Source organism: Streptomyces sp. NBC_00028 (assembly GCF_045041065.1).
Lineage (GTDB): Bacteria > Actinomycetota > Actinomycetes > Streptomycetales > Streptomycetaceae > Streptomyces.
Map to the genome: position 1 here is coordinate 229,011 of NZ_CP108293.1, position 57,671 is coordinate 286,681.

The 57,671-nt window shown below is 69.0% G+C and carries 48 protein-coding genes and 2 pseudogenes (2 of these 50 cut by a window edge); 23 read left to right on the plus strand and 27 right to left on the minus strand.

Annotation, left to right across the window (positions count from 1 at the left end):
• Positions 1 to 94: the end of a response regulator gene (locus tag OG885_RS01100; protein ID WP_405724537.1), read on the plus strand. Its footprint begins 575 nt before the window's first position; only the last 94 of its 669 coding nucleotides appear in the window; its start codon lies off the left edge, out of view; the stop codon is at positions 92 to 94.
• A gap of 767 nt (positions 95 to 861) precedes the next feature.
• Here the strand turns inward: OG885_RS01100 and OG885_RS01105 are convergent.
• From OG885_RS01105 to OG885_RS01125, 5 genes are all read right to left on the minus strand, one after another.
• A complete protein-coding gene (locus OG885_RS01105) occupies positions 862 to 2,394 on the minus strand; it encodes a sensor histidine kinase (RefSeq protein ID WP_405724539.1) in 1,533 nt (510 codons plus the stop codon).
• Positions 2,391 to 3,140, minus strand: coding sequence for a response regulator transcription factor (locus OG885_RS01110; protein ID WP_405724541.1), 750 nt, complete (start codon positions 3,138 to 3,140; stop codon positions 2,391 to 2,393). Before OG885_RS01110 ends, OG885_RS01105 begins: the two co-directional genes overlap by 4 nt.
• A gap of 178 nt (positions 3,141 to 3,318) precedes the next feature.
• Positions 3,319 to 4,965 (minus strand): CotH kinase family protein, encoded by a 1,647-nt coding sequence (locus OG885_RS01115; protein ID WP_405724543.1) that lies wholly within the window; start codon positions 4,963 to 4,965, stop codon positions 3,319 to 3,321.
• Positions 4,965 to 5,642 (minus strand): DUF4956 domain-containing protein, encoded by a 678-nt coding sequence (locus tag OG885_RS01120; protein WP_405724545.1) that lies wholly within the window; start codon positions 5,640 to 5,642, stop codon positions 4,965 to 4,967. Before OG885_RS01120 ends, OG885_RS01115 begins: the two co-directional genes overlap by 1 nt.
• Positions 5,639 to 6,529, minus strand: a complete 891-nt coding sequence (locus tag OG885_RS01125) for a polyphosphate polymerase domain-containing protein (protein ID WP_405724547.1) — start codon at positions 6,527 to 6,529, stop codon at positions 5,639 to 5,641. Before OG885_RS01125 ends, OG885_RS01120 begins: the two co-directional genes overlap by 4 nt.
• Positions 6,530 to 7,204: 675 nt before the next feature.
• Between OG885_RS01125 and OG885_RS01130 the strand changes: the two genes are divergently transcribed.
• Both OG885_RS01130 and OG885_RS01135 read left to right on the plus strand, forming a co-directional pair.
• Entirely contained in the window at positions 7,205 to 7,321 is a 117-nt protein-coding gene (locus OG885_RS01130; RefSeq protein WP_405742526.1) for a transposase, read from the plus strand.
• A gap of 38 nt (positions 7,322 to 7,359) precedes the next feature.
• Entirely contained in the window at positions 7,360 to 8,061 is a 702-nt protein-coding gene (locus OG885_RS01135; protein ID WP_405724549.1) for a transposase, read from the plus strand.
• Here OG885_RS01135 and OG885_RS01140 read toward each other — a convergent pair.
• A complete protein-coding gene (locus OG885_RS01140; RefSeq protein WP_405724551.1) occupies positions 7,968 to 9,524 on the minus strand; it encodes an alpha-L-arabinofuranosidase B in 1,557 nt (518 codons plus the stop codon). The two genes, OG885_RS01135 and OG885_RS01140, sit on opposite strands and share 94 nt — an antisense overlap.
• 381 nt (positions 9,525 to 9,905) lie before the next feature.
• On the minus strand, positions 9,906 to 11,339 hold the full coding sequence (locus tag OG885_RS01145; RefSeq protein ID WP_405724553.1) for a glycoside hydrolase family 43 protein: 1,434 nt from the start codon (positions 11,337 to 11,339) through the stop codon (positions 9,906 to 9,908).
• 938 nt (positions 11,340 to 12,277) lie between these two features.
• Between OG885_RS01145 and OG885_RS01150 the strand changes: the two genes are divergently transcribed.
• The 4 genes from OG885_RS01150 to OG885_RS01165 all read left to right on the plus strand — a co-directional run bounded on the left by OG885_RS01150 (position 12,278) and on the right by OG885_RS01165 (position 14,560).
• On the plus strand, positions 12,278 to 13,039 hold the full coding sequence (locus OG885_RS01150) for a response regulator (protein WP_405724555.1): 762 nt from the start codon (positions 12,278 to 12,280) through the stop codon (positions 13,037 to 13,039).
• A gap of 66 nt (positions 13,040 to 13,105) precedes the next feature.
• Positions 13,106 to 13,471, plus strand: a complete 366-nt coding sequence (locus tag OG885_RS01155) for a hypothetical protein (protein ID WP_405742528.1) — start codon at positions 13,106 to 13,108, stop codon at positions 13,469 to 13,471.
• Positions 13,468 to 13,869, plus strand: a complete 402-nt coding sequence (locus OG885_RS01160; protein ID WP_405724557.1) for a hypothetical protein — start codon at positions 13,468 to 13,470, stop codon at positions 13,867 to 13,869. The genes OG885_RS01155 and OG885_RS01160 overlap by 4 nt, the downstream gene beginning before the upstream one ends.
• A gap of 43 nt (positions 13,870 to 13,912) precedes the next feature.
• Complete coding sequence (locus OG885_RS01165; RefSeq protein ID WP_405724558.1) at positions 13,913 to 14,560, plus strand: hypothetical protein; 648 nt, start codon at positions 13,913 to 13,915, stop codon at positions 14,558 to 14,560.
• Positions 14,561 to 14,624: 64 nt separating this feature from the next.
• Here OG885_RS01165 and OG885_RS01170 read toward each other — a convergent pair.
• Positions 14,625 to 14,820: pseudogene (locus OG885_RS01170) on the minus strand (stress protein); the annotation flags it as partial.
• Positions 14,821 to 15,280: 460 nt separating this feature from the next.
• Here OG885_RS01170 and OG885_RS01175 point away from each other — a divergent pair.
• A complete protein-coding gene (locus OG885_RS01175; RefSeq protein WP_405724560.1) occupies positions 15,281 to 15,637 on the plus strand; it encodes a hypothetical protein in 357 nt (118 codons plus the stop codon).
• 229 nt (positions 15,638 to 15,866) lie between these two features.
• On the opposite strand, the pseudogene OG885_RS01180 reads toward OG885_RS01175, so the two are convergent.
• The 3 genes and pseudogenes from OG885_RS01180 to OG885_RS01190 form a co-directional block, all read right to left on the minus strand.
• Positions 15,867 to 16,139: pseudogene (locus tag OG885_RS01180) on the minus strand (ATP-dependent helicase); the annotation flags it as partial.
• A gap of 304 nt (positions 16,140 to 16,443) precedes the next feature.
• On the minus strand, positions 16,444 to 17,106 hold the full coding sequence (locus OG885_RS01185; RefSeq protein ID WP_405724562.1) for a response regulator: 663 nt from the start codon (positions 17,104 to 17,106) through the stop codon (positions 16,444 to 16,446).
• The gene (locus OG885_RS01190; RefSeq protein ID WP_405724564.1) at positions 17,081 to 18,253 is read right to left on the minus strand and encodes a sensor histidine kinase; all 1,173 of its coding nucleotides are present in this window, start codon (positions 18,251 to 18,253) and stop codon (positions 17,081 to 17,083) included. Before OG885_RS01190 ends, OG885_RS01185 begins: the two co-directional genes overlap by 26 nt.
• A gap of 175 nt (positions 18,254 to 18,428) precedes the next feature.
• On the opposite strand from OG885_RS01190, the gene OG885_RS01195 reads away from it, so the two are divergent.
• Positions 18,429 to 20,699: an MMPL family transporter gene (locus OG885_RS01195; protein WP_405724566.1), complete on the plus strand. Its 2,271-nt coding sequence runs from the start codon at positions 18,429 to 18,431 to the stop codon at positions 20,697 to 20,699.
• A gap of 128 nt (positions 20,700 to 20,827) precedes the next feature.
• A complete protein-coding gene (locus OG885_RS01200) occupies positions 20,828 to 21,466 on the plus strand; it encodes a LysE family translocator (protein WP_405724568.1) in 639 nt (212 codons plus the stop codon).
• Between the two features lie 316 nt (positions 21,467 to 21,782).
• Here OG885_RS01200 and OG885_RS01205 read toward each other — a convergent pair whose 3' ends face one another.
• Genes OG885_RS01205 through OG885_RS01215 form a run of 3 tightly spaced genes read right to left on the minus strand, consistent with a single transcriptional unit; the run spans position 21,783 to position 24,371 of the window.
• Entirely contained in the window at positions 21,783 to 22,961 is a 1,179-nt protein-coding gene (locus OG885_RS01205) for an NAD(P)/FAD-dependent oxidoreductase (RefSeq protein WP_405724570.1), read from the minus strand.
• The gene (locus tag OG885_RS01210; RefSeq protein ID WP_405724572.1) at positions 22,958 to 23,155 is read right to left on the minus strand and encodes a ferredoxin; all 198 of its coding nucleotides are present in this window, start codon (positions 23,153 to 23,155) and stop codon (positions 22,958 to 22,960) included. The genes OG885_RS01205 and OG885_RS01210 overlap by 4 nt, the downstream gene beginning before the upstream one ends.
• Before the next feature lie 10 nt (positions 23,156 to 23,165).
• Positions 23,166 to 24,371 carry a cytochrome P450 gene (locus OG885_RS01215; protein WP_405724574.1) on the minus strand — a complete coding sequence of 402 codons (1,206 nt, stop codon included), beginning with the start codon at positions 24,369 to 24,371 and terminating at the stop codon, positions 23,166 to 23,168.
• A gap of 568 nt (positions 24,372 to 24,939) precedes the next feature.
• On the opposite strand from OG885_RS01215, the gene OG885_RS01220 reads away from it, so the two are divergent.
• Entirely contained in the window at positions 24,940 to 25,266 is a 327-nt protein-coding gene (locus OG885_RS01220; protein WP_405724576.1) for a hypothetical protein, read from the plus strand.
• Between the two features lie 308 nt (positions 25,267 to 25,574).
• Here the strand turns inward: OG885_RS01220 and OG885_RS01225 are convergent, their stop codons facing one another.
• The 3 genes from OG885_RS01225 to OG885_RS01235 all read right to left on the minus strand — a co-directional run bounded on the left by OG885_RS01225 (position 25,575) and on the right by OG885_RS01235 (position 31,160).
• A complete protein-coding gene (locus OG885_RS01225; protein ID WP_405724578.1) occupies positions 25,575 to 26,597 on the minus strand; it encodes a LacI family DNA-binding transcriptional regulator in 1,023 nt (340 codons plus the stop codon).
• 262 nt (positions 26,598 to 26,859) lie between these two features.
• Complete coding sequence (locus OG885_RS01230; RefSeq protein ID WP_405724580.1) at positions 26,860 to 27,993, minus strand: GH12 family glycosyl hydrolase domain-containing protein; 1,134 nt, start codon at positions 27,991 to 27,993, stop codon at positions 26,860 to 26,862.
• Between the two features lie 248 nt (positions 27,994 to 28,241).
• On the minus strand, positions 28,242 to 31,160 hold the full coding sequence (locus OG885_RS01235; protein ID WP_405724582.1) for a glycoside hydrolase family 48 protein: 2,919 nt from the start codon (positions 31,158 to 31,160) through the stop codon (positions 28,242 to 28,244).
• Between the two features lie 618 nt (positions 31,161 to 31,778).
• Between OG885_RS01235 and OG885_RS01240 the strand changes: the two genes are divergently transcribed.
• The 5 genes from OG885_RS01240 to OG885_RS01260 all read left to right on the plus strand — a co-directional run bounded on the left by OG885_RS01240 (position 31,779) and on the right by OG885_RS01260 (position 38,342).
• The gene (locus tag OG885_RS01240; protein ID WP_405724584.1) at positions 31,779 to 33,527 is read left to right on the plus strand and encodes a glycoside hydrolase family 6 protein; all 1,749 of its coding nucleotides are present in this window, start codon (positions 31,779 to 31,781) and stop codon (positions 33,525 to 33,527) included.
• A 146-nt stretch (positions 33,528 to 33,673) separates the two neighbouring features.
• A complete protein-coding gene (locus OG885_RS01245) occupies positions 33,674 to 34,507 on the plus strand; it encodes an alpha/beta fold hydrolase (protein ID WP_405724586.1) in 834 nt (277 codons plus the stop codon).
• Positions 34,508 to 34,526: 19 nt separating this feature from the next.
• A complete protein-coding gene (locus OG885_RS01250; RefSeq protein WP_405724588.1) occupies positions 34,527 to 35,432 on the plus strand; it encodes an alpha/beta fold hydrolase in 906 nt (301 codons plus the stop codon).
• Entirely contained in the window at positions 35,429 to 36,958 is a 1,530-nt protein-coding gene (locus OG885_RS01255; RefSeq protein WP_405724590.1) for an FAD-dependent oxidoreductase, read from the plus strand. The genes OG885_RS01250 and OG885_RS01255 overlap by 4 nt, the downstream gene beginning before the upstream one ends.
• A 58-nt stretch (positions 36,959 to 37,016) precedes the next feature.
• The gene (locus tag OG885_RS01260) at positions 37,017 to 38,342 is read left to right on the plus strand and encodes an amidohydrolase family protein (RefSeq protein WP_405724592.1); all 1,326 of its coding nucleotides are present in this window, start codon (positions 37,017 to 37,019) and stop codon (positions 38,340 to 38,342) included.
• Positions 38,343 to 38,944: 602 nt separating this feature from the next.
• Here the strand turns inward: OG885_RS01260 and OG885_RS01265 are convergent.
• Positions 38,945 to 39,571: a TetR/AcrR family transcriptional regulator C-terminal domain-containing protein gene (locus tag OG885_RS01265; protein WP_405742530.1), complete on the minus strand. Its 627-nt coding sequence runs from the start codon at positions 39,569 to 39,571 to the stop codon at positions 38,945 to 38,947.
• A gap of 368 nt (positions 39,572 to 39,939) precedes the next feature.
• On the opposite strand from OG885_RS01265, the gene OG885_RS01270 reads away from it, so the two are divergent.
• Both OG885_RS01270 and OG885_RS01275 read left to right on the plus strand, forming a co-directional pair.
• Positions 39,940 to 40,188, plus strand: a complete 249-nt coding sequence (locus tag OG885_RS01270; RefSeq protein ID WP_405724594.1) for an XRE family transcriptional regulator — start codon at positions 39,940 to 39,942, stop codon at positions 40,186 to 40,188.
• A gap of 66 nt (positions 40,189 to 40,254) precedes the next feature.
• Entirely contained in the window at positions 40,255 to 41,319 is a 1,065-nt protein-coding gene (locus OG885_RS01275) for a sodium:calcium antiporter (protein WP_405724596.1), read from the plus strand.
• 103 nt (positions 41,320 to 41,422) lie between these two features.
• Here the strand turns inward: OG885_RS01275 and OG885_RS01280 are convergent, their stop codons facing one another.
• On the minus strand, positions 41,423 to 42,355 hold the full coding sequence (locus tag OG885_RS01280) for an anti-sigma factor RsbA family regulatory protein (RefSeq protein WP_405724598.1): 933 nt from the start codon (positions 42,353 to 42,355) through the stop codon (positions 41,423 to 41,425).
• Positions 42,355 to 42,708: an STAS domain-containing protein gene (locus OG885_RS01285; protein ID WP_405724600.1), complete on the minus strand. Its 354-nt coding sequence runs from the start codon at positions 42,706 to 42,708 to the stop codon at positions 42,355 to 42,357. Before OG885_RS01285 ends, OG885_RS01280 begins: the two co-directional genes overlap by 1 nt.
• A gap of 325 nt (positions 42,709 to 43,033) precedes the next feature.
• Between OG885_RS01285 and OG885_RS01290 the strand changes: the two genes are divergently transcribed.
• The gene (locus OG885_RS01290; protein ID WP_405724602.1) at positions 43,034 to 43,489 is read left to right on the plus strand and encodes a hypothetical protein; all 456 of its coding nucleotides are present in this window, start codon (positions 43,034 to 43,036) and stop codon (positions 43,487 to 43,489) included.
• Positions 43,490 to 44,093: 604 nt separating this feature from the next.
• Complete coding sequence (locus OG885_RS01295; protein ID WP_405724604.1) at positions 44,094 to 45,098, plus strand: ArsR/SmtB family transcription factor; 1,005 nt, start codon at positions 44,094 to 44,096, stop codon at positions 45,096 to 45,098.
• 11 nt (positions 45,099 to 45,109) lie between these two features.
• On the opposite strand, the gene OG885_RS01300 is transcribed toward OG885_RS01295, so the two are convergent.
• From OG885_RS01300 to OG885_RS01320, 5 genes are all read right to left on the minus strand, one after another.
• Positions 45,110 to 45,733, minus strand: a complete 624-nt coding sequence (locus OG885_RS01300; protein ID WP_405724606.1) for a hypothetical protein — start codon at positions 45,731 to 45,733, stop codon at positions 45,110 to 45,112.
• A gap of 13 nt (positions 45,734 to 45,746) precedes the next feature.
• Positions 45,747 to 47,978 (minus strand): glycoside hydrolase domain-containing protein, encoded by a 2,232-nt coding sequence (locus OG885_RS01305; protein ID WP_405724608.1) that lies wholly within the window; start codon positions 47,976 to 47,978, stop codon positions 45,747 to 45,749.
• Between the two features lie 28 nt (positions 47,979 to 48,006).
• The gene (locus OG885_RS01310) at positions 48,007 to 48,480 is read right to left on the minus strand and encodes an RICIN domain-containing protein (protein WP_405724610.1); all 474 of its coding nucleotides are present in this window, start codon (positions 48,478 to 48,480) and stop codon (positions 48,007 to 48,009) included.
• 387 nt (positions 48,481 to 48,867) lie between these two features.
• Positions 48,868 to 49,017, minus strand: coding sequence for a hypothetical protein (locus tag OG885_RS01315; protein WP_405724612.1), 150 nt, complete (start codon positions 49,015 to 49,017; stop codon positions 48,868 to 48,870).
• A gap of 257 nt (positions 49,018 to 49,274) precedes the next feature.
• Complete coding sequence (locus OG885_RS01320) at positions 49,275 to 49,583, minus strand: hypothetical protein (protein ID WP_405743191.1); 309 nt, start codon at positions 49,581 to 49,583, stop codon at positions 49,275 to 49,277.
• Here OG885_RS01320 and OG885_RS01325 point away from each other — a divergent pair.
• Entirely contained in the window at positions 49,486 to 49,707 is a 222-nt protein-coding gene (locus OG885_RS01325; protein WP_405742531.1) for an RICIN domain-containing protein, read from the plus strand. The genes OG885_RS01320 and OG885_RS01325 overlap by 98 nt on opposite strands.
• A 258-nt stretch (positions 49,708 to 49,965) precedes the next feature.
• A complete protein-coding gene (locus tag OG885_RS01330; RefSeq protein WP_405724614.1) occupies positions 49,966 to 52,392 on the plus strand; it encodes a SpoIIE family protein phosphatase in 2,427 nt (808 codons plus the stop codon).
• 336 nt (positions 52,393 to 52,728) lie between these two features.
• On the opposite strand, the gene OG885_RS01335 is transcribed toward OG885_RS01330, so the two are convergent.
• The gene (locus OG885_RS01335) at positions 52,729 to 53,631 is read right to left on the minus strand and encodes a LysR family transcriptional regulator (protein WP_405724616.1); all 903 of its coding nucleotides are present in this window, start codon (positions 53,629 to 53,631) and stop codon (positions 52,729 to 52,731) included.
• A gap of 188 nt (positions 53,632 to 53,819) precedes the next feature.
• Here OG885_RS01335 and OG885_RS01340 point away from each other — a divergent pair, with 188 nt between their 5' ends.
• Positions 53,820 to 54,113, plus strand: a complete 294-nt coding sequence (locus OG885_RS01340; RefSeq protein ID WP_405724618.1) for a DUF1330 domain-containing protein — start codon at positions 53,820 to 53,822, stop codon at positions 54,111 to 54,113.
• A 119-nt stretch (positions 54,114 to 54,232) separates the two neighbouring features.
• Here OG885_RS01340 and OG885_RS01345 read toward each other — a convergent pair whose 3' ends face one another.
• Positions 54,233 to 57,671: the 3' portion of a hypothetical protein gene (locus OG885_RS01345; protein ID WP_405724620.1), read on the minus strand. The gene runs 392 nt beyond the window's last position; the window shows 3,439 of its 3,831 coding nt (coding positions 393-3,831); its start codon lies beyond the right edge, outside the window; it ends in the stop codon at positions 54,233 to 54,235.

The following is a 57,671-nucleotide window of genomic DNA, read 5'->3' on the forward strand; positions in this document are numbered from 1 at the left end:
CGTCGGACGGGTCCTCGCCAAGATCGGGGCACGGGACCGTATCCAGGCCGTGATCATGGCGTACGACACCGGGTTGGTCAGGGCCAGGTCGTAACCCGGAGAGGCCCGACCGCGATACCTGGCGCGGTCCGCAGGCAGGCAGAGCAAGCTGACCGCGATCTGGCACCGGACCCGGCCCTCGGTACCCGCGGCATCAGCAGACCAGATGCCTGGGAACGTCTGCGGTTCTCATGCCTGGTGAGGAAGCGCTCGCACTCACCCGGCATTTCGATCCGCGTACCAGTAGTCAGCAATTTTCCATCGTGATGTCCGACTACGTCTTGACCGTGGCTCGTGGAACCGCTGCTGCGCACACTCGCGACGCACCGGGGGTACGCCTCGACATGCATTCCCTCGCGCCCGGCCAAGCAAGCAACTCACCTACGCTGACCGCCAGTTGGATGCAGGTCACGCACCCGGGTTCAGCGTGCCGCCATTTTCGGTCGGCGGTACCGACCTCGTGGCGGTGGTGCCGGAACGCCTGGCCGTTCTCCGAGGTCCCGCTCGTTGAGGCAATGTACTGGCACCACCAGCGACACTCCGACCCCGCACACCGCTGGCTCCGTAAGACGGTGCGCAGCGTTGGGGCCTAGCACGGCACTCGATGCCGGCTTCCCCTGCGACGTCCTCTTGGGCCTGACGGCTCCCGCCAATGCCGACTCAACGCACCCATCGCATCGGAACAGGACGGGGCCTCATCCCCCAATGTTGATGTCGTGTGACGCATCAACAGGCTCAAGGCCGACCGCCGTTATCGACCATGCAGGTCTCCGCCTCGCCTCCGTCCTTGTCCGGTCGGCGAGCTCGTCCGAAGGGAACGGCTCAAGCGGGTCCGCCGGGTAGGAGCAGCCTGAAAGTGCAGCCGTCGCCGGGGCGGGCGTCGAGTTCCAGGCGGCCACCGTGCGCGGTGGCGATGGCCGACGCGATGGCCAGGCCGAGGCCCGAGCCGGGCTCTGCCTCGTCCTCAGCCATGGCCGGCGGATCGGCGCGGTAGAAGCGGTCGAAGACATGACGGGCGTCCTCCGGTTCGAGCCCCTTCCCGTCGTCGATCACCTCGATCACGCACACCTCGAGACCGGTCGGGAGCGCGGGCCCGGAGCTCGTTCGCCCCGGTACGTCGATACCGCCGGTGCGCGGGCCGCAGCGGGTGGCCCCCACGCGTACCCGGATCCGGCTGTCGAGCGGTGTGTGGGTACAGGCGTTGGACAGCAGGTTGCCGACGACCTGCGCGAGCTGGTGCGGGTCACCGTCCGCTTCGACGACATCGAGGTCGCTGTCGGCGGCGGGTTCGGCGGGGTGATCCCCGAGCGGTTCCAGGGTGATGGCCCGGCACGGATAGGACAGTGCCGTGGCGGTGATCGTGTCGGCGGTGAGGGAGAGCAGGTCGACCGGTTCTCGCACCGGGCGTGGCGTGTCGCCGAGTTTGGCGAGGAGAAAGAGATCGTCGACGAGGCGGCTCATCCGCTCGGCGTTGCGCGCGATGAGGGTGTGCGCCTCGTGGCGCTCCGCCGGGCTCGCGGCGGGCCGGTCGAGGAGGAGCTCGGCGAAGCCCTGGATCGCGGTGAGCGGGGTGCGCAGTTCATGGCCGGCGTCCGCCATGAATCGGCGCATCCGACGTTCGGAGTCCTCCGTGCGGTGCAGCGCGGTGCGCAGCCGGTCGAGCATGGTGTTCAGCGCCATGCCGAGGCGGCCCACCTCGGTGTCGGGGTGGGGCACGGGTACGTTGAGTTCGAGCGCTCCTGCCGTGATGTCCTGTGCGGTGCGTTCGACGCGGGTGAGCGGCCGCAGACCGAAGCGGACGGCCGTGTTGCCCAGCAGGACGACGCCGACAGCCACGACCAAGCCGAGGCCGATGCTGAACCACAGGAACCTCGTCGTCGCGGCGTCCACTGTGTCGAGGGGTAGGGCGACGACGGCCCGCATGCCGTCAGGGCCGGTGTGGGCGAGGACCCGCCAGTCCGCACCGTCACTGCTGCTCGCGAGCGTGCCGGGCTGTCCCTCGGCCAGCTGCAACCTTGAGACGGAAGCGGGCAGTTGAGGGCCGGTTCCGTCACTGCGGCCCAGCGACTGCTTGAGCAGCTGCCCCTTCGCGCCGTAGAAGTAGACACGGTAGTCGGAGGGCAGGACGCTCTCCGCCCGCTGCTGGACCGTGCCGTTGGCCACATCCTCATAGACGCGTGTGGGCGGGCCGAAGTCGTCGAGTCGGCTGTCGACCTGGTCGACGAGCCAGCTGCGCAGCACCAGTTGACCGGCGGCCTGGCACAGGACGACGGCGCAGGTGGCGAGGAGCGCCGCGATCAGGACGAGGCGGCGCCGCAGGGAGCGGGGCCACAGCCGCCGCGGCGACCGCCTCATGGCGTCGCGGCCCGTGCCGTGTCCGACGGCAGGCGCAGGCAGTAGCCCACCCCGCGTACCGTGTGGATCAGCGCGGGGAGGTCTCGGTCGATCTTGCGGCGCAGACTCTTGACGTAGGTGTCGACGATCCGGGTGTCGCCGGAGAAGTCGTACCGCCAGACCTTCTCCAGGATCTCGCCCTTCTCCAGGACCCGCTCCGGGTGCGCCAGCAGGCAGGCGAGCAACCGGAACTCGGTCGGCGACAGTCTCAGCGCTCGCTCGGCCCGACGCGCCACGTGGGCACCTTCGTCCAGAACCAGATCGGCGTAGCGCATCGCGGGCCTGACCTCGCGAGCGGAGGCGGGCGCGCTGCCGCGGCGCAGGATGGCACGGATGCGCAGCAGCACCTCCTGGACGTGGAAGGGCTTGGTGACGTAGTCGTCGCCGCCGGAGCTGAGGCCGACGATGCGGTCCTCGACCTCGGTGCGGGCGGTGAGGAACAGCACGGGTGTGTAGACACCGTGAGCCCGCAGCTGGCGGGTGACCTCGAAGCCGTCAAGATCGGGCAGCATCACGTCCAGCACGATCAGGTCCGGTCGCCGGCTGCCGACCTGGAACATGGCCTGCTGCCCGTCCCCGGCCGTGACCACCGTGTATCCGGCAGCGGTGAGTGCTGTGGTGAGCAGGGCACGGATGCTGGCGTCGTCCTCCACAACGAGGACCGTGTGCCTGTTGCCGGGCACACGCGGCGTGGTGTGGTCGGTCACTGGCTGACACCTCGGTGATGTGGGCGGGCCGGACCACGAGGCGGTCCGGCCTGCAGTGCGACGTGATGCTAACCAGCGTTCCTGTCCACGAAATGCGCATAGCAGGCATCAGTGATTTATAAGGATGAACCGGCGCCTCAGGTTGCCACGACGGGGCGGCTTCCCGGGGCACCGGGGTTCAGCCGGTCACCTGCTCGTCCTTGGCCAGCGCCTCGGTCCGCTCGGTGACGGTCTTCCGCAGCGTGCTGACAGCGGTGTCCAGCGCTTTGGAGTCGGCTCCCGCGGCGCGGGCCTCGTCCGCGATCTCCGCCAAGTTCTCGGCCGCGGCGTTCGACCCGAAGAACTGCTGGTACAGCTTGCGGTACGCCTTCTTGTAGATGGCGTCGAAGGCGTCGTTGTCCAGGAACTTCGTCTTGAGCACATGCCCGGACGAAAAACCACCGCCACCCCGGTCACCCTCGCCGTCCCCCTGCATCCCTCCCGGGAATCCTGAGGGCAGGTCGGTCGGCATCCCTGACGGCATGCCCTGCGAGGCCCCCTCCTGCTGACCGTTCCCGCCCGTGGCGGCGCCACCGGAACCCGTACCACCACCGGCACCCGCTCCTGCTCCGCCGCCGAAGCCACCCATGCTGATGGTGTCGTCGGGACCCGCGGTCGCGTCGCCGCTGAAGGTGAGGTTGTAGTCCCAGCCCATGACCGAGAACTTCTTGGTGTCCAGGTCGTACCAGAGCAGATAATTCTTGCCCGGTCCGGCCATGTCGTCGAAGTTCAGGAGCAGGTTCTGCGAGGCGATATAGGTGGCGAGCGAGTCGACGTCCACGTACTTGTGGAGGTCGCGGGCGAACTCCTCGTCCGAGGCGCTGTTGACCCACTTGATCAGCTTCATGACCGGTTCGAGGTCCTGGCTGCCCTTTTTGTTGAGCTGCTTGAAGGAGGTCTCGTAGTCGGTCGGGTCGTCGCCCTTGTAGTCGAAGCTGCCGCCCGCCCGCGCCTTGTACATCACACCGTTGCTGTTCTCACCAGTTGCCGAGGCGTAGTCGGTGTCGGGGTTCTCCACCATGAGACGGGTGGCGGTGGGCCGGTCGTTCACCTTCAGTGCCGTGAAGCCGTAGCGCTCGGCCTGCTGCCCGCTCTCCTCGGTCAGCGACAGCGACAGTGCCTCGTTCAGAGGCACCTCGTCATTGCTGCCCGGGCGCAGCGAGATCTCTCGCTCGCCCTGGTAGGCACGCCCCTCGACATACTCATCGATCTTGATGAGCCAGGGCAGTTCCTCGGGCTTGTCGGCGGACAGGTCGTACTGCATGATCCCGCCCATGCCGCCGCCCATACCTCCTGCGGCGGCGCCGCCACCGCCGCCGTTGCCCTGGCGAGCGCCCTGCGGGGCGTCCGGCATTCCCTGGCCGCCACCAGGCATGCCGGAACCGCCACCCCGCAGGGACATCAGTGTGGAGTTGCCCTTGAGACGGATCCCGACGTCATTGAGGTAGACCCCGTCGATGGTGAGGTCAGCCTCGATGTAGTCCTTGGTGCCGTCCTCCTTGAACTCCTTCATCATCTTGTCGAAGTCGGTCTGGCTGTACGACAGTTGGATCGAGTGCGTGGCCGACGTGTCGTACAGGCCCACCGTCCCCTGCACGTTGTCGGTGATGGCATCCGCCTCGACGCGCGAGGACGACGTGACGTACGGGGAGATCCGTGCGTCGCCGACGAAGTAGACCATCGCCGCGAGACCGATACCCAGGGCCGCGCCCGGCTTCCAGTGGTGGCGCAGCCGGACCGGGATCCGGTCCCGCAGCCGCCGCCTCCTGTGGTCGTCCGCCGGCATCACAGATCCGTGGTGTCGTAACCGGTGAGCACCGTGACCCGCTGACCGGACGTGCGCTCCTGCAGGGCGCTGACCAGGTCGCCGGGCTCGGCACCCTTCTTCAGGCGCACGGTGTAGAAGATCTCGCTGAGCGCGCCGCCGCGTATGGTCTCCGTGCTGACCAACTCGAACTCGCTCGTGTACTTGATGAGGACGTCGCGGATCTGCGGGGTGTAGTCGTCTCCGGCCGGAACCTGGACCTTGACGACCTGACGCTGCACGTTGAGTGCGAACCAGTTGAACTTGAACATGACGAGGATGACGGCACAGATCACGACGGCGCCGACCGCGGCCAGTGTGTAAAAGCGCGCACCGCAGGCCATGCCGATCGCCATGGCCAGGAAGATGAAGCCGACGTCCCGCGTCTCCTTCACCGCGTTGCGGAAGCGGACCACGGACAACGCGCCCACCAGCGAGAACGCACGTGCCAGGTTCGATCCGACGACCAGCATGATCAGCGCGACGATCATGCCGACGATGATCAGGGTCTGGACGTAGGACTGGCTGTAGGAAACATTGCGGTGCGTGTACCGGTACACGTAACCGATCAGCGTGGACAGAACGAAGGACAGCAGCATCGCCGCCACGACGTCGGTCACGCTGAACGTGCCGCTGAGTTCCTGCAGATCGAAATTCACTGTGCTCCTACCTTCAGCGGCGCGTCCTGCTGCGCCGGATGTTCTTCAGTGGGGGTGGGTGGCGGGTAGTCCGCCTCGTTGACATGGAAGACCGAGCGCGGCGCGAGTCCGAACGCCTCGATGGACTGGACGTACTTGGAAACCCGGATCAGGTTGAGGTTGCGGCGCGCCGCCAGATCGGTGATCCAGTGGGGAGTGCGCTCGTTGACCTTGATCTCCATGACCGACAGGTGCGGCGGGATCGTGAACCGGTTCTCGGGCGTGGGGGTGCCGAAGTGGAAGTCCCGGTCCCGGCCCCGGATGCGCCGGTCGAAGGTGACCCGGAGCCCGGTGTCGGCGTCCCGGCCGACGAAAGCCTCGCGCTGGTAGCCGGTGATCGCCGTGGGCTTCAGATTGAGCCGGATGACGAGTTCGAGCACCTCGTGGATGAAGGCGCGCTCCTTCGGCGAGTGCTCCACCAACTCCCGGTCGTCGCACAACTGCCGTGCGACGCCGTAAGGGAGCATGATGCGGCGCTTCTGGGTGACCCGGTTGACGCGCTGCTTGATCTCCACGCACACCATCGAGTCATCAGTGACACCGTCGAGGTTTCCGTAATGCCGGATACGCAGCTTGCGCCGGAACTTCAGACCCTCGATCTTCTCCCAGTAGAAACGAAGCTGAGGGCTGTCGTAGTACAGGCTCCACACCCCGTACCCTCCGACCGGACTGTGCAGATCGGAGTCCATCCGCTCGGCCAGCTCATCGCGGATCTCCGCCGCTTGCTCGACCGGTACCAGGTACTTCAGCTCGAACCGGTTGAACGCGTGCAGCCGACTCGCCACATGCAGCGGCTCATCGTCGTCCTGCTCTTTCTGCGCGGCGGCTGCCGTCGACAGGTACACCATGCGCCTCCTCCATCGTGCTTCGCGGGCCGACCGGTCAGCAGCAGGCAACCAACGGCGCATGAGACGCCTATGAGAATCGTGGGTGCATTGCGGGAGACTTCCAGATGTACGCAAGGTGAACACCGGGACGGCAGTGCCGTGTAGCCCCGGCACAGGCGTAGTGCGTATCGGCAGGGCAAGCCGACGCGGGAGGGAATTGACCACATCCCTGCGGGCCGGCCCTGATCCGCGAGAGGGCGGGCCAGGCGCTTCGGACCATCTTCACCGCGGTGCACGGAGGGGCACTTCAGCTGAGGGGCGTCCACCGCTCACCGAAGCGACGTCAATGTTGGCCCGACCTGACGGCGAAGATGATGTCCCACGTGTTGAGGGTCCATGTCGATCAGCCGTCCGACCGAGTCCGCGACCCGCGTTAACGACGATAGGCGACACGTCGTCGTCGGCGAGTTGGCATCGAGCGCCCGGGCCGCGTCGAGGTCGGCGACGTCACGCACCGCCGCGCGCGCCCGGAGCCCACGCCTTAGAGGTCGTAGCAGAAGCCGGTTGATCATGTGACTGTCGGTGCGGTGGTTCGTTGGTTCGGTCGTGGGGAAGCACCAACCGAGGCCGTGGATCGTCTCGGATGAACTGTGGTCGTTGATCGAGCCGTTGTTGCCCGAACCGGGTCCGAAGTTGGTGGCGGGCCGACCGCGGGTCCCGGACCGGCAGGCACTGTGCGGCATCCTGTTCGTGCTGCACACCGGGATCCAGTGGGAGTACTTGCCCAGGAGCTTGGTTTCGGCTCGGGTATGACTTGCTGGCGTCGTCTGGCGGCGTGGAACGAGGCGGGTGTGTGGGATCGGCTGCACCAGGTGCTGCTGAGGAAGCTGCGGTCGGAAGAAGCTGGACTGGTCGCGGGCGGTGATCGACTCCTCTCACGTGCGGGCGGCCCGGCGCGGCCCAAAAGCGGTCCCAGCCCGGTCGGTCGCGCACGTCCGGGCAGCAAGCACCACGTCCTCACTGACGGGCAGGGCATTGCGCTTGCCGTGTCGCTGACCGGCGGCAACCGCAACGACGTCACCCAGCTGCTGCCGTCGCTGGACAAGGTCCCGGCCGTGGCCGGCGTCGTGGGCCGGCCCAGACACCGGCCCGACATGCTCTTCGCCGACCGCGGCTACGACCACGACAAGTACCGGCGGCTGCTATGGCAGCGCGGCATCCGCCCCGTCATCGCCGCACGCGGGCAGCAACACGGCACGGGCCTGGGCAGCTTCCGCTGGGTGACCGAGCGGACAATCTCCTGGCCCCATGGCTTTCGGCGCCTGCGGATCCGCTGGACGAGACGAGACGAGACGACATCCACGAAGCCTTCCTCGGCATCGCCGCCTGCCTCATCACGTACCGCCACGTCCAACGACTTCGTTAGGACCTCTAAGCGCTCAAAAGGGCCGGTTGCTCGTCAGCTCCAGGGAGATGCGATGAGCCAGCTGGTGTCCTGGGCCCATGACGTCGTGGAGTCCCACGTGTTGGTGCCGCCGTTGCCGGCGATGTAGGCCGTGTAGTTGTAGTGGCGGATGTACTTCGTCCGGAAGTTGAAGGACTGGAACGACGTGCCGACTCCGCTGTTGCCCGTGGTGGGGCAGAAAGTGGCGTCCTTCGCGAACGCGCCACCGCCGTCGTCGAAGTTCAGGTTGAGCTGGTAGTTGAAGTGGCGCAGGAACTGGCCCGGTTTGTCGGCGGACTCGAAGGACAGGCAGGACGTGTTGGCCAGTCCGGCGCGGACGATCCAGGTGGCGTCGGCCTTGTCGGTGGCCGAGCTGGCGGAGGTGATGTTGGAGATGACGACCTTGGTGTCGGCGTCGTTGTGGCGCAGGTAGTGCGAGGTGCAGCAGGGCGAGGTGGTGGCCTGCAGGGAGATCCGGGAGCCGGGGGTCAGTGAACCGGTGCTGGTTGAGCCGCTGTTGTAGCCGGCGGCGGTGATGTTGGCCTGGACGGCGTTCTCGGTGGCGTCGGAGGGGTAGCCCTGGGTCATGACGCCTTCGTAGAAGGTGCCTTGCGCCCACTTGCTGTTGTCACCTCCGATGCCGAGGATGATCGCGCCTTCCTTGTGCATCGGGTTGTAGCCGGAGACGGTCGGGCGTATGCCGTTGTAGTAGGTGGACAGGCCGCCCGACTGGGCGTCGCCGCCGCGGATGGCCCACTGGTTCGGGCCGCCCTTGAGCATGGCGGTCAGGAATCGGTTGTCGACGCTGGGGTCATTGGCGTTGAAGCCGCGGTTGACCCCGGAGAACAGGCCGTTCTCCAGGTCGGCCATGACCCAGGGGCCGTTGCCGCTGCCCCAGCCCCACCCCTTGCTGTTGCCGAAGTAGAGGGCCTCCATGTGGCCGTTGCCGGTGTCCAGGTTGTTGGTCTCGGCGTTGCCGTAGTCGAAGCAGCAACCGCCGTTGAAGTGCTTGCCGTTGAAGATGGCGTACATGCCCTCGGGCTGGTCGCCGGTGGCGATTCCGTTGGTGTTGTTGTTGCGGTAGCCGGTGCCGGGCGCCACGTAGACGCCGTACGCCTTGTGCCCGCCGACGGTGACCGGGGCCTCGACGGCGTTGGCCAGGTTGTCCGGCCCGCCGGCGGCTCCACCCCCGGGTGCCTGGGTGAGGTGGTTGCCCTTGGGCGACTGGTCGTAGATCACTGTGATGACGCAGCTGGTGTTCGCGCAGAAGGAGTCCTGCTGCGCGGCGTCGGCGTATCCGCCGGCGCTCAGCAGGCCGATGTCCTTGGTCGCGTTGTCGGAGGCACGCTTGACCTGGTACAGCGGGCCGTTGTACGCCCCGTACAGGGCGCGGGTGGTGCTGTGCGCCGCGACGCAGGGGGTGTTGCCCGCGGCGTAGATGTCGCACGGCCCCTGGGTTGCAGCCTGCGAGGGGGTGGCTGTGGCGGTGAGCACACCGGCGGCGAGCGCGGCGGTGGCACCGGCCGCGAGCAGCGCGCGTCTGACGCCGCGTATCCACAGTGGCTTGATCATGAAGAGCCCCTTCAGAGAGTGGGGTGTGATGCGTCGAGGCACCCTCGGTGTCCGGTGGTGCGGACGGCGCGGGTTTCCTCGACGCTGCCGGGCCCGGTGCCGGAGTCGGCTCTCATCGGCACCGGGCCCGGTGCTGGTTGCCCGCCGGCTCCAGGGGAAGCGGCGAGTCAGTCGGCGTGCTGTGCCTACGGCGTCGGGTGGTCCCCGGCGATGTCCGGCAGCGGATCTGCCCGTGCGCGGACATCAGCCGGCTTCGGCCGACCCGGATGCCGCCGCCGGCGTACTGCGGGAGGTGCTGCCGCTCGCCCCCTGGCGGACCAGGGTCGGCAGCAGTCGCCTCCCGGTGTCCTCGGCGCGTCCCGTGTCCCTGTCGACGTGGGGTCAGCTCGCCACACGGAAGGTGGCGTCGCCGCGTCCCGTCGCGGTGGTGATCGGGTCGAGGCGCAGCTCGTAGGCGTAGTGGCGGATGTAGCGGTCGGGGTAGTTGTACGACTGGAACGATGACCAGCCGGCGTCGGCGAGGCCGGTGACCTTGCGGAAGGTGGCGTCCGCGGCGAACTGGGTGGTGCCGTCGTTGTGGGCGAGCTGGAAGTCGTAATTGGAGTGGCGCAGGAAGTAGCCGGGCATGTTCACCGACTCGAAGGAGACGGTGCCGGTGCCGGCGAGGCCGGGGCGCAGCCGGAACTGGGCGTCCTCGGCGGGGCTCACGTTGGGATCGATGCGCACGTCGAAGTTGGTGTGGCGCACGTACCGGTCCTGGAAGTTGTACGACTGGAGCCGCTGGGCGGGGGTGTTGGGCCAGCGGGTGAGGACGCGGCTCTCCTCGGCGGCGGTCAGGTTCATGATCCAGCCGTGGCGCTTCTTCGTGCCGCCCATGCTGTAGGTTCCCGAAGCCTGCTTCTGGTAGGAGGCGGGATTGGACGGGTCGGTGGTCAGGACCGGCATGTAGCCGCCGCCGGAGGCGTACTGGTCGAGGTAGAGGGCCCACTTGTTGGTGCCGTTGAACTTCATCCACATCGGGCCCTCGACCATCGACCCGGTCAGGCCGATGCCGGAGAGGTCGCCGAGCCTGGTCCAGGTTCCGAGGATGGAGTTGCTGCCCTCAAGGGTGATCTGGCCGTCGCCGGAGGCCCGCACGTAGCGGTAGTTGCCCACTCCGGCGGGCATCTCGATGATCTGGGTGTCGATGATCTCCTGCGTGCCGGGTCGCTCGATGTAGGTCTGCGGGGTGGTGATGGTGCGGAAGTCGCTGGTGTGGGCGGCGTAGATGCGGTGCTTCGTCTTGCCGTTGAGGGGCACGTTCGTCGCCCAGTACAGGACGTAGTCGTTGCTGGCCGGGTCCCAGATCGCCTCGGGTGCCCAGGCGTTGCGTCCGTCGGGGATCGCGCCGGCGACGTTGAGCAGCCGAGGCTGCGACCAGGTGACCAGGTCCGTCGACTCCCACACGACCAGGTTGCGGCTGCCGTTGTTGATGGAGTCCGTCCAGCTCTGCCCGCAGTCGATGCACAGGTCGGTCGCGATGATCCAGTACTTGCTGCCGTCGGGGGATCTCACGAATGCGGGGTCGCGCACTCCCTTCGTGCCGACCGTGGAGCGCAGGACCATCCCGCCGCCGTTGAGGTCGTTCCAGTGCACGCCGTCCGTGCTGTGCGAGAGGTACATCTGCTGGTTGGTCGCCCCTTCACCGGTGAAGTGCACCATCAGGTAACCCGGATCGGCTGCGTCGGCCTGTTGGGGTGCGGTCAGGGCCTGGCTGGCGAAGAGGAGGCATGCGGCGAGCAATATCGCCGTCAGCCGGGCGCGGAGCGCGGACATGTGGATCTCCTGTCTTCGTGAAGGTGCCACTGTCGGGAAGAGCGGGGTGGCGGGGGAGCTCGTCTCGGTGGGGGGGACAGGACGGTTACCGCACGATCCGGAAGGGGGCTGTCCTCAGAGGGCTCCTGTTCTCTGCGGTCCGGCACGGCGGTGGCAGCCTTCGGAATTGCTGCGATATCAGCGGTGGTGACCGAGTTGCGGCCTCAGCCAACCGGGATTGGATAGGCCCTGAAGTGCGGGATATCGAACAACGTTCGTAGAATCGGGCAGACATTAAGTGGGGGAATCAGGAGGCGTCAATACATCCGACAATCCATGGGCCTTTCATGGCACGCGTCGGCCAACTCGTCGGTCGCTCTTTGACCAAGGCGTTGACAGGGGCAGGCGCAGGATCTATGGTCTGGTCGAATTCACGAACGGCGTTCGAAACACCGGGAGTTCGGCAAGGGGCATGAGCCCCGCGGGGGTGTCACGCCCGGGCGTCCCGGCCACGGCGAGCTTCCCGGAGACCTTCTCCTCGAAGACTCTGACGCAGATTCATCGGTCTCCGACGCGCAACCCCTGTGGCAACGGGGAGCTCGAAGGCGCTGGCTGATCCGCGTCATGGAGCAAGCCACGCATGCACTCCACAGAGGCGGCAGCGTCATCGCCCTCACTCATTTCACTGCTTCGGTCCTGCCGGCCTGAAAGCCGCGCAGATACGCCATCAGTGCCTCTGGCTGATACTCCGCGATGAAGCGCCAGTACCGACACGGTGAGCCGACGGCCCTCGGCGGCGTCGTTGTCGTCGAGGGCGATGTCCTGGTGCATGGCGCGGTAGTCGTCGAAGCTCGCGCGTAGGGCGCCGGGGCGGAAGAACGCACGGACGTGGCCGTCCGCCGTCTCACCGGTGGCTACCGGGGCACCGCACTCATCCCCCTGGTTCCGCTGGAGACCGCGTGACCGCCCCGCTGCGCGTCGTCGTCGCCGACGACCAGGCCCTGGTCCGCACCGGCTTCCGGATGATCCTCACCGCGCACGGCATCGACGTGGTCGCCGAGCCGGCCAACGGCATCGAGGCCGTGGAAGCGGTCCGGCGGGCCCGGCCCGACGTCGTCCTGATGGACATCCGGATGCCCGAGCTGGACGGCCTGGAGGCCACCCGCCGCATCCTGGACGGTGCCACGGACGCGCCGCGGGTGATCATCCTGACCACGTTCGACCTCGACGAACTCGTCTACGCGGCCCTCTCCGCCGGGGCCAGCGGCTTCCTCCTCAAGGACGTCACCCCCGAACACCTGGTCTCCGCCGTCCGCATGGTCCGCACCGGTGACGCCCTGCTCGCCCCCACCATCACCCGCCGCCTCGTCGAGCGATACGCCCGCCAGGCCGCGGCCACCTCCGAGGCGTACGTCCCACAGGCCCCGGTCTCCGACGCCGCGGCGCTCCACCGCGACCTGACCATGCTCACCCGACGTGAACTCGAAGTCCTGCGCCTGCTCGCCCAGGGCCTGAGCAACGCCGAACTCGCCCATCGCCTGCACCTCGCCGAGACCACCGTCAAGACCCACGTCGGCCGCGTCCTCGCCAAACTCCAGCTCCGCGACCGTGTCCAGGCCGTCGTCCTCGCCTACGAGACGGGACTGGTCAGCCCCGCCTCGCACCGGATCACGCCGGTCGGCGCGGACGACTGGATGACCGGCGCCGACGACAGCCCCTGACCTCCCGCCCGCGCCTGGAGGAGGCCCTCTATGCTGGCGCTCGGCGAGACAGGGGGAGGTCAGCCGGTGGACTGGTTCTGGTGGGTTCTCATCATCTTCTGGACGGGCGGCTTCGCATGGGCGGCCGACACCCTCCGCACCGCACTGCGCAATCGGCATGAGCGGAAACTGCAGTTGATGGAGGCGGCGCACCAGGAACGCCTGGCCATCGAGTCGGCGAACAAGCCGCCGGAGCCGGTGTGCGGCTGCACGCACCACCTGGCCAAGCACGACAAGCAGGGCCGGTGCCACGAGCGCGTCGAAGTACCGACGGCCTGGGACGAGGACAAGAAGCCGCTGCACTACGAGGCCGGCCAGTGCAACTGCCAGCAATACGTGGGACCGCAACCTCTGTCGCACGTGTTCGCGGAGGATCTGACGGACCGCCTGTGACCGGGACGGCGGTGCGGCCGGGCCGGCCGGTGTGGGTCCGGTGCTGTGTGGCGGCGTACGCCATCGGCTTCCTGGAAGGAACAGGAGCGCACGCGTACTTTCTGGCGACAGACGGGCTGAGCGCCTACAACTACGCCCCGATGCCCGTCCAGCTGCTCTTCCACGCGCTGCTGCCGCTGGATCTGCTGGTCGCTGTTCTGGTCATGCGGGGCCGGCCGGTCGCACCGTTGCCGGCCGCCGCGGTCATGCTCATGGACCTGGCCGCGAACTGGAGCATCCAGGCGGACGAGGTCCTCGCGCACCCGACGGCCTACCTCCGTCCCGTCGGGCTGCTGCCCATCACCCTCTTCGGCCTCTTTGTCGTCGCCACCGCCCTGCCACTGCGCCGGAGCCTGTAGCCCGTCGTCGGGCCGGGTGACAAGGCTGGCTATGCTGCCGCGAATGACTGCAGTGGACATGAAGAAGTCGCAGGCCAGGACCGTGAATCGGGGGACATACTTCCTGTTCACGCTCGTCGTGGTGGGGATCGGCTGGATCATCGCCGCGGTCAACACCGGGATCGCGTATCTCGCCCTGGGCATGGATGTGATCCCGATCATCACCGGCTTCGTCGGGTGCCTCGTCTTCGTGATCCTCATGCGCTTCCTGCACCACGCGTGGTGGCTGGCCGTTCTCTCGGTCCTGCCCGCGGTGTTCGTCCTCGTCGGCTCGGTCCAGTACGCCCCCGAAGCCGCGCTGGACCACCGGGGCGTGCGCGAGAAGGTCCGCATCACGGCCGACAGCGCCGCCCGGGACGGCGGCTCGAACCACCGCTTCACCCTCGTCGGTCCCTCCGGCGACAAGCTCACGGAGACGCTCGACTACGACGGGAGCGCCCCGGACTGGGGAGTCGGCGACCGGCTCACGGTCGTCCGTGACCCGGAGGGAGTCGTCCCCATGGAGGCGGTCTCCGATGTCGACCCCGATGGCCGACTCGGCTCGCTGGCCATGGGCGTCGTCGGTTGGACGGGCCTCGCGCTGCTGGCCGGCCGACGCGGTTTCGTTCGACGCCGGGCGGGTCGGCGCCCCGCCGTCGAAGACCTCGCCTGAAGCGCCCCGGCCGCCGCGCGATCCGGGGGCCGACCCCCATCCGCCACGCAGGCCCGGTGACGTACTACTTGCTGACGGCCAGGCGCATCAAGGCGTGCTCGTCCCCCTCCTTGATCATGCCCTTCGTGTTGATCACTCAAGCTTCCAACTGGCGTCGACCCGCACCGCCTTGGCCACGGCACACTCGTTGTCCTGGGAGGGCAGACTCGGCCAGATGCCGGCACCTACTGAGAGCTGCCGCCGGTCGCGTCGTAGACCCTGCTCTTCGGGCGGAAGCCCATGGATTCTGCCCTTCTCGATCGTTGCTGTGCCGCTACGCGGCACCGGGTTGGGCCAGGAATTTCCTGCTACATCGCGCTGCGCCGGGATTGCTCCTGGTCTTCCCAGCGCTCCGCAGGCCGATGCCGCCAGTCCGGCGGCCATCCTCACGTTGATCGCGGCGTGGTGGTCCCGCCCGTGGACCACGCCGCAGGCGGCACACGTCCCCTCCCGGACGTGGCGGGGCTTGGCTCCGTCCGTGAGGCCGCAGGTGGTGGAGACTCCGCACCCCGGCGCCATCGAGGTGGCCGTCCACGACGGCGAGCGGCACGGGGGGCCGCGCATGCGCACCTGTCCTCAACACCGGCACCGGGGGCTTCGCCGACCCAGGGTCAACCTCCTCGTCCACACCACGACGGACACCTGCCGGGACCCGGTTGGCGGGCGAATATAATCTGCCTCGTGTCGAAGCCTGACGAACTGCTGGTTGACCTCGCCACCCTGGTGGAGTCCGGCCAAAGCAATCAGATGTCCCTGACCGTGGTCACCGGTGGCGCTGTCATCACCGGTCGCCTGGCTCCGGAAGCAGTGTGGCGACAGAGGGTCTCGGAGGTACTGACGGATTCCGCCCACGTGGGCGAGTTCGCCACTGCCTTCAACACCCCCGCGACGAACGGACCGCCCACACATCTGCACTTCCACGTCGCCCGGATCCTGCAGGGCGCCATGGGAATCCCCGAGACAGGCGGAATGTACCGCGTTGCGATCGAGGACGTCAGCGCCTGGACCGTAGGCGACTTCAGCTACTCCGACCACTGAACAGCGGCATCGGGAACCGCTGCACGCTGTGGAGCCCGACCGGCGTACCGGTCGGGCTCACACTGCAGGTCAGATGTCGGCCTGTGCCGGTTTGCCCGGTCGGACCGTCACGGTGCCGAGCTGAGTCATGGCCCGGGGGACATCGGCGGCGCCGAAGCCACGGCGATCCTGGCGGGTGATGACGCAGCGCATGTGGCCTTACTCGTCGCGCTTCGCAGCGCACCGAGCCGGCGGGAGCGCATCGGGTGCTCGGCTTCGAGAAGGGGCGGCGTCGGCCTCGGGATGAGGCACTGCGTTGGGGACATTGGGCCACCGGTGCGCTGATGACCACCGGGATGCCGGACGGGGCGGGGGCGCCGGTGATCCGGCTCGGGGCTTCATCGCCCGAGCGGATCTGGGTGGTCTTCGGCCAGAATCCGGCGTCCGCCATGAGGCGGACCATGCCTCGACGCTGGTTCGGTGTGCCGAAGGTGACGACGCTGCCGGATTCGCCGACGCGGGCGGCAAGCCGCTACCGGAGGGGACGGTGGTGCGAAAGCCGCAGCGGTGAAGAGGACCGGGGCGCATATCGAGTCGTGACCATCGGGTGGTCCTGGTGAGGTCCTTGATCCAGATCATCGAAGCGTGCGGGTGGAGACCGGCGAGGTAACTGTCGGGAGCCTTGTCGAATCGGGTGTCTCACCGTCCCAGTCGGCGCCTCCTGGGACGTCATGCTCTGGGGCGGGTGAGGCACGTGGAGCCGACGCGAGCCGACCGGTGCGCTGATGTCCGGGCGGGGGCGCGTGGGTCATGGTCCGGCATCCGGCTCAGGTCGCGGGGAGGATGCGGCGCGTTTCGTAGGCCCACATCGCGATCTCGACCCGGTTCCGGGCGCCGAGTTTGGCCATCAGGCTGGCCAGATGCGTTTTGACCGTGCTGAGGCTGATGTGCAGGGCATCGGCGATCTCGGTGTTGGTCAGCCCGCGAGCGACGGCGAGGAGCACCTGCTCTTCGCGGGCGGTGACGGGGGCGACCGGCTGGGCCGCCGGCCGGCCGGCGGGCAGGTCCGCGAAGGCCTGGAGCAGACGGACGGTGACGCTGGGCGCGATGAGCGCCTCCCCGTCGGACGCCGATCGTACGGCCTGGGCCAGAAGGTCGGGTCCCGTGTCCTTGAGGAGGAATCCGCGGGCGCCGGCACGTAGTGAGCCGTAGACGTACTCGTCGAGGTCGAACGTGGTGATGACGACCACGACCAGCGGGTCGGCGATGCCCGGGCCGGCGACCAGCCGGGTGGCCTCGAGCCCGTCGATCCCGGGCATGCGGATGTCGAACAGGCAGACGTCGGGGCGCAGTTCGCGGGCAAGGCGGACCGCTTCGTGTCCGTCGGCGGCCTCGCCGACCACCTCGATGTCGGGCTGGGCGTTGAGCATGATCCGCAATCCGGTGCGGATGATGGTCTGGTCGTCAGCGACGAGGACGCGAATGGACACCGCTCTCGCTCCTCGCTCTCGGCAGTTCGGCTTCGACATGCCAGCCCCGGTCGGCGCCGGGGCCGGCTCGTAGTGTGCCGCCGAGCAAGGTCGCGCGCTCGCGCAGTCCGGTAAGTCCGTATCCGTCGCGACCCCGGCCGGTGCGGCGGCCGTTGTCGTGCACGTTCACCCGTACCGTGTGCCGTTCCGCGGCGACCCGGACGACGAGCTCGGTCGCGTCGACCGCATGACGCAGCGCGTTGGTCACCGACTCCTGCACGATCCGGTAGACGGCCGCGTCAACGGCCGGGGGCAGCACGTCCAGTTCACCGTCGAGCCCAAGGTCGACCCTGAGTCGACCACCCGGGGTGCGCACCAGGCGCTCCAGATCCGCGACTCCGGCAGGGGGCGCCAGCTCGGCGCCGACCCCGCGGTCGCGCAGTGCGGCGACCATGGCACGCATTTCCTCCAGCGTGCGCGCGCCCTCCTCCTCGACCCCCTCCAGCGCCTTGACTGCGGCAGAGGGGTCGGTGTCCGCGAGTACCCCGCCCGCCTGGGCGATGATGACCATGGCCGACACGTGGTGGGCCACCGTGTCGTGCAGTTCCCGGGCGAGCTGCTCTCGCTCGCGGGAGCGCACCTGGTCCAACTGCCGCTCGCGAGCGGTCAACCAGAACCGCACGGCAGCCCCGAACACGCCGGGCATCAGCAGGAAGACGAAGCCCACGATGTTCTCGACGACCGGTGTCTCGTCCGTGACGGAACACAGCGCGCCGGTCGTGAGGATCGCCGCGCCGCCCAGCACGATCTCGCGTCCCGATCCCCACCGGGGCAGCGCGTACACCAGCACGAGTACGACCATGCCGGTGTACAGGCCGACGGGCTCGCGCGCAGCGGCGACCAGTGAGGCCACCTGAAGCAGGGCCATCGAGCCGAACGCCATCGTCACCATCGCCAGCGGGCGGGTCCGGCGCCACAGGGGCAGCAGGCACAGCCATACGGCGAACACCACCGCCACCGGCCGCCAGACGACGTTCTCGCGCAGGGTGGCCTCCAGCACCACACCGCCCAGGCCCGCGGCGAGCAGTACCCAGTCCCGCCACACCCGGGCGGGCGCGTCGGGCGGCCGGGGTTCGGTCCACAGGGTTCGCAGGTCTTGTGGCAGCACGGTTCTCAGCCTAGGGACCGCGGCGTGCCGCGCATCGGCCGAAAGGACGGTTCGTCACTCCGCCCGGGGGCCGAGGGATCGGCGGCCCGCGGGCCGATGCCGCGGAACGCCGTAGCGGCGAGCCTCGGCATCGGTGGCCGTACAGGACGGCCGACGAGGTGGTTGGAGGACCCCGATGCTCTCGACAGCCCTGTTGCGTCTGGGCACTGGTGCCGCCCGCCATCCCTGGCGGGTGATCGCGGCATGGCTGATCGCCGCCACGCTCGCCGTTCTCGCCGCGATCGCCTTCGGCGGGCGGACCGCGGACTCGATGACCGCTCCGGGACTGGACTCAGGGCGGGCCGCGGAACTGATCGAGCGGGCCGGCACCGGTCAGGAGGGGATGACCGCCCAAGTGGTCGTCACCCCCCTCGACGACGGGGCGACGTTCTTCGACCATGGCAGCGCGCGCACCGCTCTGGCGCGGCTGCAGACCGAGGTGAAGCTGTTGCCGCACGTGCTCGGCACGAGCGACCCGGCGGGGGCACTCGACGTACGCGGGGACACCGCCGTGCGCGGCGGCCTTGTCTCGGCCGACGGGCGGATCGCGGTCGTTCGGGTGCAGTATCCCGAGCAGAGCCGGCTGTCGGGCAAAGACCTCGACGCCCTCGTCGATCTCGGCGATCGGCTGCGTGCCGAGTTGCCCCTGCGCGTCGAGATGGGCGGGAACCTCTTCTACGCCTTCTCCGACCCCGACGGCGGCGCGAGCGAGCTGGTCGGCCTCCTCGCCGCGGCCGCGATCCTGTTCCTGGCGTTCGGTTCGCTCATCGCCGCCGCGCTGCCGATCGGCATGGCGGTGTTCGGACTGACCGTCGGGGTTGCCACGATGACGGTACTGGCGGGGGTCACGGACGTCCCGACCTTCGCACCGGTCCTGGGCAGCATGGTCGGGCTCGGAGTGGGCATCGACTACGCGCTGTTCGTGCTCGCCCGGCACCGGGAGTACCTCGCGAGCGGGCTCGATCCCCACGAGGCGGCGGGGCGAGCGGTGGCCACGGCGGGCAGGCCCGTGGTCTTCGCCGGCGGCACCGTCGTCGTATCGATCCTCGGTCTGGCAGTCGCGAACGTGCCGTTCATGACGGTGGGCGGGCTCGCCGTCTCGATCGTCGTTCTGATCATGGTGCTCGCGTCGGTGACGCTGCTGCCAGCCTTCCTCGGCGCCGCCGGCCCACGCCTGGCCCGGGCCGGACGGATCGCCCGGGCTCTGCAGACCGGGAAGCTTCGCCGACTCGCACGGCCAGGGGACAGGGTGGCGGGCACCGCTCCCGCCACCGGGTGGCGTCGCTGGATCGGTCACGTCAGCCGGCACCCGCTGCCGTACGCGGTCGGCGCGGCGGGGCTGCTGCTGACCGCGACGCTGCCTCTGCTCGGCCTGCGCGTCGGCCTGCCCGACGACGGCTCACTGCCCCACAGCCGTACCGAACGCCGCGCCTACGACCTCGTCGCCGAGGGGTTCGGCCCGGGCACCAACGGTCCCCTCGTCATCGCCGCGGACCCTGCCGGTGATCCGGGAGTGCTGGACCGACTCGCCGGGGCCCTCGCGGCGGATCCGGGCATCGCATCCGTCGCGCCGACGCACATCGATCGGGCCACCGGCATCGCGACGCTCGTGGTGTTCCCGACCACCAGCCCTCAGGACAAGGCCACGACCGACACCATCGCCCGGCTGCGCACCGACGTGCTGCCCACGGCGATCGGGCACGGCCCGGCCAGGGCCCACGTCGGCGGCGCCGCCGCGAGCCTGTCCGATGTGGGCCAACGCACCAGCCGGCGCCTGCCGTTGTTCGTCGCCGCCGTGCTGGCGATGTCGTTCCTGCTGCTGATGCTGGTCTTCCGCTCGGTACTCGTACCGCTGAAGGCGGTACTGCTGAATCTGCTGAGCATCGGCGCGGCCTACGGCGTCATGGTCGCGGTCTTCCAGTGGGGCTGGGCAGGCGCACTCATCGGGCTGGAAGCGACGGTTCCGATCGTGTCGTTCATCCCGATGTTCCTCTTCGCCATCCTGTTCGGCCTGTCGATGGACTACGAGGTGTTCCTCCTCTCCCGCGTACGCGAGGAGTACCTGCGCACCGGCGACAACGGCACGGCGATCGTCGAGGGCGTCTCGCGCACCGCCCGGATCATCACCTCTGCCGCCCTCATCATGGTGGCGGTCTTCCTGTCCTTCGCCGTCGCCGAGGACCCCTCCACCAAGATGTTCGGACTCGGCCTGGCCACCGCGATCTTCATCGACGCCACGGTCGTACGCATGGTGCTGGTACCGGCGACCATGACACTCCTCGGTCGGACCAACTGGTGGCTGCCGAAGTGGCTGGACCGGATGCTTCCCCGCGGCCCGGTCGGCATCGACGACACCCACGCGGAATCCACGGGTGAGGCCCCGCGTTCACGGCTGGTCGACCGTTGACTCACCTCCTGCCCGCCCCCGGCGTCCGGCACCTCAGCGCGACGCCGAGGGCCTGTCTCTTCGGAGTACTCAAGGTCCACCAGGCTCGCTGACGATGCGGGTGATCTGGCGGGGTAAGGTGGAATTCCATGGCAATAAGCTCCGCCCTGTGGTCCTTCGCCCTAGTTGTAGGGCTCCTCACTCTGACTCCCGGACTCGACACGGCGCTGATCTTGCGCACGTCGGCACTCGGCCGGCGCAGGAGAGCCTGGGGCGTCGTCCTCGGAATCCAGACGGGCACCCTGGTGTGGGGTGCGTTCACTTCCCTCGGAGTGACCGCCCTTCTCACGGCCTCCCACCTCGCGTATACCGCGTTGCGCTGGATCGGCGCCGCTTACCTGATCTGGATGGGGGCTCGCATGCTCCGGGACACCTTCCGGGGACTGCCCACGGCAGACGCGGACGATTCCCTTCCGGCCGCTGGAGCAGACTCGGTCAGCGGTGGCTGGCGGCAGGGGACGCTCACCAACCTCCTGAACCCGAAGATGGGCGCCTTCTACGTCGCCGTCCTGCCCCAGTTCATCCCCCCAGGGACCGGCCACTTCACCATGGGCCTCCTGCTCACCACGGTGCATATTCTCATCGGTCTGCTCTGGTCTGCCGTACTCATCGGCTTTGCTCGCGTCTTGCAGGGGCGGCTCCGCAAGCCCCAGGCCCGCCGCCTGCTCGACCGGATCACCGGTACCGTCATCGGTGTTTTCGGCATCAGGCTGGCACTCAGCAACTGACGATGCGAAGGTCAGGGACCAGCGACCTGCTCAGCACCGGACCCAGATCAAGATGGACGCGATGTGGAGTGCGGCCTGGTAGGCGATGGCGAGTTTGTCCGTCCGCAGAGCCAGGCCGCACCCCTGCCCGAACAGGCCACGACAGACCTGCGCCGGCAGAGCCCCCGCCCCGAACCGCACGCATGACGCCTCAGATCGGTCATGAGGTCCGTCCCAGCAGCCTCCGCGAGGGGACTGCCGCCGCCCGCCCCGCGCAGATCGAGATCGGTGAAGCGCCCTCCGCCCCGGGCGACCTCGATTCTGCACTTCCAGCTCGTCAGGTGTGCGCGGGCTGTGCCGAGTTGAGCGGCAGCGGGGAGGTGGCAGCCAAGCGTCTCAGCGCGGTTATGGGTTGGCGTCGTCCGTACGCGACTGCCGTCGCTGTTCCGTCGGTGTGGGTCCAGGTCAGCAGTGCACGTCCCTCGGCCACACTGCCCGCAACCGTGGTCGGTTCGCCCAGGAGCGGCAGTCGGCCGACGATCTTGACGGACAGACCGGCGATCTCGGTCCAGAAGTAGTCGTCCTGCGAGGGTCCGGAAGGAGGGAGACCGAGGGCGGAGGCGGCCGCGGTCCTGCCCTGGGCGACGGCGTTGGACCAGAACGGCGCGCGTCGGTGGGGCCGGGTGGCGTTGCCGCGAAGGTAGGTGACGTCGCCGGCGGCGAACACGCCGGGAACGGTGGTGGCACAGGCGTCGTCGATGCCGACGCCGAGGCGGTCGGCGAGGCCCGTCCCGTCCAGCCAGCCGACGCAGGGCACCTCTCCGGCGCAGGTCACCACGAGGTCCCCGGTGAGCTCGGTGCCGTCGGGGAACAGCACGCCGTGCACAGGGTCTCCGGTGAGGGCGGCGACGCCTGTGGCCTGCACGAAGCGGATGCCGTGCGCCGCAGCCCGTGCGGTGATGGCGGCGGACAGATAGCCGCCGAGGATGCGTCGCAGCGGCCGGTCGGTGTCCACGACGGTGACCGGGATGCCGCGGGCGGCGCAGGCGCTGGCCACCTCCATGCCCAGGAAGCCGGCGCCGACAACGATCGCCGTAGCGGCGTCGGCCAGGCGGGTGCGGAGCAGGCGGGCGTCGTCGAGGGTGCGCAGGACGAGTTCGCCCCGCTGGCCAGGGGCGGCGAGTCGGCGGGCGTCCGCGCCGGTGGCGAGGATCAGTGCGTCGTAGCCGATCCGGCGGCCGTCGGCGGTCGTGACGGTGCGGCGCCGAGGGTCGGCCGCGACGGCGGCCGAGCGGATGACGCCGATGTCGAGCCCGTCGAGGGACAGCCCCAGGGTGTGGTCGGCGGTGGGGTCCTTCAGAACTGCCTTCGACAGGGGTGGGCGGGAGTAGGCGCCTTCTTCTTCTGCGCCGATGATCGTGACCGGTCCGGTGTGGCCCAGGGTGCGCAGGTGGCGGGCGGCGGCGGTGCCGGCGAGTGATTCGCCGACGATGAGCACCGAGTGCGGTGCGGTCACGACAGGACTCGCAGGGCGGCGACCGGGCACGCGTTGACCGCCGCGTGGGAGGCGGGCTGATGCTCCTCGGGGACCTCGGCGCCCTCGAAGTGGTAGGTGAGTTCGGCGTCGTCGTCCAGGCTGAAAACGACGGAAGCCTGGTCGGCACACAGGCCGTGGCCCTCGCAGCGGGTGTAGTCGACGGAGATCTTCATGGTGCGGTCCTCACAGGGCGTGCGGTGGGGTCTGGGCCGGGATGAATTCGAGCGGCAGGCGCTCGAGGCGGTGGATGACGTTGTTCAGCGCCCACTCGGGTGGGCCGGCCGGTTCGATGCGGTCGACCTTCTCGACCAGGGCGCGGAGCATCGCGGAGGTCTCCATGCGGGCCAGGCCCTGGCCGGCGCAGCCGTGGGTGCCCTGCCCGAAGCCGAGCTGGCGGGCGGCGTCGCGGCGGATGTCGAAGGTGTCCGGGTCGTCCCACTCCAGCGGGTCGCGGTTGGCGGAGCCGTACAGGACCAGCACCCGGGAGCCCTTGGGCAGGGGGATGCCCGCGAGTTCCGTGTCATGGGCCGCGGTCCGGGAGAAGCCCCGGATCGGGGACTCGTACCGGACGACCTCGTTGACCGCGTTCGCCACGAGGTCGGGATCCGCCTTCAGCAGGCGCCACTGTTCGGGGTGGGTGGCGAACAGGTGCAGCGCGCTGGAGATGGCGCTGATGGTGGTGTCGAGGGAGGGTGCCAGGTAGTCGATCATCATGGTGGCGCACTCGGCCGGCATGATCCGGCCCTCGTCGGCGGCGCGCAGCAGGTCGTGGCCCAGGCTGCTGTCCAGTACAGACCGGTCCCGGACGACACCGCGCGCGTAGCGCAGCATGCCGACGGACGCGGGAAGTGTGCGCACTGCCTGGCAGTTGAGCGGGCCCAGGGCGTCGAAGGTGGCGCCGGCCCAGCGCAGCAGGTGCTCGCGGCCCTGTCGGGGCCAGCCGACCAGGTCGGGGACGACGGACATCGGCAGGGCCATGGCGACCTCCACCGCATCGACGGTGCGCTGAGCGACAGCGGCCGCGACCACGGCGACCGCCTGCTGGTCGACCGTGTCCTTCATGGTGCGCAGCGCCCTGGGGGTGAGGCGGTGCGCGAGCAGGGAGCGGCGGCGGGCATGGTCGTCGCCGTCGCTGAACAGGGTGGTGCCCTGGCCCATGCGGTTGGTGACGGGGTTCAGGGCGACCCCGCCCGAGGAGACGAAGGTCTCGTCGTTCAGCAGTACTTGCTTGCATTCGGCGTATCGCGGCAGGGCGTAGACCTTGTGCTTGCTCAGCCAGACCACGGGGCCCAGGTGGCGCAACGCGGCGTAGTGCGGATAGGTGTCGCGGATGGCCGATGCCGAGTACAAGTCCGGGTGGTAGACGGGAATCTCTGTACGGATGGGCATGAACAGTCCTCCTCGAGGAGCCGTTGGAGCGCGGTGGCGAGCCTGTGCGGCGGGCAGGCCTGTGAGCGGCCAGGCGCAGGGATGGGAGTTCCGCGCCCCGTCCCGTTGCCCGCCCGGGTGTGTGACGACGGCATCCGCCACCCGCCGTCAGCCGCAGTGACCCGGAACCGACGCAAGGCGCCCGTACGCAACGACGCCCTATTGAGGAAATCATCAAGGCTGACAGAATGCTCCGTCAAGAGTCACGTGGGAGGCGCGCGAGAAGTCATCAGCCCTGTGATGCTCCTCTTGCCCTGGGCGGCCACTCACGCTTGGCCCGCTGATGCACCCGCGCGGCGAACACCGGGTAACCGCGCCAAGGATGCGCTGCGGCCCCTCCGGCAGGGCTCGCCGAGATGGTCGTGCACATGCTGGGCGTCCGTACCGGACGACGCCCGCGAGCTCGCCCGGCGCCCTCCACACAACCCGCCGGAGGGTGACTGACCGGCTGGTGAAGGCTCCCCGTCGCCTTCCGCTCGGGCTGCGTGCGTGATTGCCGTACTTCGCTGCCGTACGCAGAATGATCCGCATGGGATCCATGCAACCTCAGCTGAGCTGGCCGTTTGAAGGGGAGGTCTTCCCTCGTGACTTGCTCGCGATCATCCAAAGGACTGTCTCAGCCGGGGAGTTCCCAGCCCTGACCGTGATCCACGATGACGAGGACGACTGGCTCGTGAGCGACGGCGTCCACGATCCCAACGGTGATGGCGCCTCGTCGGTCCTCCACCTGCAGCACGTCGTGGACTTGGACCCCTCGCTTGCCCAACTGGCCACCATGCCACCTGGACAGGTCGCGTGGCGATCAACTGCATCCGACGCCTGGGTCATTGAGGAATGGACCTACGCCGACGACTAGGGTCCGACCTCAAAGAGCATCGGGTGGTGGATCACGGTGGGGTGAAACGTCGTCATGAACTTGCCTATCAGGAGTGGGGATTACTCACCCCCCTTGACCACCGCAGGCCAGCCGCAGGTGCCGGACCGGCAGGTCATCAACAGGATGTTCACAAGATCCGGACCCGGATCTCCAGCACACCGCCGCCACCGGCCGAAAAGGGGGATCAACAGGCCGGACGAACCGGACGATCACACCCTCGATCGATCCCAAGGCGGACTGACCATCAAGGCGAAAGAATTCTGATGACGCCGTCAGGCGGAGGGCCGTCAAGATGACTCTCGGACGACCAGCTCTGTGCGGAGGATGACGTGGCGCCAGGCCACCGACTGCTCCTCCATCTCCTCCAGCAGCAGCTTGATCATGGCCCGCCCCATCTGCTCCAGTGGCTGGCGCACGGTGGTCAGGGGCGGCTCGGTGCGCTGGGCCAGGGGAAAGTCGTCGAAACCGATGACGGCGACATCCTCGGGGATCCGGCGTCCGGCCGCGCGCAGTGCGTGCAGCGCCCCGGCGGCCGTGGTGTCCGAGGCGGCGAGTACGGCGTCGATCTCGGGGTGGCGTTCGAGGAGTTGCGTCATGGCGAGGCGACCGCTCTCCTCCGAGAAATCGCCCTCCGCGACCCAGGACCGTGACGTGTTCTGGCCGGCCAGCGCCAGCGCGTCCTGATAGCCGCGCAGTCGGCACTGCGCGGCGTACATGTCCAGTGGTCCGGTGATGGTGGCGATCGCCCTGCGGCCCTGTTTCACAAGGTGGGATACGGCGTTGCGGGCGCCACCCACGTTGTCCGCGTCGACGTAGCTGACGTACTCGTCACCCGAGCGACGTCCCATCAGCACCGTCGGCACCCGCGCCTCGGCGAGCATGTCCGGCAGCCTGTCGTCCGCGTGCACCGACATCAGCAGCACGCCGTCGACGCGACCTCCTCGCGCGTACTCCAGGAAGCGCTGCCGTTCGGTCTTCGAGCGGACCAGGGTCAGCATCAGCTGCATCCCGGTGTCCGCCAGCGCATCGCCGAGTGAGCGGACGATCTCCGAGAAGAACGGCTCCGCGAACTGTCTCCAGTCCGGCTCGGTCAGTACGAGGGCGACGGCGTCCGCACGCCGGGCGGCCAGGGAACGGGCCGCGAGATTGGGCACGTACCCGAGTTCTTCGATGGCTCGCTGCACGGCCCGGCGCGTCGACTCCTTCACCCCGGCCGCGTTGTTGATCACCCGGGAAACCGTGCCCCGTCCCACCCCGGCGTGGGCAGCCACCTCTTCCAGAGTCGGCGCTCCAGGTCGTCGCCCGGTCATGACCACCTCCCCCACCCGCGAGATCACCGATCTTACGGGGCGGAGCACTTGGGCACATGCCTTCCGCACATGATCGACCGGGCACGGCCGGAAAGGGATCTCGGTCGCGGTGTCCGTTGCGGCGGAGCCTGCCGGAAGGCACCGCGAATCCGCCCAGCCGTTGACGTGTCAGCCGGGTGGATCCGCGGTGCCGGGGTGCGCGCGCTCGGAGGGCGGGCAGGTCCTCAGGACGGCCGGGACACGACCGTCGGTCCCGGTGTCCTCACGCGGTGGTGCAGGACGTGCCGTTGAGGCTGAACGAGGACGGCTTGGCGAAGCTGCCGCTGTAGGTGCCCTGGAACCCGAAGGAGACCTGTCCGCCTGGTGTGATGGACGCGTTGTGGGAGACGTTGGTGGCCGTCACGGACCCCGTCGATGACGAGACGGTCGCATTCCAGGCGTTGGTGATCCGCTGCCCGGAGGGCAGCGTGAACGCTAGCTTCCAGCCGTCGATCGGGGAGGAACCCGTGTTGGTCACGGCGACGTCGGCGGTGAAGCCGTCCTGCCAGACACTCGTGCCATAGGTGACCTTGCACGCGGCGGGACCGCTGGGGGTGCCGGGGTCACCTGGGGTGCTGTTCCCGAGGTTGACCGTGGAGGAGAACGAGTTCACTGCCAGCCCCGCGCCGTTCTGCCAGGGCTCGAATCCTGCCTGAATGCTCGTCAGGTACCAGTTGTCCTGGGCGAGTCCGCGGGAGACGGCCTGGCGGACGAAGTCCATCACGTCGAAGCTCCAGCTGTCGATCGCCGACGGTGCGACGAAGGACAGGACGTCGTTGCCGCCGTTGTTGCCGGACCACACCTGCCACTGGCGCCCGCCCACGGTGGCGGAACCGACGGGTGAGCCCACCGGCTGCACGGAGCCCACACGGTTGAACCAGATCATGATCTCGGTGCGGTTCACACCGTCGGTGCGGGGTGTCGGGTCCAGCCAGATGTCGTACGCGGCGTCGTAGACCGCGCCGCTCACATAGCTGTAGGAGATGCCCGAGGGCGCGCTCGCGATGGAGCTGACCCGGGCCGGGAGGTTCGTGCCGGGCGAGCAGTTGGTGTAGTGGCAGCCGTTGTACACGGAGGGGTACGACTTCGGGGCGCCGTTCGTCGGGACCGAGCCGTCGGCCTGGGTGATCCTGAAGCCCGAGTCCGTGACGGAGATGCACTGGGTGGCGCTGGTCCCCCAGCGGTTGTTCTGCACGACGTAGCGGCCCTGGATGGTGGTGCTGCCGAACGTCTCGCAGATCGTCGTGTCGGCTTGCGATGCGGGGGCTGAGCCGAGCAGCGCCGCGAGTGCGACGAGAGCGGTCAGCACGGCGCCCCACAGGGCTCGTGTTCCTGGCTTGTGCTGTACGGGTTGCATGCAGTTCCTCCGCGGGTGCATTCAAGAAGTGGCAGATCGTTGGCCAGAGATTTGGGAGCGCTCCCAAAAATCGGACTTTTCCGATTGCGTGCATGCCCCTGACAAGAATGTGAGGGGTCGTCCTCGTTCGATTGGGGTGCGCTGTCACTGATTTCGAGGTGCCGGACAGCCCCGGGGGGGGCGGGGCCGTCCGGCCGGGTGACCCCGCCGCATGCGGCGGGGTCAGGTACGCGGAGCTGTGGCGGGGGCTATTCGAGGAGCTCCGCGTACGAGCCCATGGCCAGTGCGATGTCGGCCTGGGCCCAGAACCGGTGGTAGGTGAAGACGGGGGCGGCTCCGCCCTTCAGGTAGGCCTCGATCTTCGACCAGGCCGGATCGTTCTTGTAGAAGGACCGGAGGGAAAGGAAGGTCGACGAGGAGTTGATCGCGTCGCCGTTCGGCATGGTGCCGGTCCAGCCGCTCGGCACATAGACGCTGTCATTGAACCTGCTGTAGTCGGTGCGGGTCTCGGGGACGGCGATGCCGAGGCTGTCCCGGTAGTTGTTCCACATGCCGTCCAGCAGGGCCTTCGCCGTCGACTTGGCCGTCGCGTCACCGGATTTGGCCCCGTAGTAGGCGAGCGTCTTGGCGTACGCGGCGGCCACGCCGACGTCGTTGGTGTAGTCGGCGACGGTGACGTGAAGTCCGCTGTTGGAGCCGGGACTTGACGCCTTCCATGTGTCGGGCTTGCCCGACCACTGGAGCGTGGAGGGGATCTGGTAGGTGCCGTCCGGGTTGATCGTGGTCTTGGACAGCGCCCACTTGACCCACTTGTCGAGGACCTGCTTGGCCTGGGCGTTACCCGTCTGCTGGTAGAGCTCGGCCACCCGCTCCATCGACCATGCCTGGAAGCCGAACCACTGGTTGGAGGGCGGGTCGTGGTAGACGGGCTTCTCGTCGTAGTACATCCCGTAGAAGGTCGGCGTGCCCGACGGCGGGGTCGCGTAACGGCCCTGCCAGCTGTTGGTCGCCCCGCCCGCGATGGCCCCCTCGTCCGACTGCAACCACCGGTAGAACTCGATCTGGCGTTGCAGTGACTTGCTCCAGTCGTCCGCGCCCGTCGCCGACTTGGGCTTCAGGTCGGCGTAGGAGCTGAGCGCATAGGCCGCGAGAGGGTTCTGGTAGCCGCTGTGGGCGTGGCTGGAGCCGATGCGCCAGGCCCAGCCGGCGCTGGTGTCGGCGGCGCCGCCCCAGGCGTAGTACCAGGACAGCAGGTAGTGCGAGGCGTCCTTGCCGGTGCCGGCCGGGCAGGTGGTCGGGCCTGCGCAGTTGCCGATCTTCTTGAAGTACTTGTCGAACATGGCGTACCGCAGGTAGTCGCCCATCTTGGCCGCCTTGGCGACGGTGCCCGACACGTCGCCGCCCTTGCCCTGTTCCTTCGCCCAGACGTCGGCCCAGTACGCGGCCTGCACGGCGCGGGCGTCGGCGTCCGGGGCGTCCGTGTACTTCCACTGCTTGGCGTAGGAGCTGTCACCGGTGAACAGGTCCAGATAGCCGTTCTTGCCGCCGTACGTGAAGGCGTCGCAGGTCGGCTGCGGCACCGTCTCCCAGACCGATTCCTGAGGACCGCGCTGGAAGGTGTTCAGGTACGACGCCCCGCTCGCCGTGGGACCGGCCTCGCAGCCGCCGCCCGGCGTGTTGCCGAAGCCGTAGACGTTGTCCACGTCCTCGATCCAGTGCATGCCGTAGACGTCGTCCGTGCCGTACGCCGACTTCAGCTCGCCGGCGATCGGGTCCGTTCCCACGGAGACCGACGCATCGAGCTTCACCGGGTACTCGTTCGGCGTGTCCGCCTCCGGCGCGTACGTGGCCGGCTTGGAGGCGTTGTAGAAGCCGCTGGTGGGCTGGTCGGCATGGGTGGGGATCATGTACTTCTCCATCAGGGCCCAGGCACCGTTGAACTTGGACCAGTCCCCCGTGACCCTGCCGTACATCGCCTGCAGCCACAGCAGATAACCGTAGGCCTCCGACGTCGTCTCGTGGCCCTGGTCCGGCGCCTCGACGATCAGCGTCTCCACCGAGTGGTACGGAATGCCCTGCGGGGAGAAGTAGCCGTTCGCAGGATTGGTGATCTTGCCGTAGAGGTCCAGGAAGCGCGCGTCGTACGTCTTGGACGCGGCCAGCTCCGTGACGGTGACGGTCGCCTTGGCGTAGCCGGTGGCCGTTGCCGTGAACGTGGCCGCGCCGGTCCCCGAGGGGTCCGCGGTCACGGTCACCTGCTGGGCGGTGTTCCAGTTGGACGGCGTGAAGGTCAACGACGAGCCGCTGGTCACCGACAGGCCGGTGTTGCCGCTTGTACGCTCCACGCTCACGGTCACGTTCGAGGCCGGCTGCGTGGAGAGCTTCACGGAGAAGGTTCCCGTCTTGCCCTGCTGCACGGCGAGTTGGCCGGGCGACAGGACAAGGGCCGGTCCCGCCGCGACAGTGACGCCGACCGGCGTGGACTCTCCGGAGGCGCCCAGGCTGTCGTACGCCTTCGCCACCAGGGAATGACTGCCCACGGTCAAATCTGAAGCGGACAGCGAGTACGGGGCACTCGTGTCGGTGCCGAGCAGGGTGGTGTCGTCGTAGAACTCCACCTTGCTGATCGTGGCGTTGTCGGCGGCCGCCGCCGTCGCGGCGAGCGGGACCGGGTCTCCCTTGGTGTAGACGGCGCCCGGCTTGGGGCTGGTCAGCACGGTCATCGGGGGCTGGTGCGCACCGTTGCAGGGCGTGCCGTTCACCGCGAAGGAGGTGGGCGCCGCGTTGGTTCCGCTGTAGCCGAACTGAGCGCCCGCGGACACGGCGGCACCTGCGGCGATGGTGCCGTTGTACGCGGCGTTCTGCACGGTGACCGTCTGGCCGGACTGCGACCAGGTGCCGTTCCAGCCGTTCACGAGCTTCTGGTTGCCCGTGTAGCCGTACGTCACGGTCCAGCCGTTGATGGCGTCGGTGCCGCGGTTGGTGAGGGTGAGATCGACGGTGAAGCCGGAGCCCCAGTCGTTGGTCTTGTAGTCGACGCTGCACTGAACACCCGCCGCCTGAGCAGGCGTTGGGCCGGTGGCGAGCATCGACAGGGGAAGGGCGAACGCGGCTGCGACGGCAGTCCACAACCGCCGCGCGGCTCTGCGATTACGTCCGGGATCCATGTGCTGGTTCCTCCTCGCCGTACACGGCTCGGTGGGGGGTCAAGGCCTGAACCAGTGGGAGCGCTCCCATATTGAGGACGGACACCGTTCACGTCAATACGTTGAGGAGTTGAATCGTTCGAACCGATTCGCTGTACAAAAAACTAAGCAACCACCCTGTGAAACTGCGGCCGTTGGCGCTAGCGTCCGTCGCACCAGTGGGAGCGGTTCCATCACTAGGCGCAGCCATCACGATGCGCCCGGCTGAAAGGACTCGCTCATGCGACACCCTCCGCACACAGCACCTCTCATCGCCGCCCCTGCGGGCTGCGTTCATTTCGGCCTCGTCGACGCCTGCGGCACACGGCGTTCGTCGCCGGACCTGCACACGGCTACCGCTTCAGCGCTGCCCAGCGCCTGACCGCAGGCCGCCCAGCACGTCATCACCCCAACGCCTGTCCGCCACCTGGCACATGGCCGCCGTGCAGTGATCCGACGGGACCGGTACATCCCGTGGGCATCTCGCCCGAACGCCTGCCCCTGCCCTGATGGCGGCAGTTGCACCCTCACCGCTCCGGGCAGGCGATCGCCTGCCCGCGTTGGAGCCGTTCGCACCCCGAAGGAGAAGGAACTCCTCTCATGAGTCGCACAAGAATGTCACTGCTCACCGCGCTGGCCCTGCTCACCGGGACCTCCGGCGCCGCGCTCATCGCCGTCCCCGCCGGCGCCAGCACGGCGGCCGCGCCCTGCACAGTGGACTACAAGGTGCAGAACCAGTGGGACACCGGCTTCACCGCCGCCGTCACGATCACCAACAACGGCGCGGCCAAGTCGAGTTGGTCGCTGAAGTGGTCGTACGCCGGGAACCAGAAGATCAGCAACGGCTGGAACGCGAAGGTCAGCCAGAGCGGCGCATCCGTCACGGCCGCCAACGAGAGCTACAACGGCACGCTCGGCACCGGTGGTTCGGCCAGCTTCGGGTTCCAGGCGTCCTACAGCGGGACCAACGCGATTCCGGCTACGTTCACTCTCGACGGCGTGACCTGCAACGTGGACGGCGGCGGGCCGACCGACCCCGGACCGACGGACCCGGGACCGACGGATCCGGGGCCGACCGATCCCGGCCCGGGTGGGTCGAAGGCGGCCAACCCCTATGTCGGCGCCAAGGTCTATGTGAACCCCGAGTGGTCGGCGAAGGCGGCCGCCGAGCCGGGCGGCAGCCGTATCTCCAGCCAGCCGACCGCCGTGTGGCTGGACCGGATCGCCGCCATCAACGGCGTCAACGGCGGCATGGGCCTGCGCGCTCACCTGGACGAGGCGCTGAAGCAGAAGGGCAGCGGTGAACTCGTCGTCCAGCTGGTCATCTACGACCTGCCCGGTCGTGACTGCGCGGCCCTGGCCTCCAACGGCGAACTGGGACCGAACGACCTCGACAAGTACAAGTCCCAGTACATCGACCCGATCACCTCGATCCTGTCCGAGTCGAAGTACGCGGGCCTGCGGATCGCCACCGTCATCGAACCCGACTCGCTGCCCAACCTGGTCACCAACGCGGGCGGGACGAACACCACCACCGACGCGTGCGTGACCATGAAGAGCAACGGCAACTACGAGAAGGGCGTCTCGTACGCCCTGGACAAGCTCGGCGCCCTGGCGAACGTCTACAACTACATCGACGCGGGCCACCACGGGTGGCTCGGCTGGGACAGCAACCTGGGCCCGTCGGTGCAGGAGTTCGCCAAGGTCGCCACCTCCAACGGCGCGAGCATGAGCGATGTGACCGGCTTCATCGTCAACACCGCCAACTACAGCCCCGCCAAGGAGCCCAACTTCAAGGTCACCGACTCGGTGAACGGGCAGACCATACGCCAGTCGAAGTGGGTGGACTGGAACCAGTACGTGGACGAGCAGTCGTTCGCGATCGGGCTGCGGGACAAGCTGGTCGCGGCCGGGTTCGACTCCGGTCTCGGCATGCTGATCGACACCTCCCGCAACGGCTGGGGCGGAACCGCCCGACCCGCCGGCCCCGGCCCGCAGACCTCCGTGGACGCCTACGTCGACGGCAGCCGCATCGACCGGCGCATCCACGCCGGCAACTGGTGCAACCAGAGCGGTGCCGGAATCGGTGAGCGGCCCACCGCGGCGCCCGCCACCGGGATCGACGCCTACGTGTGGGTCAAGCCCCCGGGGGAGTCCGACGGCAACAGCGCCGCCATCCCCAACGACGAGGGCAAGGGCTTCGACCGCATGTGCGATCCCACCTACGGCGGCAACGCCCGCAACGGCAACAACCCCACCGGCGCGCTGGCGAACGCACCGCTCGCCGGGCACTGGTTCCCCGCCCAGTTCCAGCAGCTCATGCAGAACGCCTACCCGCCCCTGCCGTAACCCAGTGACGCGGTAAGCGGCCGCCGGGGCCGGTCGTCGAGCGACCGGCCCCGGCTCAGGCATGCATCGTTCCCACTCCCCTTCGGCGAGGTCGCGCACTGGCATCCGCTTGACAGAACCTTATTATCGGCAACACTGTAACCATTATGAGCACCTGGTCCGAGCCGCAGCCCGATTCCCGCTTCGTCGTCGTGGACGGCCAGCAGATCCACTACAAACGCACCGGGCGAGGTCCCGTACTGGTGCTGCTGCACGGCAGCGCTTCATCGCTCCAGCACTTCGACCGTGCGACGGGAGCCCTGGCGGAGTCCTTCGACGTCATCCGCCCCGACCTGCCCGGGTTCGGCCTGACCGGGCCTCGCCACGACCGCGACTACCGCATCCCGACCTACACGGCGACGGTGGCGGGACTACTGGAGGCACTGGAGGTCCCCCGCTACGCCGTGGCCGGCAATTCACTCGGGGGCAACATCGCCTGGAACCTCGCACTCGACCACCCCGAGCGGCTGACCGGACTGGTGCTGGTCAACGCCACCGGATATCCGGAGAAGGCGATACCGGCAGGCATGCGCCTGACCCGCAATCCGTTGCTGCGCCCCGTGTTGCGGCACGTGATGCCGCGCGGCGCCATCGAACGCAATCTGCGCTCGGCCGTCGGTCCACGGTCGACCGTCGTGGACAAGGCCATGATCGACCGCGCCCACGCACTCATGAGCCGCCCCGGGAACCGCTCAGCCTTCGTCGACTTCTGCAACACCAACCAGCCCGACCGCTCCGCGCAGATCTCACACATCACGGTGCCCACACTCGTGCTGCGCAGCGCAAGCATCGACGGCCAGCACTTCACCCGCGACATCCCCGGCGCCACGGAGCTGGTGCATCCCCACGGCGGTCATCTGCTGCCGGAAGAGGAACCCCGATGGGTCGCGCAGGCGATCACCGAGTTCCTCGGCTCTGCCCCCGACAGCCGCACGCACTGACGCCAAGGAGCCCCGTTCCATGAAGTACTTCGTCGCATCGGGCGAGGACCGCCGGTTCACCCCCGAAGCACGGCAAGCCCTGCCCGGCAGCTTCATCGAGCTGTCCGACGGCGTCACCCACTACGAGTTGAGCGGCCCCGACGACGGGGACGTCGTCGTCATGGCAGGAGGACTGACCATCCCGCTCTTCTACTGGGACAGCCTCGCCACCGAACTGAACTCCCGCGGACTGCGAACCCTGACCTGCAGCGCGTACGGCCGCGGTTACTCGGACCGAGTACGAGCGCGATACGACGAGAACCTGTTCGCGCGACAGCTGGCCGAACTGACGGAACGACTCGACCTGGCGGCACGGCCCCTGCATCTCGTCGGCACCTCCATGGGCGCACTGGTCACCATGACCTACGCCGCCCAGTACCCCTCATCCGTCTCCACCCTCACCATCGTGGGCCCCGCCGGCCTCGCGAAACCCCGGCTGACCTCCCCTCACCGGCTGCTGCGCAACGACGCTCTGGCCGGCCTCGTCGCCCGGCGGCGCGGCCGACAGATACTCCAGGGACACCTGGGTCACAACGTCCGCGACCCCGAACTCCGCGCGGAACTCACCGACATGGTCCTCGACGCGTTCCGCTTCGAGGGCTCGCTGTACGCGGTCTTCGACACACTCCAGCACCTGCCCGTCTCCGGCCGGGACGACCTCTTCCGCCAGACAGGGGCACTGGGCATTCCGACGCTGCTGCTGTGGGGAGACGAGGACGAGGTCACACCCATGGCCCACTTCGACACCGCACGCGCACTGCTGAGGCCTCAGCACCACCAGGTCATAGCCGAATGCGGCCACATGGCTCCCTTCGAACGGCCCCGCGAAGTCGCCGACCAGATCGCCCCGTTCGTGGCCGCACGCACCGAAAGGCTCGACTCGTGAACCACCCACAGGTCATCGACGTCCTGGTCGTCGGCGCGGGCCCCTCGGGGTCCGCCATGGCCATCGACCTCCTACGCCGGGGACTGGATGTACGCATCGTCGACAGATCCCCCCAAGCCTTCGACGGCTCCCGCGCCAAAGGCATCCAGCCCCGCAGCCTCGAAGTCCTCGAAGACCTCGGCGCCCTCGACGAGGTGCTGGCCGGCGGCAGCGTCTACCCCAAACTCGGGCTCCACGCGGGACCGCTCGCCGTGCCGTGGAAGATGTTCCCCCACAAGCAGGCGAGCCCCGACGTCCCGTACCCGAACACCTGGCTGATCCCCCAGTTCCGCACGGACCGCGCACTGCACGCCCGGCTGGGTGAGCTCGGCCTCAAGGTCGAGTTCGGCCGTGAGCTGACCGAGCTGACGCAGGGCGAAGACACAGTGGCCGCCACGGTGGCGGGCCCGGACGGCACGGAGGAGATCGTCGCCCGCTATGTCGTGGGAGCGGACGGTGGTTCCAGTGCGGTGCGCAAGCAGCTCGGCATCGGTTTCGCCGGGACGACGCACGAGAGCGACCGGATGCTCATCGTCGATGCCTCGGTGACCGGCCTGGCCCGTGACCGCTGGCACATGTGGCCCGGCCTGGGCGGCAAACTCATCGGTGCCTGCCCACTCCCCCACAGCGACATGTTCCAGTGGATGATCCGTCTCACGCCGGAGGAGGAACCGCCGTCGGAGAAGGACGACATCCTCCGGCGGATCCGCGACCACACCCGCGACAGGCGCATCCACCTGCACGACATCCACTGGACCTCGGTGTTCCGGCCCAACATCCGCCTGGCGGAGAGCTACGGCCGCGGACGTGCCTTCCTCGCCGGTGACGCCGCACACGTCCACACCCCGGCCGGCGCCCAGGGCCTGAACACCGGTGTCCAGGACGCCTACAACCTCGGCTGGAAGCTCGGACAGGTCCTCGCCGGGGCGGACCCGACCCTCCTGGACACCTACGAGGCCGAGCGGCAGCCCATCGCCGCCGGGGTCCTGGGCCTGTCCACGGCGAAGTGGGGCGGCATCGCCAAGCTCGACCCGTCGAGCATGAAACGAGGCAAGGACGAGCAGCAACTCGCCCTCACCTACTACGGCGGCCCGCTCGCCCCAGCCGACGGCATGCGCACCGAGACCCTGCGCGTGGGCGACCGCGCCCCGGACGCCGAACTGCTCAGCACGGACGGCATCCGGACCCGGCTGTTCGACGTCTTTCAAGGACCCGACTTCACCGCCCTCGCCTACGGACCCGGGGCCGCCCGCGGCCTCGAGCAGCTCGTCTGGCCGACGGCGGGCGCCCAGCTGAAGCGCCTCGTCGTCGGACCCGTGGCCACGGACGGCTTCACCTTTTCCGACCCCAAGCACAGGCTGCGGCGTGCGTACGGCCTGACCGGCGACACACTGCTGCTGATCCGTCCCGACGGCTACATCGGACACATCGCCACGTCGGACTTCCCCACCACCACACAGACAGCCATAAGGGCCGTGACCCCGTAGGCAAGGAGCCGCACATGTTCCAACACCCCCACATGAGCCCCCACTCGGGAGACGCGGCGTGAGCCGCACGCTGCTGCGCGGCGCGCAGGTCATCACCATGGCGCCGGACCGGCCCGACGCCGAACACCTCGACATCCTCATCGACGGCGACCGCATCGCCGCCATCGGCGAGAACATCGAGGCGTCCGACGCCGAAGTCATCGACTTCTCCGGCCGCATCGTCCTGCCCGGCCTGGTCAACGCCCACCTGCACACCTGGCAGACAGCGCTGCGCTCGGCAGGCGCCGACTGGACGCTGATGGAATACCTCACCCACCTCCACGGCGAGTGCGTCGGCCACTACACCCCCGCCGACATGCACATCAGCAACCTGGCCGGCGCACTGAACCAGATCAACTGCGGCACGACCACCGTGGGCGACTGGTGCCACAACGCCCTCTCGCCCGAGCACGCCGACGCCGCCGTCGAGGGACTGGTCCAGGCAGGGATCCGTGCCGTCTTCCTGCACGGCACGCCCTACCGGTCACCGGAGACACCTCACCCGCTCGCCGAAATCGACCGTCTGCTCGACGGCCCCGTCCGCGAACACGCCCTGCTGACCCTGGGCATGGCTCTGCAAGGGCCGCAGTACTCCTCACCGGAGACCGCGGTGGCCGATTTCCGAGCCGGCGCGGACCGCGGTCTCGTCGTCTCGATGCACCAGAGCGGCGGAGAACTCTCCCCCGGCTGGGAGGCCGTACGGGCCTCCGGGCTGTTCAGCCCCCTGACCAACATCGTGCACGGAGCCGATCTGCCCGGCACCTGGATCGAGATGCTCGTCGAGGCGGGCGTCACCTTCACCACCACCCCCGAGAACGAACTGGGCCAAGGGCACGGCACCCCCGTCACCGGGGCTTTGCTACGCCTGGGCGCAGCGCCCTCCCTGGGCACGGACATCGACACCGCCGTACCGGGCAAGGTCCTCACCGCGGCTCGGATCGCCCTGGCCCATCAGCGCAGCCTGGACCACGCCAAGTACCGAGAGACGACCGGTATGCACGCCAACACGGCCTCGGTCACTGCCAAACAGGCACTGACCTGGGCCACGGTCGAAGGGGCGAAGGCACTGGGCCTGGCCGACCGGGTGGGCCGGATCGAGGCAGGCATGCAGGCCGACCTGGTCGCCGTCGACACCCGGGCACTCAACCTGTGGCCCGCGCACGACCCCATCGCCACGGTCCTGCACGCCGACATCGCCAACATCGAAGCAGTATTGGTCGCCGGCACCTGGCGCAAACGAGATCACGCCCTGCTCACACCCGGCCTCGACGAACTCAGGAACCAGCTCCGAGAGTCCGGGCAGCGACTGCTGCGCGGCATCGGAAGTGTGCGCAGCCACACCTGACCCACGCGGCGGACCGACGTACGAAACGGGCGCCGACCGACGTGCACGACCTGCTGTCCCTCGTCGGCGCGGCGGGCACGCCCCCCAGAGCCGCGCTTCGCGGCCGCACCCCCACAGGAGAACGTGACGTGAGCAGTCCCGGTTCGCCCCCCGTGGGGATGCCCCGCCAGGCACTGCAGCAGGAACAGATCATCCAGACCGCCATCGCCCTCCTGGACGACGGCGGCATCGAGAACCGAGCATGCGCAGACTCGCCAGTCGCCCCGGCATCACCGCCGCGGCACTCTACTGGCACGTCAGGAGCAGACACGATCTGCTTCTGCTGGCCGCCATGACGCTTCACCCGCTCGACGGTCCGTGCCGGGATCGCCACGACGAACATCTGATCGCGTTCTGTGAGACATCCGGACTCACCAGGCGAGATGCCGGGCAAGCCGCCCACAGCATCATCACGTTGACCATCGGTGCCGCCCTCGCGACCCTCCCCACCCGCATGTGTCCTTCGGGCCGCAGTCGATTCTCGACGGCATCGAAGCCCGGCTCGCCGCCCATGCCTGACATGTCACCAGGTCCCGTGGAACAGGCACACGTCGCTTGTTCGGTCAGCCGTCCTCGCGCAGGCGTTCAAGTCCGCTGAGGAAGAGTTCGAGGCCAAAGGAGAACTCGTCCTCGATCGGAATGGGCATCACGGAGGCAACGGTGAGGGTCGCCGGAAACAGGGCCGGATCCACGCTCTGGAAGACGGCCGCCGCCTCAGCATCCTCCGACTGGCCCGCCCCCTCGTGCCGGTTGACCTGTACGGCAAATCCGAGGACATAGCGGGCCAGGGACGCATACGCGTGCGCGGCCTGCCTCGGCTCGAAGCCAGCGCCGAGCAACACCGCGACACCGCGCTCCCGCACGGCCATCGCCTTCGGCCCCAGGGGAACCTGCTCGACCATCAGACGTGCCGCGTTCTGGTGCCGGGACAGGGCGTCGAACATGGCGTGCGCGGCCGTCCGCAGCGCCTCCTGCCAGGCCATCGCGTGGAGTTCGTCGCCGTTCAGTTCCACGGCGCCGAACATACGGTCCACGACGTGCGCGATGAGCGCTGCCCGGTTGTCGAAGTGCCGGTACAGCGTGGCCGTGCCCGAGCCCAGACGCTGGGCCAACGTCCGCATCGACAGCGCGTCGGCGCCTTCCTCGTCCACGATCTGCAGGGCCGTGGAGACGATGCGTTCCAACGGCATGGGCGGGCGACCAGGGGAACGCCGCGCCGGCGCAGCGCCCGCTCGCCTTGGATCAGCTGCTGCCACGGAACGTTTCACCTCCTCGGACGGCACCGCAACAGCAACACCGTATCCGATATGAAACCAGCTGCTGAACGAGGTACGGCGGCTGTCAGCGACGACAGCGTCGAGCAGCTGCTGCGTTCCTGAGGCCATCAGGTCGCCGGTGGACTCGACGGATCCACCGAGCTGCCGCAGAAACAGGCCCGCAGCCATCGCTCACTCATGCCACGGCGCGGACGGGGCACACGAAACACCTGTGCACAGCCACGTAGAAGGCGCGGGCACATCCGGGGGCCGTTGTCATGCCGACCGAGGGAGGTTGACCAGTGGAGCTGACCGAGTTGCTCGCAGACGCCATGCGGGACCAGCACCTGAGTACCGAGGCGCTCGCCTATGAGACCGGCATCCGTGTCCCTCGTATCAAAGCGTTCGTGGAAGACGGAGCCGCCGGACCGATCCACCCGACGTCTGAAGAGCTCGCGGAACTGGCTCAGGTGCTCTCGTTGCCGCTTCCCGACGTGGTGGCGGCGAGCCAGGACCATCGGAGCGTGTCCCCCGCAGGCCACCCGGTGTGACGCACCAGCCATCCCGAAAGCCGTGCGGATCCCGTGCCGGGAGCGTCACCGGGTACCCGCTGCGGCATGGGATCTCTGAGCTCACCAGTGCTGTTGTTGCTGTTCGCCGCCAGTGCGGCTGTCATCTGGTACGCGGGCATCAAGCTGTCCGACCACACCGACGTGCTCGCCGAACGCCTCCACCTGGGCACCGCGCTGGGCGGGCTGATACTCCTCGCGATCGCCACCAACCTGCCCGAGATCGCCATCACCGTCAGCGCCGCCCTGGCCGGGCAGCTCGACGTCGCCGTCGGCAACATCCTCGGCGGCATCGCCATCCAGACCGTTGTCCTGGCGATCCTGGACGCCGCCGGTGTACGGCCACGTGCTCCGCTGACCCGCCTCGCCGCCAGCCTCCAACTCGTCCTGGAGGGCGCGCTCGTGGTGGTGGTCCTGGCCGTCGTCGTGATGGGCACCCAGCTCTCACCTGGTCTGCACGCTGCCCGTCTGGCCCCCGCTTCCGTGGCGATCGCCGCGATATGGCTGATCGGGCTGATGCTGCTGAACCGCGCCGGACGCGGCCTGCCCTGGCGAGAAGGCGGCGACGCGCCCGACAGCCAGCCCGAACCACGCGGCCACTCCCGCGGCAAGAAGGAGAAGGCCGCCACCGACCAGGGCATCCGCACCGGCCGAGCGGCGCTCATCTTCGGCGCAGCGGCCTTGGCCACCCTCGTCGCCGGCGTCGTCATCGAGCGCAGCGGCGAGGAGTTCTTCGCCCGCCAGGGCCTCAGCGGCGTGCTCTTCGGGGCCACGGTCCTGGCCGCGGCCACCTCCCTGCCAGAGATCAGCACGGGCCTGACCTCCACGAAGCTGGGCGACTACCAGCTCGCCATCAGCGACATCTTCGGCGGCAACGCGTTCCTGCCCGTGCTGTTCCTCCTGGCCACCGTCATCTCCGGCAAGCCTGTCCTGCCCGCGGCACACGACACCGACGTCTACCTCACCGCGCTCGGCATCATCCTCACCGTCGTCTACATGGCCGGCCTCGTCTTCCGCCCTCGACGCCAGTACGCGCGGATGGGCATCGACAGCATCACCGCGATCGTCATCTACCTCGTCGGCATCGCCGGGCTGGCCACCATCGCCACCTGATCCACCCTCGCCGACCATGAACGAACTGGCGGCACTCTCCCCGGACAATGCGCCGCGACACGGGGTGGGCGGCCAGTCATTCAGGTTGGCCGCCCACGCGTGGTCACAAGCTGAGGTAGAAGCGCAGAGTCGTGCCGTCCTCGCCGGTGTGCTGCCGTACAAGGTCGGCCACGCAGTGGACCAGCATCAAACCCCGGCCTCCGAGTTGGCCATGCTCCGGTGGGCGGCGACCGGCCAGTGGATCGGTCAGTCGGCCCGCATCGCGGACCTCACACACCAGCTGGCCGTGCTCGACCCAGACCGCGAGCGTCCCGCCGCCTCCGCCGTGGACCACGCTGTTGGTCGTCAGCTCCGCGACCGCCAGCTCCACATCCATCAGCCGCTGCTTCCCCAGGCCCAGCCGCATCGCCTGAGCGAGAGCGAACTGGCGGACCGCCGGGAGGTCCTCGGCACCGTAGGAGAAGACTGCGGCATCCGGTGCAGGCGTCAACGCCTCGTTGTACCGGTCGACGACCGCCCGCCAGTCGTACGTGTCGCTGACCGACTCACGTCCGTCCCCGGTAATGAGGGTCGGGTGGGTCACCCGCGCATCGGCGATCACCTCGGGGTCCAGCCGTACCTCGTCGTAGGGACACAGGATCGTCACCGCCCGGCCCTCGAAGGCGGCGTTGATCAGCGCCTCGTGCTGCGCGCACGCCGGGTACTCCACCGTGCTGCGCCCGGCCCAGATCGGCTCGCCGATGATCCGCACACGCCCGCCCGGGTGGGCGTCGGCGAATCCACACAGCACCTTGGGGATGATCCGGCCCGGGTTGCGGCCCGCCTCGGTCATGTCCAGGAACAGGATGCCCTCGGCGTCCCCGCCCAGACCTGCCTTGATCAGCTCCAGGTTGGGGCCGGGCACCGCCACGGCCATCGGCTCGCCGCCGGCCAGGCCCTCGCGCAGGAAGGACACCGTCTGCTGCGTGTACTCCTGTTCGGTGCGGTAGAACAGGGCAGGGTGCACGAACGCCTCGTGGGTGGTCACCGTGCTCATCACAGAGCCACCTCGATCCGGTCCAGGTCCGGCCAGAACAACTCCAAAACCCGCTGCAGCTGCGGCGGGGGGTTCTCCACCACAACCCTCCCCTCAGGCAGGTTCATGGCGGTGAGTGCGAGCGCGGTCACCCCGGCCACGTCGACGAACGCCACATCCGACAACTCCACGTACGACACACCCGCGTGCCGCCGGGCCAGCTCGGACAGTGCCCGCTCCCACGACGCACTCGTCAGGGCGCTGATCTCACCACCGACACGGATGCCGGAACGACCGCCAGGCAACGGGCTCACCTCCAACGCGGCGCTCCCGAGCGCCGCCCGGGGCCCTCCCACCACATGTGGGGCATCCACGCTCGCACTCCTTCACATCACGCCACCTGCCGACACATCTGGCACGGGCGCACCAAAGACTCCGTCCAACGCGACAGTCTAGCCAGGCGGCCTACACGCCCCTGGATCCGCACGTCGGAGCGAGTGGTCGCTGCGTCGGCGCGGTACGCCCTTGTCACCACGAAACTTCCGTGGTCGCCGCCTTCGGAAGGCACTGCTCTAGCACGGGTGTCCAGTGCATGCCTCGCTCGAGGGGTGCTCGACGTAGACGCGTAATGCCCGGGACCTGGACGCCTCTCTCGGTTGGCGCCGCAGTTCGCGGCCCGCACGAGCGAGAGGCAGTCCTGTGATCGAATCAACGGCCGAGACGGCGATGCAATGGCTGGCGTCGGCCGCACCCGATCCGCGAGCCTGCCGGCAGCAGTGGGAGGACAACCCCTTTACGACCGTGCTGCTTCCGGCCGGTCTGCGCTGGGACGTGCTTCTCGTCCCCGGACGGCTCGGTTACGCGGTCTTCGACCTGTTGGAAAGGCGCAGCGGGGCACCGGGGCCTGTGCTGGCTGACATTGCCGGTGCCCGGATCGGTGTCTTCGTTCCGCCAGGCTCGACGGAGCACTGGCCCCGTGACGTGAGTTGGACCGCGGGTTTGGACACGTGGATCTGGGTGCCCTGTCCCGGCCGCGCCGCGCGCGAGGCGCACTGGTTGGTGCCGCCGGACGGAAACGGCACCCTCAACGACCCGGACGTGGTGGAAGAGGTGCTGCTCGAGGCCACCACCCCGACGGCATCGCCGTGTGCGTGATCCTCCGCCACTGTGCCCAACATTTCCATCGTCATCGAATTCATTGCCGGTCGCCGAACGGTCACACGACTATCTGCTGGTACTACCGGAGTGACCATTCGTGCCGGACCAGGCGACGTACCGGTGTGCGACAAAAGGGGGCGCAATCAGTGGCGGCATTTCGGCGAACTCCCGGCGCAGGCCGCCGCTTTGTCGTAGTCGGAGTGGTGTGTGCGGCCTTGGGCACCGTGGCGGGCGGCATTCACGCGTCCACCGATTCCCCGACGTCCTCCTCGACTGCTGCGGCTGGACAGGAGCCGCGTGAGCCGTCACGGCAGGAATTGAGCCTTCTCCACGAAGCCGGTCAGATCTTGCTGCGTGACTGCATGCAGCGGTCGAGGCGCCCACAGCTCATGGGGGCGTCAACGTGAAGAAGAGGCGGCCCAAGGACGCCCGAGCTGTTGTCGGCGTTCGCGGGCCGTCTCCGGACGATCGCGAATGAACCCGCCATTCTCCAGTCGGTATCGGCCACTTCCACAACCCTCGTCCCAGCATGGCGCTCCAACACTTGCGGAACCATTTCCAGGCCTCTGACCAAGGCCTGCCTCGCACTTCGGGGGATGACATGTTGACGTTCCATTTCACGAGCGCGGACATCGCACGCGTACGGGTGGCGAGCAGACCGGATCCGATGTGGGAGCTGCTGCTCAGCCTGCATCTGGCCGCGGGCGACGACGGCGCGGTCGTCTTCGGCCCGTGGAAGAGACAGGTGCGGTCGCGGCTCTCCGCCGCCGTCCATATGCTCTTCGACCTCGCCCCGCCCCGGGGCTACTCGGCCGACTTCCTCACCCCGGCGCCCGGCGGGGACGGGCTGGAGGCGGGACTCGACGCCGTCCTGTCCACTCCGCGCCGAGTGCTGTGCCGGGACATCGGGGGCCTGACCGCCGCCGAGCGTCCCGGTACCTGGATTCGGCCTCTGGCCGAGGGGGACCTCGGAGCCCTGCGCCGCCTCGACCGGACTCTGCGCGAATACTTCGCCATCGCCCTGCGGCCGCACTGGGCCCGGGTGCGCGCCGCCTTCGACCGAGACCGTGCACTGCGGATGCGGGCCGTGACGGACGGGGGCGTCGAGGGCATGCTGGCCACCCTGCACCCGGACCTGCGCTGGCGGTCCGGTCAGCTCACCATGACCAGCGCCTGCGACCGCGACATCCACCTCGACGGGCGGGGCCTGCTCCTGCTGCCGTCGTTCTTCTGCTGGCGCGCTCCGATCACCCTGCGAGATCCCGGTCTGCCTCCGGTGATCGTCCACCCGATAGCCCACGACCTGGGCTGGGCGCAGCCGGACGCCGAGCTGCTCCGTGATCCGCGGGAGGCCCTGCGCACGCTCCTGGGCCGGACCCGCGCCGATCTGCTCGCCGCCCTCACCACGGGCGGCGGATCGACCGGGGAACTCGCCCAGAGGCTCATCGTCTCCCCGGCCTCGGTGTCGCAGCACACCGCCGCTCTGCGTGACTCCGGGCTGATCGTCACCCGGCGCCGCGGACCGGCCGTCCACCACAGCGCGACCCCGTTGGGGGAGGCGCTGGTGGACGGCCGCCGCGGCATTCCACCGGTCACTTCCGGGTGAAACAGGCCTGATCAGGCGCCCAGGGTGAGCACTCCCGCGCCCTGTCCCGGGGCCTGGGTCCAGCCGTTGATCCGCTGGGCGAGGCCGCGGAGGCGGGTGTCACCGGGGCGTACGGCGATCTGGAAGTGTGCCGCGTGCGGTCGCCGCAGTTGGCCGCCCCAGGCCACCACTCCCCCGCACTCCTTGAGGATGTCGCGCACCACGGCCAGTTGTTGGGGGAACAGCACACCGGTCGCGGCCAGGGGGTAGGCGGCCGGGCGTATCTCGACGGCCGTGCCGGAGGCGTAGTTGGTGGTGTGTCCCGTCAGCCCCGCGGCGGGGCGGTGTCCAGCGAGTTCGTGGCGTGCGACCTCCTCGACCTCGTAGTGGAAGCGGCGGATGACGTGGACGAGCACCGTGGAGACGTCTCCTTCCAGCAGTGCGACGGAGGCCGGAGTACCCGGCACCGGCTGGGTGCTGATGCCGGTGGTGGTGACCGTCCATCCGTTGGTACTGGTGGTTCGGGCCGCGGCCGAGGCGGGGGCGGCTGTCGGCAAGGAGATGCCGGCCGCGACCGCCCCCGCGAGTCCGGTGAGCAGCAGGGTCCGCCGGGGCAGGCCTCTGCCGCCCGGTCTGTCCGTGTCTCTGATCTGCATGCCGGTTCCCCCTTCAGCCGCGCACGACTGCGTTGTAGGCCTCGAAGATGTTGTAGAGGTCGCGCGCCCGGAAGCCGTATTCATCGGAGCCGTTGTACACCGAGAGCACCTTGAAGATCTCGTCGTCGGAGTAGCTCAGCCGGTCGGTGGTGATGCTGTCGCGGGCAGCGGACCAGATGTGGATCAGTGGGACGACGCTCACGTTGTAGTCGTCGTCGTTGCGCAGCTGGTTCCAGACCGCCCGGCGCGCCCGCCAGTCCTCCGGGTCCTGGATCGGGCCTGAGATCACGTCCGCGCCGATGCAGTGGTTACGGGCCCTGATCGCGGTCCTGCCGAAGATCTGGGCGACGCCCGTACTGGAGTCGTCGAAGATCACGCTCGGTGAACTGGGCGGTAGCCCGATGGGGTTCTGCTCCCATTCGGCGTACGCCTCCTTCCAGCTGTAGTAGGCGTCGACCTGGGCGTCCACGCCCTCGTCGGTGACGTCGGCCTGGTACTCCCAGAAGATCACGGCCTGCATGAGCGACTTACGCATCCGGAAGGAGCGGGCGAGACCTGTGATCAGCGCGTCCATGTCGAGGACCTTGGAGGCACACTCCTCGGCACTGCGGGCCCGGTACAAGTCGTCGTAGCCGTGGCTCACGATGTAGTTGACGAGACCCGAGATCAGGCCGCTTCGCATACTCATGTCGAAGCGCACGTCCAGCGCGGTGTCCGGCCCTCTGGGTGTGAACAGGGTCTGCCCCGTGTCGCGCCCGGACGCGACATCCTTGTCGATCTCGATGAACCCGGTACCCGAACCCACCGTGATCGTCGCGATCTGGTCGAAGGCCCAGTCCTTCGGCAGCGGGAAACCCAGGTTGCCGCTGTAGCCGGTCGACATGTCCGACACGAAACTGGCCGTCGTCAGACCGGCCTTGGCGAGCCGGCTGCAGATGTTGCGGGGCGCGTAGACACCGACGCGGTACTCGCTGCCGTAGGCGGCCATACGGCCCGTCAGTCCGCGAAAGTGCGGGATGACCCGGCTGGTGATCTCCTCGTCGACGGCGTCGTAGTCGACGGAGAAGTAGATGATGGTCCCGGCCCGGAAGCCGTGCCCGCGGGCCGCCTCCAGGGCCGCCAGCGCGTCCGTGGCCCCCTGCTGCGCGTTGAAGTACTCCGGATCGCCGCCGTTGGTCTGGTAGATCGGGAAGACGGAGAGACCGCCCGCGACGATGTTGGCGAGTTCGCCGGGCTGGATCTTCTTGTTCTTCGGGTTGGTGACGTTCGCGTTGGTCAAGTACCGCCCCACCGTGGTGTATCCGGCGGCGCGCAGTGCCTGGGCGCGGGCCGGGGTGATCTCGGTGATGCAGTCGGCCGCGGTGCCGGGCCGGCTCGGGTCGCCGGTACTGACCAGCAGTGAGGCCCAGGTACGGAAGTCCGCGGTGCCGGTAGTGGGCAGCAGTTGGGCGAACCGCTGGAAGTCCACGACGGTGCTCAGCAGCGATCCTGAGTAGAAGCCGTCGAACGCGACGTCCCAGCCGTTGAACCGCATCGCCGCCTGGAACAGGTGCACGAACTGCTTGGTGCCGTCGGCGGAACCGGAGCCGAGCATCGCCTGTGTCCTGATGCCGTCCTGCGTACCGGGACCGAAACGCCCGTTGGCGACGTCGTCGCTCATGCCGATCTCGTACTGGAGGGCGAAGACCAACGCCTTCTGCACGTCCCGGGAGAAGTTCCCGTCGGCCGGGCAGATGAAGAACTCCCGTCGCTGGACGTAGCGTCCGTTGAGCCACTGCTGGATCTGGCGCACCTGATCGGTGCCGTTGCCCACCCGCACGTACGGGTCCATCGTGAGCAGCGCCTTGAACACCTTCGGCTGCAGCCCGCTGCCCGGATAAGCCCCGCCCACACCCATGTTGGACTTGAGCTCGGCGACCGAGTCCGCGGTCCTGCCGTTGTAGGTGCCGTCCATGCCGCCACCGTCGTAGCCCTTGCAGTACAGGCCCGCCTGGATGATCCGGTAGATGTTCTCGTGCCGGGTCCGGTCGTCGATCTGCGCCCCGTACCGGGACTGCAGCTGGCTCATCGTCGTCGGACCGAAGGAGTCCGACAGCGTGGTGATGCCCAGCTCGTACTGGAGCGCCCGGGTCAGGCCGTACATCACCGTCCAGCTGGTGCGCCCGTTGACCTCCACCTTCGGAATGCCGGGCACGTTGTAGGAGTTGATGAACTGCTGCGCGCGTTCCACCATCTCGTCGGCCATGTGCGCCTCTTCTCCCTGTGGTGGGGCGTCAGACCCAGTCCTGGTAGATGCCGCCGTTGCAGCCGGTGGTGCGGAATCCGCTGTCGTCGCTGTCGTCGATGCAGTCGTCGGTGTACTGGTTGCGGAAGGTGAGGCGCACCGAGTGGTGGCGGACGACGTACCAGCTCACGTACTCGGAGCTGTCGCAGTACTGCGCGCTGAACCCGGCCGGGCCGTCGTAGAGGCAGCGTCCCGTGACCTTGTTCTGGAAGCGGCGCGTTCCGTCGTTGAAGACGTGGACGTCCCACTGCTGGTAGGCGCCGCTGTTGCAGGGGAACGTACGGAACCCGTATTCCCGACTGTCGTCCATGCACCGCTGCGTGCCGAGGCTCTGGAAGGTGTTCACGACCAGGACGGTGCTGCCGCCGTCCTGGGACTCCTGCGCGGCCTCGGCGCTGCCGCTCGCGGTGACCAGTGCGCCCGCACAGAGCAGGGCCGCCGCGGCGGTCTTGAGTGACTTCATGTCATCCCCCGGATAGCTGAGTGGTCGGACTCGCACGCCAAGACTGGAACCGGGGTCCCACAGCCACCAGACGTTTCAGCTATGTCCGAAAGGAGGTTCGCGACGATGTCCGGGGAAAGGCAGCGGACGACAAGTTTCAGGGCGAGCACCGGACTGCCGCTGGTGCGGTGCCGTCGGTGACCATGACCGCGCCCGGCGCATCCGGCCTGCGCCCTTGATCGGGATGCCTCGGCGGGCGAGAGCGGCGGGCGGCGGCTGTCGAGCCAGCCCGGTACCCGGCCCGGACGGATTGAGGATGCGGCCCTCACTGCGGGCGGGGGCCGCGCGGGCTGACCTTTCGCGCCACCGTCCCCACCCTGGCCGCCTCTGCACAAGGACCCGTCACCCTCAGGGCAGCTCCGACACCACGGAGCCGGTCTCCCGGGCGACCTCCACGATGCCCTTGATCAGGAGGCGGCTGCTCGCGGACGGCGGCCGGTCGGTGAGGGTGGTGATCCCGATCTCGCGGGGCACGGTGCCCAGAGCCAGGGGCAGCATGTCGAAAAGGGGACCCGTGCGCCGATCAGCATGGGCAGTGGGGCGACGGCGTCTGTTTCCAGCAGCACTGTCCTGAGCGTGAGGAACGTCGAACATTCGATGACGATCGCGGGAAGAGGCAGGCCTCGGCGACTCGACGGCGGCAGTCGGCCGATCAGTACGTCCACTTCGCCTCGGATGAGTTGCAGGGCGAGGTCCACGGGCATCGCTTCGACGACCGAGACCTTCGCGGCGACACCCAGCGAGCAGCCGATTGATCACGACCCCCCAGGGTCGGGGGCAGTCCGCGGCAGGTCGCGGATGCGCTCCTTGCCCGCAGGTGACCTCACGTGCACGATGTGCGTGCTGGTGCAAGGAGCGATCGGCACCTGTTCGAAGCCGGGCTGTCCGAACCGCGGCTCCTGGCTGGCCTGGACCTCAGCCTCCAGGAGGCCCAGCAGAATCCGCAGGTCGGCGGCCTGGGCGAGCGTGATCCAGTGGACCGGCAACGGCAGGCCGATCCAGGAGTGGGCGTCCCAGTCCACCGGTGACGGCTGCCACACCATCGTGTGCGTCGGCAGCGGCAAGGTGTCGGATGTCAGCGGTGGCAGTAGGGCCGACGGTGCCGCGCTGATCCAGTGCACCGACCGGGGCGGCACCCGTCAGTTGTGGACGTTCTCCCGCGTCGCCGGACGGCTCGCGGCGGGGTAAGGGAACGAAGCCGGATCGGCTTGACGCGTCCATGGCCATGTCGGCCGAATCGGCAGATGAGATCCGTTTCAGCCTCTTCGGCGCGCGTGCGGATGCACGGTCCGTCTGCACCCTTCGCCAAGAATTCGTAGTACCTATTCGGTCGGTACTGGCCATCGGTTGAGCCGAACGTGCCGGGGCGCGATCCTGATGGCACCGCCCGTGACGCGTGGTGCCGACGGGATCCTCGTCACGGCAGGAACGAGAGTGGGTCGTCCCATGGACAACCGGTCCATCGGCTCCGGTGCGGCATGGGGCACCGGAGTACCAGAGGACTTCGCCGTCGTCATTGATGGCCGACTGCGCGTCATGGCGTGGAGTTCCGGCGCCCAGGCCCTGTTGGGACACACGGCTGACGATGTCGTGGGCCGTCCGGTCGCAGACCTGCTCGCCGCAGACCTCCCCCAGCCCGCCGCTCGGCGGTTGGCCGCCGGCGAGCGCTGGACGAGCGAGGTGGCGCTGCGCCACCGTGACGGCGACCGCATCCTCGTACGGCTGTGCGGCGCGCAGCTTTCGACCGGAGGCACGGGTTCGCTCTGGCTCGTCACGCCCGCCACGGTGACCTACGCCTCCGGCCCTCGCGCCACGGACGCGGTCGCACTGTGGGACCGGACGCTCGCGCAGCTCCCGCTCCCCGTCGCGGTCTACGACCACCGCGCCCGGTTCGTGGCCTGCAACGAAGAGATGAGCCAGGCCATGGGCCTGTCCAGCGACGAGATGAAAGGTCTGACCCTCACCGAGATACAGCCGAGCCACAAGGAGCTGGACCGCCTCCAGCATGAGGTGCTGCGCACCGGGGAGGCACTCCACAGGGAGCAACGGTCAGGCCGGGGCCTGGGCGAGGTCGACGAACACGCCTGGTCCGTGTATCTCACCCCGCTCAAAGACCTCGACGGCTCGGTCCAGGGCCTGTCGGCACTGGTGATCGACACCACCGAGTCGTACTGGGCCCGGCGGCGCCTGGAGGTACTGGACGAGGCCAGTGCGCGGATCGGGAGCACCCTCGACGTGAGTCGGACCGCGGAGGAGCTCGCAGAGGTCGCGGTCGCGGGATTCGCCGACTTCGTCGCCGTCGACCTGCTGGAGTCCGTCGTCCGCGGAGACGAACCGGAACCCGCCTCGCCCACCGAGCAGGTCGTGCTGCGCCGTGCCGCCCACGCCTCGGTGCTCGCCGGGTGTCCCGAGTCCGCGACAGCGGTCGGTGAGACGGCCACCCGCCCGCCGCACTCCCCGGCGGCCTGGGCGCTGCGCACCGGCCGGGGCACCCGGCACCGCATCGGCGACCCGGTGCTGCGCGAGTGGCTGGCGAAGTCCCCGGCGCGCGCCGGGGCGGTACGACGGTACGGGATGCACTCGGTGCTGCTCGTACCGCTGCGTGCCCGCGGCGTCACCCTGGGCCTGGTGTATCTGGTGCGGCACCGCACGCCGGCACCCTTCGGTGACGACGACCTACTGCTGGCCGAGGAGATCGCCGCCAGGGCGGCCCTGAGCATCGACAACGCCCGGCGCTACACCCAGGAACGCCGGACCGCGCTCGCCCTTCAGCGCAGCCTGCTGCCCGAGCGGTTGCCCTCGCCGACGGCCGTGGACCTGGCCTACCGATATCTGCCGGCGGGTTCCGCGAGCGGAGTCGGCGGCGACTGGTTCGACGTCATCCCCCTGTCCGGAGGAAGGGTCGCCCTTGTGGTGGGTGATGTGGTCGGCCACGGCATACACGCCTCCGCAACGATGGGACGGCTGCGCACCGCGGTCCGCACGCTCGCCGACGTCGACCTCGCCCCCGACGAACTGCTCACCCAGCTCGACGACCTGGTCATCCGGCTCGACCGGGAGGAGGGACCCGACGCCCGGGAGTCGACGAGCGGCGCATCGGGCGAGGTGGGCGCCACGTGCCTGTACGCCGTCTACGACCCGGTCTCCCGTACCTGCCGTCTGGCCCGCGCCGGCCATCCGCCACCTGCCCTGGTGAGCCCCGACGGAGCCGTGCGGTTCCTCGACCTGCCGGCCGGACCTCCGCTCGGGGTCGGGGGGCTGCCGTTCGAAGCCGTCGAGGTCGACCTTGAGGAGGGCAGCGTGCTCGCCCTCTACACGGATGGGCTGATCGAGGCTGCCGACCGGGACATCGACAGGGGACTCGGCCTGCTGCGGGACGCGCTGAGCCATCCACCGTCCGGCCTGGAGGACACCTGCGACCAGGTGGTCCGCAAGGTGATACCCGCCGCTCCCACCGACGACATCGTGCTGCTCCTGGCCCGCACGACCGCGCTCGAGCCCGACCGGGTGCACACCTGGCGGCTGTCCACCGATCCCGCCCTCGTTGCCGAGGTCCGCCGGATGGCGAGCGACCAGCTGAGCCTGTGGGGCCTGGGCGAGCTGGCCTTCGCCACCGAGCTCATCGTCAGTGAACTGGTCACCAACGCCATCCGCTACGGCAGCGAACCCATCGAACTGCGCCTGCTGCGCGGCGACACACTCGTCTGCGAGGTCTCCGACGCCAGCAGCGCCGCCCCGCACCTGCGGCGGGCCCGCTCCTTCGACGAGGGCGGACGCGGCCTTCTGCTTGTCGCCCAGCTCGCGGACCGCTGGGGCAGCCGGCAGACACCCAGCGGAAAGACCATCTGGGCGGAGTTGCCACTGCCGACGTGAACGTCCCCGTTTCGTCCGAACTGCGGGGCTGGAGACCCGTGTTCAGGGAGCGACCGGGCACCGTGCGCACGAGACCGGCCAGGCGCGTTGCCTGACCGGGGCGCGGACGGGGTGGGGGCATCCCGCCTGTCACGGCGAGGTGGGAATCACGTACCGGTGTGCTCCATGTCGAGCACGACCTTGCCCACCACCGCGCCCGTGCGCAGCGGCATGGCACGGTCGTGTCGGACATTCGGCAAGACCCGCCATCGCCATCACCTCGAAGTCCGCCGGGCGCAAAGTCTTCGGCCTCACCACTCCAGGTCCAGGTGTCCGTCTCTATCGGCCTCTTGCGCGTCAGTCCGCCAGCCAGTGCAGCTCGTGCGCCAGGGTTTTGGCGACGGCACGGACGCGGCGGTGCAGCGGCGACTGCTCGCGTGGCAGGACCAGGTGGATCGTCAAGTGGGGTGCGCCTCGCAGCGGTCGCCAGGTGAGACCGGCCGGCTGTGCCGTGAGCGCGGCTTCTCCGGCCGGGGCGAGGGTGGCCCCGTCGCGCAGGTCGCGCTGAGACATGTCGAAAGAGACCGGGGGCGTGTGGAATCGCGGGTGTGGTCGGGTGTCTCGGAACAGTGCGGACAGCTGATGGTGGATGACGGGGTTGGCCGCACGGTCCGGGAGGCGTAGCGGATACGCGGCCGCGTCGGCGATCTCGATCTCCTGGTATTCGGCGAGCGGATGGTGCTGTGCCAGCTGGACCCCGATGCGCGCACGCCGCAGAAGGTACCGGCGCACGCCACGGCCCGGCTGTTCACCGCGGGTGATCCCGGCATCGATGCGGCCGTCGGCGACCGCGGGCGAGATCTCCGGTGTCGCCATCGGGACCGCGCCGACCTCGAGTCCACTGTTGTCGCGTATCAGCCGGTCCACCAGGGCCGGTGCCGTCTCGGCCCCGGCGCTGAGGCTGTATCCGATGCGCAGCGTGCCCAGTTCACCGGCCGCCGCGCTCCGGGCGGTGTCCCATGCCCGGTCCAGCGCCGCCAGTGCGGGTGGCGCGGACTCCGCCAGAGCCGCACCGGCCGTGGTCAGTACGACGCTGCGCGTGTTGCGGATCAGCAGGGCCGTACCGAGTTCCGCCTCCAGTCGGCGCATCCGGGCGCTGAGTGCGGGCTGTGCGATGCCGATCCGTGCGGCCGCGCGGGTGAAGTTCAACTCCTGCGCCAGCACCAGGAAGTACCGCAGGCTCACCGTATCGGGTGCCACGTACCCTCCCTGCCGATTGATAACGATCCGTTCTGAGTCTATGCCGAACCGGTCTTTCCCTCGGCCGCGGATCAAGCCCTAACGTGCGTAAAGGACGGTTCCGCTGACGGCAGTGGCCGTCGCCGGGATCGATCGATCTGAGTGTCCATTCGACGTCGGACGTGAGTTGCCGAACACAGGAGGTCTTCATGGCCAAGGGCTACTGGGTCAGCGTCTACCCCGCCATTTCCGACCCTGAGGGGCTGACTGCCTACGACAAGCTGGCCCGGCCGGCTGTCCAGGCCGGGGGCGGGCGTGTGCTGTCCCGTGGCGGTCGAGTCGTCGCCCACGAGGCCGGAATCACGCAACGCGTCGTTCTGATCGAGTTCGACAGCCTTGACCAGGCCGTCGCGGCATACGAGAGCGAGGCGTACCAGAAGGCACTGGTGGCCCTCCCTGACGGCGTCGAGCGCGACTTCCGCATCATCGAAGGCATCGACTGACGGGGGGTTGGTCGGTGAGGCGGAGTCAGCCGATCGCGATAACCAGGGTGAGACCGGCGTGCTTCAGGTGGCCACTCGCGCTCAGCTCCTCGCCGGTCGTGGTGACGCTCGCTGCGTCGTCAGAGGCGGGTGGCCATCACGTGTGCGAGGCGCAACAGGTCGCGCACGCCCGGGTTGTCCCCGTCGGCCTGGGCCAACGCCGTGCGCTCGGCGTCGCTCAGGCCGGCCGGCGACCGCTGCAGCAGTGAACCGGGGTGGTGCAGATCGTGCACCCGGGTCACGAACGCGAAGGAGCGGCGCCGTGGCGGCGCGTCCACGTCGAGCTGCCCGGAGTAGATGACGTGACGTCCGCCCGGCGCCGCCAGCACCGCGCGCAGACGGCGGGCGGCGCCGACGATCGCGGGCGGGGCGTCGACCGGGGCGAGACCCCGCCATGGGTCGAAGAAGCGGACTCGGCCCTCGGATCCGGCGTGACCGCTGACCACGCCCCAGGCCGGCACCGCGCACAGTTGCGACAGCATGGGGGTGTCGCGCGACGCCACCGGCCGCATCCCGTCGGCGGCGAGCTGCCACAGCACCAGGCCACCGTTCCGGCCCGCCGTCACGAGCGAGTCTTCCCCGGTGAAGACCAGCTCCCGTACTGGCGTGTGCTCCGCCGGTGCCGTGGCCGCGTCCAGCGCCTGGCCGAGTGCGGCGTGGACGGCGACCAGGCGGTAGCCGTCGCACAGCATCATGCGATCGCCCCTGGGGGTCACTGCCATCGGACCGCCGGTGCTCAGCGCCCACTGGTCGAGGTCGACCTGCCGCAACTCTCCGGTCGTCTCAAGGACCAGGACGTTGGGCGTGAGGGGCAGCGAGACCACGCATCCGTACGCCGTGGCCGCCAGGTGCGCCCCGGTCAGCCTGCGGCCCTGCGCCAGCACCCGTGTCTCGAACGACGTGTGCCGAACCAGTTCCGCCCGCCCGTCGTACCCTTCGCTGCGGCGCAGCGCGACCACGTCTTCTGGGCCAAGAGCGGCGAGCGACTCGTGGTGCACGGAGCCGCGGTGGAGCACCGCTCGTGTGCCGGAATCCGGTTCAAGGCTTTCGATCACCTCGCGCGACTGCTCGTCCGAGGCGTCCGTCAGGCGCGCGATGGCCAGCACCTCGCCGCCGTGGCTGAAGGCGCTGTGTGCCGCGGAGAACACTCCGAAGTCCTCGGGCAGCGTCCGGGTGGCCGCGCCGGCCGCCGCGTCCACGAGGGCGCGGACGCGGCGCGGGGAGAGGGATCGCAGCCAGTCGAACAATTCCGCGTCCAGCGGACGGTCCGGCGCCCCGGCGCGCCGTGGGATCCGGCGCACCAGGCGCACCGCGTCGGCGAGGGGAGCGGAGCAGACGAGGTCCCAATAGGCCGGCCAGTCCCGCCGACGCGCGAGAGCGCTCGCCGTGTCCTCCATTGCCGCCGCTGACACATGCGGACTGGGCAGCAACTCCGGGAGCCAGCCGGCCACCGCGATCCGGGCCTCCGGCATGTGCCGGCCCAGGGAGGCGGGGTCGAGCACCCGCCGGGGCACGTCGACCGGCGGTTCCGGCGGCAGGCCCGCAGCCCGGAGCGCGCTGTTCTGGCGCACCACCGCGTCGCCCAGGGACGACAGGTAGGTGGCGGGCGCGCGGTCGGCCAGCCGGCGCAGCCGGGTCACCGCCTCCGCTCCGACGTCCACGGCCTCCTGAGGACGGCCTGAGTCGAGCAGGATGCCGTGCAGGCGCATCAGTGCTGTCGTCCACGCGGAGATGTACCGGTGCGGGTCGGCTTCGGCGAGGTACTGATTGAGCTCGACCACCTCCCGCGCCGGCGCGATGGCCTCGGCGTGCCGGCCACGCGCGGACAGGTGGTCGCGCAGCCGCTCCAGCGACGCGACCAGCGGTGTGTCCTCGACCAGCGTTCCCTCGTGCACCAACTCCCGGCTCAGCTCCACCGCTTCGCGCAGAGCGACGTCCTCCGCAGGCGAACGGAACGTGAGGGCAGCCGCGTTGGACAGCGCGATCGCCAACCCTTTTCGCTGCCCTGGGTCGTGGACGGCGGACTCGCGGTACGCGTTCGCCGCTTCCTGGTTGGCCCGATACGCCTCCTCCCACCGACCGGCCGACTCCAGATACACACTGACATTGGCCAGCGCGGTCGCCCGGTACGCCTCGTAGCGGCGCCGATCGTCCCGGGCGAGACGGGTGAAGAGGTCCACCACGCGCCGCTGGTGCGCCACCGCTTGGCCGACCTCGCCGGTGCGGTGCAGCAGACTGGCGACGTTGGTCAAGGTGCGGCCGACGTGCTCCTCGTAGGTGTCCGGATCGTCAGCGGCCAGCTCCTGGAAGAGTTCGACCCCGCGCTGCGCAGCGCGCAGCGCCTCCTGCGTACGCCCCAGTTCGCTCAGGTCATTGCCGTGCCCGGCGTACAGCCAGGCGCGTTCGTGCCGGTCCGGTGCAGCCGCGATACGAGACGCGAAGAGACGGACATTGACCGCGGCCTGTCCCGTCACGAGGTTCGCGGGGGTCGGGTGGGGTACGGCGGCCACCACCTCTTCCAAGAGTGCCGTCGTGATGTCGGGCAGCTCGGCCAGAGCCATGAGGGCGGCGCCCCCGGCGGCTACGCCGAGTGCGGGATCGGCGGCCAGCAGGGGATACAGGCAGGCGGGCCCGAGGTGCGGCCAGCGGGCCGCCGCCGCGATCAGCGTGGACACCCCACGGGCGGGGCTGTGGCCGTGCCGCAGCACGGTGCCCGCGGTGTCCGCCGCCCACTCCTGCGCCGGGTAGTCGGCAGCGTGGCCCGGCACGGTCAGCGCGGCGAAGTCCTCCGCCAGCCGGTCCGGATAGAGCGGTTCCAGGACGGAGCCGTCCACGCCGTCGGGCGGTGGATAGCAGACGCTGTGGTCCGCCAGCACCGTGGGCGTCGGCTGTCCGATCTCCAGCGCGTCCACCAGCGACGCTCCCCGCTCTTGGGGCTGCGCGCCGCTCAGGGTGGCGGCGAAGACCACCCGGTTCATGACCGCGGGAGGCAGGGTGATCCGTCCGGCGCCCCGCCGTTCGTACAGCAGCACCCAGCCCAGGTGCTCGCGGTCGAGGAGGTAGAGGGTGAGCCCCGCCAGATCGGGCGGGGCGCGCCGCCCCGAGGCCGCTGCGTCGACGGCGACCAGGGCGGCCATGTGCACGGCGAGCACCAGCCCGAAGTCATCGTCGGCGAGGTCGGGTTCATCCACCGGCGCTGTGATTGCGTACCGTTGGGCGAAGGCGGCGCGTGCCACACGGAACATCGCCCCGCGCTCGCCCTGCCCGGCCGCCGGGCCGTTCGGCTCGTCCAAAGGCCCGAGGCTCTGGGTCGACACGTCGATCTGCTCACTGGCCAGCGCTCCGCGCAACGCCGGCCACGGATCAGTGCCGCGCGCCAGCAGCAGCACGCGGGCGCGCACGTCCGGCCGGTGCAGCAGAGCGTTGCTGAACAGCCAGGTGAGGGTGGTCAGCGGCCAGCGATCCGCGTAGTCGACCACGAGCAGGAGCCCGGCCGCGTCGTCCGGCGTCAGATCCTGG

Bases quoted from the DNA above. Each gene is read 5' to 3' on its own strand.
- OG885_RS01105 (WP_405724539.1), bottom strand. From the start codon at position 2,394: ATGAGGCGGTCGCCGCGGCGGCTGTGGCCCCGCTCCCTGCGGCGCCGC.
- OG885_RS01115 (WP_405724543.1), bottom strand. From the start codon at position 4,965: ATGCCGGCGGACGACCACAGGAGGCGGCGGCTGCGGGACCGGATCCCG.
- OG885_RS01125 (WP_405724547.1), bottom strand. From the start codon at position 6,529: ATGGTGTACCTGTCGACGGCAGCCGCCGCGCAGAAAGAGCAGGACGAC.
- OG885_RS01140 (WP_405724551.1), bottom strand. From the start codon at position 9,524: ATGATCAAGCCACTGTGGATACGCGGCGTCAGACGCGCGCTGCTCGCG.
- OG885_RS01145 (WP_405724553.1), bottom strand. From the start codon at position 11,339: ATGTCCGCGCTCCGCGCCCGGCTGACGGCGATATTGCTCGCCGCATGC.
- OG885_RS01165 (WP_405724558.1), top strand. From the start codon at position 13,913: ATGACTGCAGTGGACATGAAGAAGTCGCAGGCCAGGACCGTGAATCGG.
- OG885_RS01195 (WP_405724566.1), top strand. From the start codon at position 18,429: ATGCTCTCGACAGCCCTGTTGCGTCTGGGCACTGGTGCCGCCCGCCAT.
- OG885_RS01200 (WP_405724568.1), top strand. From the start codon at position 20,828: ATGGCAATAAGCTCCGCCCTGTGGTCCTTCGCCCTAGTTGTAGGGCTC.
- OG885_RS01210 (WP_405724572.1), bottom strand. From the start codon at position 23,155: ATGAAGATCTCCGTCGACTACACCCGCTGCGAGGGCCACGGCCTGTGT.
- OG885_RS01215 (WP_405724574.1), bottom strand. From the start codon at position 24,371: ATGCCCATCCGTACAGAGATTCCCGTCTACCACCCGGACTTGTACTCG.
- OG885_RS01220 (WP_405724576.1), top strand. From the start codon at position 24,940: ATGGGATCCATGCAACCTCAGCTGAGCTGGCCGTTTGAAGGGGAGGTC.
- OG885_RS01225 (WP_405724578.1), bottom strand. From the start codon at position 26,597: ATGACCGGGCGACGACCTGGAGCGCCGACTCTGGAAGAGGTGGCTGCC.
- OG885_RS01230 (WP_405724580.1), bottom strand. From the start codon at position 27,993: ATGCAACCCGTACAGCACAAGCCAGGAACACGAGCCCTGTGGGGCGCC.
- OG885_RS01235 (WP_405724582.1), bottom strand. From the start codon at position 31,160: ATGGATCCCGGACGTAATCGCAGAGCCGCGCGGCGGTTGTGGACTGCC.
- OG885_RS01240 (WP_405724584.1), top strand. From the start codon at position 31,779: ATGAGTCGCACAAGAATGTCACTGCTCACCGCGCTGGCCCTGCTCACC.
- OG885_RS01245 (WP_405724586.1), top strand. From the start codon at position 33,674: ATGAGCACCTGGTCCGAGCCGCAGCCCGATTCCCGCTTCGTCGTCGTG.
- OG885_RS01250 (WP_405724588.1), top strand. From the start codon at position 34,527: ATGAAGTACTTCGTCGCATCGGGCGAGGACCGCCGGTTCACCCCCGAA.
- OG885_RS01265 (WP_405742530.1), bottom strand. From the start codon at position 39,571: ATGCCGTTGGAACGCATCGTCTCCACGGCCCTGCAGATCGTGGACGAG.
- OG885_RS01275 (WP_405724596.1), top strand. From the start codon at position 40,255: ATGGGATCTCTGAGCTCACCAGTGCTGTTGTTGCTGTTCGCCGCCAGT.
- OG885_RS01280 (WP_405724598.1), bottom strand. From the start codon at position 42,355: ATGAGCACGGTGACCACCCACGAGGCGTTCGTGCACCCTGCCCTGTTC.
- OG885_RS01295 (WP_405724604.1), top strand. From the start codon at position 44,094: ATGTTGACGTTCCATTTCACGAGCGCGGACATCGCACGCGTACGGGTG.
- OG885_RS01300 (WP_405724606.1), bottom strand. From the start codon at position 45,733: ATGCAGATCAGAGACACGGACAGACCGGGCGGCAGAGGCCTGCCCCGG.
- OG885_RS01305 (WP_405724608.1), bottom strand. From the start codon at position 47,978: ATGGCCGACGAGATGGTGGAACGCGCGCAGCAGTTCATCAACTCCTAC.
- OG885_RS01310 (WP_405724610.1), bottom strand. From the start codon at position 48,480: ATGAAGTCACTCAAGACCGCCGCGGCGGCCCTGCTCTGTGCGGGCGCA.
- OG885_RS01315 (WP_405724612.1), bottom strand. From the start codon at position 49,017: ATGCTGCCCCTGGCTCTGGGCACCGTGCCCCGCGAGATCGGGATCACC.
- OG885_RS01330 (WP_405724614.1), top strand. From the start codon at position 49,966: ATGGACAACCGGTCCATCGGCTCCGGTGCGGCATGGGGCACCGGAGTA.
- OG885_RS01340 (WP_405724618.1), top strand. From the start codon at position 53,820: ATGGCCAAGGGCTACTGGGTCAGCGTCTACCCCGCCATTTCCGACCCT.